Source organism: Duganella sp. Root198D2 (genome assembly GCF_001428585.1).
Classification (GTDB): Bacteria; Pseudomonadota; Gammaproteobacteria; order Burkholderiales; family Burkholderiaceae_D; genus Rugamonas.
Window position 1 is genome coordinate 115,343 of the sequence record NZ_LMIC01000003.1, and the last position, 53,884, is coordinate 169,226.

The following is a 53,884-nucleotide window of genomic DNA, read 5'->3' on the forward strand; positions in this document are numbered from 1 at the left end:
TTTGCAGTTGTTTTGCATCGAGGCTGCCGATGCCGCCCAACCTGGCGTTGAGCTGCTTGCTCTGGCCGGAGATCGCGATCTGGCCGGCGCCTTTCAGGTTCAGGTCCACCACGTCGGCCTGGGTATCGCTGACAGTCATGCTGCCCACGCCGGTCAGGCGGGCATCGACCTTCTTGAAGCGCGATGCCATGCTCACGGCGCCGGCGCCTTCCAGGGAGAGGCGAACTTCGTCGCCGTCGAATCCCTTTACTTCAGCCGAACCGACGCCGGCGGAAACCAGTTCGCGCAGCTGCGGCAGGCTCAGTTCCGCTTTCAGGTTGCGCGGGCCGATATGGATGCCGCGCATATTTTCGGTGCCGATGCGGATGGTGTCGCCGTTCTGCGTCACCGTAATCTTTTGCAGGTAGCGCTTGTCGCCGGACAGCACCAGTGCCGGTGCGCCTTGCTTCAGCTTCAGGTCTACCACGCCATCCAGGACTACTTTCACAGGGCGGCCGTCAACAGTGCGCGCTTCGGTGATGATTTCTTCCGCGTGGGCGATGCCGCCTGCGGCGAACATCATTGCGGTCATCATCGTGGCGGTGAAGAACTTTTTCATGTTGAGGCTCCGTGGGATATCGATTGCGTTCGAATTACAGTGCGGCTTTTTCAGCAGCGGTCAGGCGCTTGGCGGTGACCGTCACCACTGGCATGGCCTGGGTTTGGGCCTTGGCGACGACGGCTGCCGGCGCGCTGTGTTTCAGCGGGGTGGCCGCGGTGGCGAAGCCGGTTGCGCTGATGACGGCAACTGCTGCGAGGAAGATGTATTCCATGTTTTTGGCGATGTTCATTTTGCTCTCCATTCGGTTGGGTTAAGTTCATTTCGCGTTTCGTTGATTGAACTATAGATATGTGCGGTGTCCAGCACTACCGGTGTGCGACGAAATGCAGAAATGACGACCTGAAATGCAGGAAAGCCGGTGTGACGAAGGCGGACGACCGTGTGACAAGGCCCGTCGGCCCCGGTGAAAAGGAGCGGTATACTGTCCAGCCATGAGAACCTTGCATTTCCTGCGTATCCTCGGCACCAGCGTGCTGGTGTGGAGCGTCGTCTGCCTGACCGGGGCTGCCTCCTCCTATGGCTCGCTGCTGCAGCGCGGCGCCAATCCCTCTTATTGGGAGCTCCTCGGCGACTGGGGCGGTGCGCATGCCCTGATGGTGTTGTTCAGCGCCGTCCTGTATGTCGTCCTCGAGCGCTGGCCGCAGTCGCTGGCCAGCCCGCGCGGGATAGTGCGCACTTACCTGCTGGTCCTGCTCCTGTTCCTGCCGCTGGAATGCGCCTTCGTCTCCCTGCAAAATGACAGGAGCTGGTTCGCCGTCTTCCTCGAGCTGACCTGGACCACCTTCACCTTTGTTACGGTGGCCGGCATCCGCATCTGGCAAATCCAGCGTGCGCGCGAGACCGATAACCTGAGCCTGCGCCTTGAGCTGGAGCAGCAGCGCCTGGCCGCACTGCGAGGGCAATTGGAGCCGCACTTCCTGTTCAACGCCCTGAACGCCGTCAGTGCGCTGGTGCGCATGGACGACAAGGGCGCGACCCTGAGCGCAATCAGCCGCCTGAGCGGCCTGCTGCGCTATGCCCAGGCGGCCAGTTCGCGCGACTGGGTCACGCTGGCGGAGGAATTGCAGTTCGTACGCGACTATCTTTCGCTGCAGTCGATGCGCTACGGTAACCGGCTACATGTGTCCATCGAAGGCGACAGCGGAGCGGTGCTGGCTGCCGATTGCCCGCCCTTGCTGCTGCAGCCCCTGGTTGAGAACGCGCTGCGCCACGACCTGGATTGCCATGACGGCGACTGTGATATCAAGCTGCGCTTCTCCGAGCAAGGAGGCATGCTGCACATCCATATCAGCAATTCGGCGCGTGAAGTGACGGCTAACCCCGGCATGGGAATGGGCCTGCGCAATATCGAGGCGCGCCTGCGCATCGCTTGCGGCAGCGGCGCCGGCTTGCGCACCGGGCGCGCCGATGGCCGCTTTGTCGCCGAGATCAATATGCCGATGTATTTCGCCGCATGAAGATCCGCGCCCTGATCGTCGACGACGAAGAACCCGGCCGCATCAACCTGCGCTACGGCCTGGCGCCGCATGAGGGCTGGCAGCTGGTTGGGGAATGCGCCAGTGCCGCGGCGGCGCGCGCAGCCCTGGCAGGCCAGGAAGTGGATGTGATCTTCCTCGACATCCAGATGCCGCAGGAAACCGGACTGGCGCTGGCGCGTGAGCTGGCGCAGCGCGAAGAGCCGCCGCTGGTGATCTTCGCCACGGCCTATAACGAGCATGCCATCGAAGCCTTTGAAGTGCATGCGCTGGATTACCTTCTTAAACCCTTCGACGACCAGCGCCTGGCGCAGGCGCTCGAGCGCGCCGCCGCCATGCTGGAACAACGCCAGCGCGCCGCCTATGCCCGCGCCATGCGCGCCTTCGTGGAGCCGCAAGGGAAGACATACCTGCAGCAGTTGAACGTGCGCTCGGTCGGCCGCATCGAATGCGTGCAAGTTGCGGAAGTGCTGTGGATCGAGGCGGCGGGCAATTATGTCGAACTGCGCCTGCCGCAGCGGCGCGTGCTGCACCGGGTGCCCTTGGCGCGGCTGGAGCAGCACCTGGACCCGGCCGGCTTCCTGCGCGTGCACCGGCGCGCCCTGGTGCGGGTGGACGAGGTGGCGTCGCTGGAGCGCGACGCCGAAGGGGGCAGCCAGCTGGTCTTGCGCTGCGGCGACCGGGTGCCGGTCAGCGAACGCCACCTGCCGGCGGTCAGGGCACTGCTGGGTGCTTAAACCAGGGCGGCGATGGCCATCCCCATGTCGGTGGTGGAAGCCGAGCCGCCCATGTCCGGCGTACGCGGACCCTGCACCAGCACCGTTTCGATGGCGCGCATGATGCTGTCGTGCGCCTGCGTGTAGCGGGCGTCGCCATTGCCGAGGAAATCGAGCATCATGGCGCCGGACCAGATCATGGCGACCGGGTTGGCGATGTTCCTGCCGTAGATATCCGGCGCCGAACCGTGCACCGGCTCGAACAGGGACGGCAGGGTGCGTTCCGGATTCAGGTTGGCCGAAGGCGCGATGCCGATGGTGCCGGCGCAGGCCGGGCCAAGGTCGCTCAGGATATCGCCAAACAGGTTGGACGCCACCACCACGTCAAAGCGCTCAGGGCTCAGCACAAAGCGCGCCGCCAGGATGTCGACGTGGTACTGGTCCCAGCGCACCTCCGGATAGCTGGCGGACATGGCTTTCACGCGCTCGTCCCAATACGGCATGCTGATCGCGATGCCGTTCGATTTGGTGGCGGAAGTCAGGTGCTTTTTCGGGCGCGATTGCGCCAGGTCGAAGGCGAACTGCAGGATGCGGTCGACGCCTTTGCGCGTGAATACGGCTTCCTGCAGCACGACCTCGCGCTCGGTATTCTCGAACAGGCGGCCGCCGACGGCGGAATACTCGCCCTCGGTGTTCTCGCGCACCACGTAGAAATCGATATCGCCCGGTTTCTTCCCGGCCAGCGGGCATGGCACGCCCGGCATCAGGCGCACCGGACGCAGGTTCACGTACTGGTCGAACTCGCGGCGGAACTTGATCAGGGAGCCCCACAGGGAAATATGGTCGGGCACCGCATCGGGCCAGCCGACTGCGCCGAAGTAGATGGCATCAAAGCCCTTCAGCAGGTCGAACCAGTCGGGCGGCATCATCTGGCCATGCTGCACGTAGTAGTCGCAGTTGGCCCAATCGAAGGTCGTGAATTCCAGGTCCAGCCCGAAGCGGGCTGCGACCGCGTGCATGGCACGCAAGCCTTCCGGCATCACTTCCTTGCCGATGCCGTCGCCGGCGATAACCGCGATGCGGTGTGTGCTCATGTTTTAGCTAGCCTTTCAGCAGCAGCCGAGCATGCGCAGGCAGCATTCGATGCTCATGCAGCAGTCGTTGCTGGCAGCGAAGGCGGCAGCGGATGCCAGCAACAGGCTGGCGCCAATGATGATTTTCTTCATGGTGTACTCCAAAGATGTGGCAGGAAGCGGGCGCTTGGCCCGCGCGGACAAGGCGGCCGCTCTATTGGGGTGGGCGCCAGATGCTGTCAATCGGATCGGAGAAGTGATGCGACGGCGCCAGGGCCGCGTCATCGTTGCCAGCAAGCGGCGGCAGCGCAGGTCGGGCCGCTGCTGCCGCCAGCGGCGGCGCGCAAGCGGGCAGGCAGCCCATGTCGGCACAGACAGAAACCGGGCAATCGGCGTCCAGGCAGCAGGTGTGCACCGATTTCGCCGCGGCAACCGAGTGGTTGAGCAGAAAGACCAGTGCCAGCAGCAGGATGCGCAGGAGTGCCATGATGCGGTATTTTACGCCGCTTCCACTTCTTCCACCGGAGCGGAACGCATCCACTGTACCAGCGGCCAGGCGTCCTTGAAGGCGCCGGCGATCATGCCGAGCAGCTCGTCCGGTTTGTTCAGCGGCAGCTTCACTTCCTGGTAGACGAAGAAGCTTTTCAGCTTGATGAATTCGATATGCTCATGTTCCGGGTCGAAACCCTTCGGCGGGCGCTGCAGCTTGTGTTCCTCGGTGATCGAACCGTAGCGCGCCTTCAGCGCCTTGTTGGCCAGGGCCTTCTTGAAGCCGGCGGCATCGTTGACCATGTGCTTGCGCAGCGCCTTCAGGCGGTGCGGCGGCGGGATATATTCGCCGGCGCCGATGCCCAGCACGCCGTCGGGGCTGATCTGGAAATACCAGGTCGGGCCGCCCGCCATGCTCGGGCGGCGCATATCGTTGGGCGCGATAGCTGCCGAGAAGTGGGTCTTGTATGGGCTCTTGTCGTGGGCGAAGCGCACGTCGCGGTTGATGCGGAACATGGCTTTCTTCGGGTTGCAGAACTTGACCTGGGCGTCGAACTTGCCCAGTTCGGCAATCACCTGGGTCACCAGCTCCAGGAATTCCTCGCGCAGGATGTCGTAGCGCGGCTTGTTCATCACGAACCACGGGCGGTTGTTGTTGTCGGACAGTTCCGTCAGGTAGCGGGTCAGGTCGCGCAGGTGCATGGCTATTTTTTCGCAGGTGGGCGTTTGCCCACGGTGAGTTGGAGTTCGCTTTCGCGGCTCTTGCGCAGGATGCGCATGGTCGACTGGCCGCCGGGCGAGAGTTGGGCGATCAGGTTCAGCATTTCATTGGTGTCCTTGACCGGCTTGCCGTCCACCGACAGCAGGATGTCGCCGGGCTTCATGCCGGCCTTGTCGGCCGGGCCGTTGCGCACCACGCCGGCGATGATGGCGCCGGAATCGCGGTCCAGGCTGAAGCTGCGCGCCAGTTCCGGCGTAATTTCCTGCGACTCGACGCCGATCCAGCCGCGCACCACATGGCCGTCTTTAATAATGGCTTCCAGCACGTTGCGCGCCGTGCTGACGGGGATCGCGAAGCCGATGCCGACCGAGCCGCCGGTCTGCGAGTAAATCGCCGAGTTAATGCCCAGCAGGTTGCCCTGGGTGTCGATCAGGGCGCCGCCCGAGTTGCCGAAATTAATGGCAGCATCGGTCTGGATGAAGTTTTCGAAGTGGTTGATATGCAGGTTATTGCGGCCCAGGGCGGAGATGATGCCCATGGTGACGGTCTGGCCGACGCCAAAGGGATTGCCGATGGCCAGCACCACATCGCCTACCTTGGCCTGTTCGACCTGGCCCAGGTTCACCACCGGCAGCTTGTCCAGTTCGATGCGTACCACCGCCAGGTCGGTTTCCGGATCGGTGCCGACCATCTTGGCGGCCGCCTTGCGGCCATCCGGCAGCACCACCTGGATTTCGTCGGCCGCTTCCACCACGTGGTAATTCGTCAGGATGTAGCCTTGCGGGCTGACGATGACGCCGGAACCCAGGCTGTTCTGGTCATCTTCCTCGTCGCGGTCGCCGAAGAAACGCTTGAAGAACGGATCGCGCGACAGCGGATGGCGCTTGCGTACCGCCTTGGTGGTCAGGATGTTGACGACGGCGGGCATGGCGCGGCCAGCGGCGGTCCGGTAGGAGCCGGGAGAGGGCGGCATGGCCTCGGCCAGCACTGCAGTGCGGCTGGCCGCTGCGGCAGCCGGGGTGCCGGTGGCCGGCGCCGGCCGCTGCACGGCCGTGTATACAAAGAACAGTGCCAAAGCGATGGTCACCGTTTGTGCAAACAATAACCAGAGTCTTCGCATGGCGGTATTGCTACAAAATGGGAGTTAACTCCTATTTTCGCAAAGAATCGCGAATTTCGCGCAGCAGCACGATATCTTCTGAAGGTGGTACAGGTTCTGCCGCCGCGGCAGCCGGCGCTTCCTCGCGGCGCAGCTTGGCGACCAGGCGTACCATCTGGAAGATCACGAAGGCCAGGATGACGAAATTCAGCAAGATGGTGAAGAAATTGCCATAGGCGATCACCGCACCCAGTTTCTTCGCTTCGGCCAGGGCCAGGTTGTGCGCCTGTCCGTTAAGAGGAATGTAATAGTTGGCGAAATCGAGGCCGCCGAGCAGCATGCCGATTGGCGGCATGATGACGTCGGCCACCAGGGAATCGACGATTTTGCCGAAGGCCGCGCCGATGATGACACCGACCGCCAGGTCGATGACATTGCCCTTCATGGCGAATTCTTTGAAGTCTTGCATCATTCCCATAACATATTCTCCCCAAAAATTTATGGATTTGTGTCAACTTTGCTGCAAATTCATGGAACGCGCAAGGGGCGCAACATTGGGATGGATTAGCTAATTGCAAGGTTTTGCTTTAAATCGCAACTTCACTACTTTATAATTTAAGGTTGCTAGAAGCTTTGTTGACAATAAAGATTTTGGATTTTTGACTGATTGGGGTTTGTATGAGTAACGAGAAGCAGGTCGATTCGAGCCGTCGCGGACTCCTCGTCGCAACGTGTGCGGCAGGTGGTGTGGTCGGTTTGGGTGCAACTGGCGCCCTGGTAAGCACGTTCCAGCCGTCCGAGCGCGCGAAGGCAGCTGGTGCACCGGTGGAAGTGGATATCTCTACGCTGCAGCCGGGCGAAATGAAAACTGTCGAATGGCGTGGTAAGCCAGTCTGGATCCTGAAGCGTACCCCGGATATGGTGGCAACGCTGGCGAAAGACGAGGCCGAGCTGGCCGATCCGAAATCTGAGCGTACCCCGGACGACCTGACGCCGGAATACGCGCGCAACCCGCATCGCTCAATCAAGCCTGAAATCCTGGTGGCCGTGGGCATCTGCTCCCACCTGGGCTGCTCCCCTTCGTCGAAATTCACCCCTGGCGCACAGCCTTCGCTGCCAGACAACTGGCTCGGCGGCTTCCTGTGCCCATGCCACGGTTCGACCTTCGACCTGGCCGGCCGTGTGTTCAAGAACAAGCCTGCCCCGGACAACCTGCAAGTGCCGCGCCATATGTACCTGGGCGACAGCAAGCTGATCATCGGTAAAGACGAGAAAGGCGAGGCATAATCCATGGCCGCATTCAAGGAAACCAAATTCCCTGCCGACGCACCAATTGCCAAGAAGGCCTTGGGCTGGGTCGACGACCGCTTCCCGGCCACCAAGCTGTGGAACGACCAATGGGGCAAATACTACGCCCCGAAAAACTTCAACTTCTGGTACATCTTCGGTTCCCTGGCCATGCTGGTGCTGGTGCTGCAGATCGTCACCGGCATCTTCCTGACCATGCACTACAAGCCGGACGCCGGCCTGGCCTTCGCGTCGGTTGAATACATCATGCGCGAAGTGCCATGGGGCTGGCTGGTGCGCTATATGCACTCGACCGGCGCCTCGGCCTTCTTCATCATCGTGTACCTGCACATGACGCGCGGCCTGATGTACGGTTCCTACCGCAAGCCACGTGAACTGATCTGGCTGTTCGGTTTCGCCATCTTCCTGTGCCTGATGGCCGAAGCGTTCTTCGGCTACCTGCTGCCATGGGGCCAGATGTCGTACTGGGGCGCCCAGGTGATTGTCAACCTGTTCGGCGCTATTCCGCTGATCGGCCCTGACCTGTCGCTGTGGATCCGTGGCGACTACGTGGTGTCCGACGCGACCCTGAACCGCTTCTTCGCTTTCCACGTGATCGCCATCCCGCTGGTCCTGCTGGGCCTGGTGGCTGCCCACCTGATCGCGCTGCACGAAGTCGGCTCGTCCAACCCGGACGGCATCGAAGTGAAAGAAAACCTGGGCCCGGACGGCCACCCAGTGGATTCGATCCCATCGCACCCGTACTACACCGTGCACGACCTGTTCGGCGTGTCCGTGTTCCTGACCATCTTCTCGGCTGTGGTGTTCTTCGCGCCTGAAATGGGCGGCTACTTCCTGGAGTACAACAACTTCCTGCCGGGCGATTCGATGAAGACCCCGCCGCACATTGCTCCGACCTGGTACTTCACCGCTTTCTACTCGGTGCTGCGCGCCACGACTTCGGACTTCCTGTGGGTGCTGATGGTGGGCATCGCTGCCTACACGGCCTTCCTGTGGATGAAGTCCAAGCTGTCGAGCATGGTCAAGGTCGCGGTCAGCGTGATCGCGCTGCTGATGATCGTGGGCATGCTGCCAGGCGCACTGGATGCGAAATTCTGGGGCGTGGTGTTCTTCGGCGGTTCCGTGGTGATCCTGGCCTTCCTGCCATGGCTCGACCACTCGCCAGTGAAATCGATCCGTTATCGTCCTGATTGGCACAAGTATGTGTACGCTGGCCTGGCCATCTCCTTCGTAGCCCTGGGCTACCTGGGTACCCAGCCGCCTAGCCCAGTCGGCACGCTGATCGCCCAGGTTGCAACCCTGTACTACTTCAGCTTCTTCTTGCTGATGCCATGGTGGAGCGTCATGGGTACGTTCAAAAAAGTGCCGGACCGCGTTGTGTTCCACGCGCACTAATCGAACGACCAGAACGCTAAGCAAAGGACTAATAAATGATCTTTTCAAAGAAACTGCTGGCCCTCCTGGCCCTGGTACCAGTGCTGGCCTTCGCCAACGAAGGCGGCTTCCCGCTGGAGAAGGCACCGGATCGCTCGCACAATATGGCTGCCCTGCAAAACGGCGCCAAGCTGTTCGTCAACTACTGCCTGAACTGCCACAATGCGTCGAGCATGCGTTTCAACCGCCTGCGCGACCTGGGCCTGAGCGAAGACCAGATCAAGAACAACCTGCTGTTCACCGGCGAAAAAGTGGGCGAAATGATGACCACCGCCATGCCAGCCAAGGATGCCAAGGTCTGGTTCGGCACGGTGCCGCCGGACTTGTCCGTGATCACCCGCGCCAAGGCAACGCCGTCGAACAGCGGCAGCGACTACCTGTACACCTACCTGCGTACCTTCTACAAGGACGACACCCGCCCAACCGGCTTCAACAACATGGTGCTGCCGAATGCGGCCATGCCACACGTGCTGTGGGAGCTGCAGGGCGTGCAGGCTGCCAAGTTTGAAGAAGTGGCAGACCCGCATGATCACGGCAAGAAGGTGCACAAGTTCGTGGGCTTCGAGCCAGTTACGAAGGGCACCATGAGTAAGCTGGAGTTCGACACTGCCGTCGCCGACATCGTTGGCTATATGGAGTGGATGGCCGAGCCAGCCGCACAGAAGCGCAAGCAGCTGGGCGTATGGGTGCTGATCTTCATGACTATCTTCGCTACCCTGGCATGGCGCCTCAACGCGTCGTACTGGAAAGAAGTCAAATAATTGCGTGCGCCGGATTTCCGGCGCCTGTTTGCGCCGCCAGGTACGCCGGGCGGCCCAACTGGGGTGAACCGTTCGCGGTCTCGCCCCCTTTGTTTCTAAGGAACTAGGAAAATGATGGTTCTCTATTCGGGCACAACCTGCCCATTCTCCCAGCGCTGCCGCCTGGTCCTGTTCGAAAAGGGCATGGACTTTGAAGTGCGCGATGTTGACCTGTTCAACAAGCCGGAAGATATTTCGACCATGAACCCGTATGGCCAGGTACCGATCCTGGTCGAACGCGAATTGATTTTGTACGAATCGAACATCATCAATGAGTACATCGACGAGCGCTTCCCGCATCCGCAGCTGATGCCGGCCGACCCGCTGATGCGCGCGCGTGCCCGCCTGATGCTGTTCAACTTCGAGAAAGAGCTGTTCGTTCACGTGCACACGCTGGAAAGCGAGCGCAACAAGACGAGCGACAAGAGCCACGACAAGGCCCGCGCAGAAATCCGCGACCGCCTGACGACCCTGGCTCCGCTGTTCCTGAAGAACAAGTACATGCTGGGCGACGAGTTCTCCATGCTGGACGTGGCCGTGGCCCCGCTGCTGTGGCGTCTTGACCACTACGGTATCGAGCTGTCGAAGACCGCAGCGCCGCTGATGAAGTACGCCGAGCGTATCTTCTCGCGCCCTGCCTACATCGAAGCGCTGACTCCGTCCGAGAAAGTAATGCGCCGTTAATTGCGGCCCCGGCGGCGCGCCTTTGCTTGCAATGCGCGCGCCGCACCATATAGTTTGAACATGTCAGAAATCTCCACCAAGCCCTATATGCTGCGCGCCATTTACGAATGGTGCACCGATTGCGGCTATACCCCCTACCTGGCGGTCAAGGTCGACGCAGCAACCCAGGTACCGATGGAATACGTGCGGAAGGGCGAAATCGTCCTGAATATCAGCTTCGGCGCCACCTCCGGCCTGAAGATGGATAACGACGCCATTCATTTCCACGCCCGCTTCGGCGGCGTGTCGCGCGAAATCTACGTGCCGGTCAATAACGTGATGGCGATTTATGCCAACGAAAATGGCCAGGGCATGGCGTTCGAGCCATTGCTGGGCCAGGCTACCGTAGCGAAAACGCCTGTGCCGGTCGAAGAAATTGCGCCCGTTCCGACCCTGTCTTCCGTGCCAAGCGCCCCGGCGCCACGCAACGAAGACGACAATGGACCGGATGATGGCGGCGAGCCACCAAAGAAAGGCAGCCGTCCAACCCTCACTCGCATTAAATAGCGTATAATCGCGGCGAAAGTTTTAAAGCCGGCTTAGCTCATCAGGTAGAGCAGTTGATTTGTAATCATCAGGTGGCGGGTTCGAGTCCTGCAGCCGGCACCAAGAATTAGCAGTGAAAACAACGCCTTACGTGTCTTGCACGTAAGGCGTTTGTCTTTGTGAATCTCGAATAGGTACACTTTAGGTACAGTCACAGATCACAGAGGCCCAATGGCGACATTTGTAAAAACCGAATCTGGCTCTTGGAAGGCCGTAATCCGCAAGCAGGGATGGCCGATTACATCCAGGACATTCCGCACAAAACGGGCAGCGACCGACTGGGCTCGGAGCACCGAGGATGAAATGGTGCGGGGCGTTTACATCTCGCGCGCCGGCGCCGAACGCACAACAATCGAAGCGGCCCTTCAACAGTATTTGCAGGAAGTTACGCCGCTCAAGAAGCCTACTACGCAGCGCAGCGAGAAAATTACGGCCAAACACCTTGCCGGCTTTCTTGGCAAATATTCTATGGCCGCAATCTCGAATGAGCTTGTAGCATCCTACCGTGACCATCGCATCGCGAAAGGAAAGTCGAACAATACAGTTCGTATCGAGTTGGCACTTCTCAGCAACCTTTTCACTGTCGCGATCCAAGAGTGGGGGCTGGGGCTAACGCACAATCCCGTTGCTGCAATCCGTAAGCCAAGCCCAGGTAAAGGGCGTGATCGCCGGCTGACAGCAGATGAAGAACGGCGCTTGATTAGCGCTGTCGAAGGACATAGCAATCCAATGCTTGCATGGATCGTGACGTTGGCCATCGAGACCGCGATGCGCCAGTCTGAGATTCTGAATCTGCGGCTTCAAGACGTCGATATGGAAAATCGAGTTGTTCGCCTTGCTGATACCAAAAATAATTCAGCAAGGACCATCCCACTTTCACCGGCCGCAACCGCTGCGCTCAAGAGCGCAATGGGAAATCCTATCCGACCTAAAGAAACAAATCTGGTGTTCTTCGGAGAGCCTGGCCGAGACGGAACCCGACGCCCGTATCAGTTCGCCAAAATTTGGGGCGGCATCAAAGAAAGCATCGGAATCACCGATCTCCGCTTTCACGATTTGCGCCATGAAGCGGTTAGCCGTTTGGTTGAAGCGGGGCTAAGCGACCAAAAAGTAGCGCTGATCAGTGGGCACCAGTCGATGCAAATGCTTCGTCGTTACACACACCTGCGCGCTGAGGAACTGGTGGCCACGCTCGACGATATGGTGAAAGTACGCGCTGTCGTGTTTGACGTGTACGGCACGATCGCCACCATCAACAGCAAGCGGAGTCCGTTTGCGCAATTGCTACAGATAGGGATGGTAAAAGGTCGCGCAAAGACCGCAAACGACGCCAGGACGCTAATGACTCAATCCTGGAGCCTGCAGGGGGCCGCTGACTTTCTCGGTATCGAATTGACGCCGGCCGAGCTGGACGGCTTGGAAAGTGATCTGGAGACTGAGCTGGACTCCATCGCACTGTATCCTGACGTACTCCCTACGATTCGGGCATTGCAGCGCAGGGGTATCAAAATTGCTGTTTGCTCTAACCTCGCCGAACCCTATGCCGCGCCTATCAAGAGGCTGCTACCAGTGCAGCTGGACGCTTATGCCTGGAGCTTCGAGCGGCAGGCCATGAAGCCTGATCGAGCACTTTACGAAGAAGTATGTGAAATGCTCGGTTGCGCACCTAAGCAAGTGCTGATGATTGGTGATACCCGATCCGCCGACGTTGATGGTCCTCGTGGCGCCGGCATGCAGTCGATTTTGTTGGATCGCAACCAAACGCAGGACACTAAAGACACGCTCTCAACGTTGAATGGCCTGCTGGCTATGCTTTGAAGAAACGTTCGAAGCGATTTTGCACGCTTTTTATAATCCAAACCCGACTGGCCTGGTGAATGATCATGATCGACGTCCATAATTTCGCAGATCAATTTAGAGCTTACAGCTGGAACGGGAAGCATTCACTCTACGGTTATCCAGAGGATGCTTTTCCGAGATTCGAATGGATCGTAACACTTGAAAAAAGGTTCGAGTGGTTGAGAATCAACTGTGACAGCGAAAAGACCGCATCAGTCTATCTGATAAAGGAAATGATCCAATGGGGCGGAAGTCAAAACGGAACTCTTCAAAAATTTGAGGATGGTGCGGGCGAAGTCAATTTACAACAGCTAATGGATCAGACAATATCCAATCTCGATGATACGGAGCGCGCCATTTCTAGCGCTTTGAAATTTCCAGGCATGGGACTTACTTACGCCTCAAAACTACTTAGATTTCTTGACCCTGAGCGTTATGGTGCGCTTGATAATAGGATTCGAAAAGCACTTTTAAAAGCAGAAATCCTCCCGGAAATAACTGATTCCTCGAATCCGAATATGATCTCAGGGTATGTCAAATTTATGAACATTGTCGAAGGCATAAGAAGCCAGCTGAACACTCAAGCAATAAGCAGGCCGCAATGCCACCTTCCAGCCGGCACGAGTTCATCGCAGTGGCGAGCCGCTGACATCGAGATGGCTCTGTTTAGTGGGACGCATTTTGAGCGCCCATAGAGGCAGAATAATTGAAACAATTTGTAACCACAGTGACCGGTTTGGTCTCGGGAATTGACAATTATTTGCGCTATACTTAATTTAAGTATGATTTTTCGATAGGTGATTGATTTCTTGGTTACTCAGTTTCCCGAAATGTAGAAATCGGGTTTCCAAAATACGAAGTTCGGGATTGTGAAGCCTTATTGATGTCCATACCGAGTTCGGAATTTCCCGTTACTTACTTGATCATTACGTAATATTTATAAGGTTGACGGCTAACTTCGGTCAAATTAACTTTGGCGCCAGGTTAATAACTGGAGTCAAAAATGACCACCGAAGAAATTCTGATTCAACGCTATGGCGTCCTTCTCTCCCTTCATGACTGCGCCGAACTTTTTTGCCGTAGCGCCGAGGGTCTACGCGTAACGCTCTCCGGGAATAATGAATTCGCAAATCGACTTCGCCCTGCAAAGGTGAAGATTGGCAGGCGCATCTTGTTCAAGGCCAGTGTCATCAGCCGAATTCTGGACGAGGCGCCGGCACAATGAGTATTCGCGCAATGAATTGGGCCTGGGACCACGAAATGGTGCCAACGCCGAAGTTGATCCTTTTGGCGTTGGCCGACGCGGCAAATGAACGAAACGAATGCTGGCCTGGTGTGCCTTTCGTCGCTCGAAAGTGCTGTGTATCGGAGCGGACGGTGCAGCGGGTGCTGCAGGACTTCAGCATTTCGAACCTGGTTTCCATTGAACCCCGATTTGACGCCAGGAACGGCCGGCGTATCCAGAACCTTTACCGCCTTAACTTAGACGCGGGATCGGGCCCTGAGCGCGGTGGGAATCCAAGCCCTGACAAATTGTCACCGCCAAAGTCGCAGAGTGAAGATGACCCCGACAAATTGTCAGGGACGGTGGTGACAAGACCTGTCACCAACGAAGGTGACACAGTTACGTCACCACTTAAATCACAACATGAATCAAAACAACAACCACTACACATCCCAAGGTCGTTGTCGTCGATCGAGCGCCAAGCAGTTTCGTCGCTGTGCGAACAAATCCCGAATGAGGACGCACAGGCCTTGCTTGATGAATTGGCGGATGCGATGGAAACCGGCTCGATTCGAACGAATGCACTTCGCTGGTTCCGGGGCTTGATTGGCCGTTACCGCAAGGGCGAATTCATTCCAGTTGGTGGCGTTCGTGTGACGGCTCGACGGGCTCGCGTCCTGGAGGCCGAACGCGAAGGCGCCTTGATTCCTGAACCGACTGATAGGACCGTCGCAAGAAAATCCATCGCTCAAATCAAAGAGATTGTCGGTGGGCCGCGTGCCACCGCAAAGGGGGCACGCATCTCCAACCGAGATCAATCTAAAGACAGCAAAAAAGACGAAGGAGTCGAGGAATGAACAAGAACGCCCTTCTGCTGGCAGGCTTGCTGGGCATCACACCGCTTGCTGACGCGCAGTTTGGTGGCGCAACTGAGATCACCCAGGTCTTGAATAACGTTGCGTTGATTAATCAGACGCTCCAAATGTATCAGATGGTTCAGCAGGCGATTGAGCAGGTACAGATGGCGAAACAGCAGCTTCAGAACCTCGTTTCCGCCCCCGTTCAAGCCTGGGGGCAGGCACGGCAGGAACTCGATGCCTTGGCAAATATCGTATCCAAAACGAATGCGCTGATGCACGCAGGCGCAAACATTGAAGAGATGTTCAAGTTGAAGTTCCCTGGGTACGCGAAGACGACAGCTAGCAGTAACTTCGGCAGCAAGTTTCAGGGGTTGGTTCAGACCCAATTAGACGGGTTGAATAGCGCCCTGCAGGTGGCTGGATTACAGACGAATCAATTCGCGAATGAGCGAACCACGCTCGCGCAGATTCAGGGGATCTCGGCCAGTTCTCCTGGTTCACTCCAGGCGCTGCAAGCCGGGAACATGATCGCCTCGCAAACGATCGACCAGTTGCAAAAGCTTCGCCAGCTAACCATGACGCAAATGCAGGCGCAGAACGCTTACCTTGCCGGCCAGGCGCAAATTCAGGCAGATCAAACCGATGCAGTCCAGACCTTCATGAATCAGAGTAGTGGAAAAGTGAGGAAGTGGGGCGAGAGCGGTTTCACAGGTTTCGGAACAAAGAACCAATAAGAGAGGCATCGATGAATATCAATCACAAGAAATGGATTTCACTAGTCATTGCGATCCTCGTATTTCTGCTGGCGTGGCCGCTGCTCGAAAGCGGAACAGAAGATTCCGGACTCGCCAGCTCTACGCAGCAAAGCGAACGTCATGTGCGCAAATGGAGCGAAAGCGGATTCACGGGCTTTGGAACTAGCAAAGGAGGGAAGCGCGACGCTGCACCAGTGACGGGGGAGGTTGGCAATGCGAAGAAGTAGTTTGCTCTTAGCGATCGTAGCGGCGATGGCTGTATGTTCGTCGGCTGCGGCCGCGCCGTCGCAACCGGCGGACGTGGGCCAGTTCCTGACCTACTATCGGACCGCATCAACGAATTTCGGGGAGGTGATTCTGACGGCCGCGAAGTGGTTGGCCGCTGCTTTGGCGACCATCGACCTCATCATGGCCATATTACCTAAGCTACTGAGGGGCGAGGGGCCGCAAGAGCTTCTATCAACGTTGGTGATGCGCGTAATGTGGTATGGGTTTCTCGCGTTCCTGATGAATGTTGGGAACATGGTGAGCCTAATTACTGGATTCCGCGAACTCGGAGAGAAAGCAAGCGGCATAAGCGTCCTCAACCCTGCGGACATATTTTGGCAGGGCATTGATATGGTTTCGCTTTTGATGCAGAAGTTTTCGGATAGCGCCAATATTGGAGGCATGCCCGTGCCGGCCGGCGTTGCTGCGGCGAGCAATCCGCTCGTAGCGATCATGATCGCAATCGTGATCATACTGATTGTGGTGGCATTCCTGATCTTGACTGCGCAATACTCCGTAATCCTTGTGCAGATGTATTTTTACCTGGCGTGCTACCCGATCATTATCGCGATGGGCAGTATCAAGTACGGCCGCGACATGACCACTAAAGCGATATCTGGTGCGATTGTGATCGGCGTTCGTTTCTTGGCGGTCTACTTCGTCTTGTATGCAGCCCAACAAACAACAGCTGCAATGGAAGCGCAGCTGCAGAACTTTTCAATCATTGATTTGACGCCAATGTGGGCGGTATTCGGGATGTCGGGACTCTTGGCATTCATCGCCTTGAAAGCTCCGCAAATGGCAGCCGACTTGATCGGTGGTACTGCATCCCTTTCAGGTGGTGATGTGGTTGGAGCCGCTGCCGTCGCCGGCGGAGCAGTTGGAGCAATTGCCGGCGGTGCTGCCGGCGCCGCAGTAGGAGCGGGCGGAACTTTAAGCGGGGCGATAAAGGCAGGTGGCGCCGCCATTGAGCAAGCACGTGCGGCAGGGGCTACGGGCATTCCTGGAATTGCAACAGGAGCAGCTGGTGCGCTCGCAAACGCAGGTGCTGGCGCAGCAAAAGATGCAATTAAGGAGTTTGGCGGCCCATCGTCCGGATTGAGTATGGCGGACAGGATTGAAGCCCAGACCGCGAGCATCAACGAGGTCAAAGCGGCAGGGGCTCCTGCAACGTCGGTACCAGGTGGCCAACCTGCAGCTCCGCAGGTCCAATCTGGTCAGCCAAGTTCTGGCGAATCTTCTGTTCACCGCGCTACGCCGCCGGCACCGGTGGCATCGTCCACGGCTGATTTAAGCGTAGCGCCACTTTCACCAGGATCGGCATCAGTTGGCGGACAAGCGGGCGAACAATCCAGCGGAAAAGACTTGGCAAAGAATTTGGTCAACGAACTCAAACAGGCCGACCGGGCACATGGGGCTGCGGTCAACATCCAGGCCAACAGTCATGATTAATGATCCGAATTTCGAGGAATGAAGAATGAAGCGAGCAAAACGTATCGGTGGATTCAAGGTCGAGATTGTGGAATCTGTAAGCGGAGGCATGGTTTGGTTCACCGCCAGGCTTCCAGACTATCCTAGCGCAAAAGTGGTGGCTGCGTCGCTGCAGGAAGCACACGAGCGATTGACTCAGAAGTGGGATGAAATCAAGGGGGCGTATGCAAGTGCCGGCATTAAGCTGCCGAAACCGCCCCGTAACCGCGGAAACAGGCGAGCGCTCCAGGTTATTCGCTGGCTCGGTTCGCGTCCGCCACTTTCGGCTGATGTTCTTTGACTTTCATGGCGTGTACACGCTCTGGTTACCGATGCTGCATCAGTGCGACCAACGAACCCAAGGGCTGCTGGGACTTCTGTTGAGTTCTTGTTGAGTTTTCGTTGTGGTGTGTAAGTTTTTTGTTGAGTTCTTGTTGGTTTTTCGTTGAGTCGGTGACACGGAAAGTAAGTTTTTTGTTGAGTCGATGCGTCCAATATGCGTCCGGCGCAGGGCCGAACGTTGTGCCAGGCAAATTGTAGCGACTGACGGAGGCCAAGAACAACGCAATGTAGTACAGGACCAACCCGAAATATAGGTAGTGGAACATAAAGGGGGCAATACGCTCCGCTGGTGTTTTTGAGGGTGGAGCTAGGCAGGCAGCACGTTCTGACGCAATGCGTTTTTTTCAAATGCACTGCGAACGTACTGCGGATTTGCAATACAGTCTTTCGGAGGAATCTATGGCAGTGAAGCGCACCTACTCTGTGCGGCTGGAGGATGATCAACGCCGGCTTATGGAAGAACGTGCTGGACATATCGGGATGCCTGTGGGGCACCTCATTCGAGCAGCAATTGATGATTTTCTTCGACAGCAAGAAGAGAAGGACTACTTGAGCGATGTGCAAGCGACCATCATGGCCGCTATGACACGGCTCTCACGCCAAGTGGAGAAAGATCGGGCTGAGCAGCAGCTCATCATGGCGTTCTTGGATCACTTTCACGACTGGCTTGCTTTTGCGCTTCCGGCACCAGCGGACCGACAGGCAGCAGAGCAACTGCGGTTAATGCGCCGCGAGAGCTTTGTAAGAGACCTGCCGAAGAAACTCGTCAACAAAAGTCGGGCGCTGCTTACGCAGACAATGGAGGACAAGCATGCGGACCCGATTTACTGCCCTATGTGCGGAACCGGCCATTTGCGGACCAAGGCTGACAAGCGTGACCGACCGTTCTGGTACTGCAGCAATTGGAACGCACCTAACGACAAATGCGGTGCGACTTTTCCAGATGACCTGGGCCAGCCGGCACTTTCCGGTGGTCCTTGTGACTGATCAATCGAAAAAGGAGCAAGCAATGAAAGAAGTAAAGGCGATTCGCGCTGCGATGCTGCGCTTGACCAGCATCGAGCAGATGGAATTTCGCTACGACTCGGAAGGCCAAATATACGGCGACGGCCAAATTCACTTCCTGGTCGAGGTAGGTGGTCAGTTTTTCCTGGCGTGGGAAGACAATGAAACCAAAACTATGATTGTGAATCCGATCACGCGATTTGAGCTGGACGCCCTTGTGGAACTGGGATCGGTGGAAGCATGGACTTTACTGTGCGTGCCGGCCACTTTGGCGGAAGGTATCCGGTTTCGTGAAATTGACAACGCCGAGCTGAACGAGATGTATTGCCGGATGAGTGAAACGGCAAATGCCATCGCCATTCTCCCCTTCAATAGCGTGAAAGTAGGTCATAGCATCTTCCGGGCCTAATTGTGGTTCTACTACAACGGTATCGAGCGCAATCGCGTGTTGAACAATTTTTCTTCCTAAACGGTTGATTTTTTGTTCGAAAGGTGTATAGTGACACTTGTGAGGATGCCTCGCCTATACGCGCAGTCCCTCGATTCAAGAGAATCGTTGAGATAGCGTATCGAAACCCCTTAGGAGGAAAACATGACTACCCAGTTGGGGAAGGAACTTAAGAAACTGCGGATTGACCTCGGCATTACCTTGATGGGATTGTCGGAACTGGTCGGGTTATCCCCAGCGTTCCTTTCAGCAATTGAAACAGGTCGCAAACGAGTACCAGACAATTTCTTGGACCTGCTGGCGTCCAAGATACCAACCGTGGCAAATGATCGCCAACGGTTTGAGGTATTGATTAATCAAGCTAGAAAGGAGGTGCGTATGCCTCTGGAAAGTTCGAACTATCAAGATGCAGCGCTTGCCACTGAGTTTGCTCGACGGTTCAGCAGCCTTTCAACTGAAGAGAAGTCGAGGCTGCATAGCATTCTTGGAGGGAAATAATGCCATCCGGACCTGGTTATAGAACGCGAACCGACGGAATCATCGTCCCGCCGCGTTCTAAAGACAATATCGCTGCGAATGCGGCAGTGCTACGTGAATTCTTGCGGTTACAGGACCGGCCGTATTTTCCTGTAGTTGAAGTATATGAAGCACTGGATCTGCTGTATGAAGGAGCGCGATTCGAAGTGCTGGAAATGGAAGAGATGGGAAACGATCACGGTCGTACTTATCCCGACAAGAACTTGATTTTTATTCGAGAGGATGTGTACGAGAAGGCATGTAAGGGTGAGGCTCGCGACCGTTTCACCATGTGCCATGAGCTGGGTCATTTGATGATGCACAGAGGCGTCGCGTTGTCGCGGATTGACCCTCGGAATCCTCCGAAGATTTACAGGAATTCCGAGTGGCAAGCAGACACGTTCGCCTCCCACCTTCTGATGCCCAGCTCGTTGATCGCACGGTGTCGCTCACCGCTCCCTGTCACGACGGACTTCGGTGTGAGTATTGATGCAGCACTTGCGAGATGGGGAGATATGAATAAGGCCTAAAGAGTTCCCGCTCTTTAGGCCTTAGGGAAAAGAAAACCAAACAAACGACCTCTGGTTTTCTCTTGAATTGCATGCTATTGGGTAGCAGCGGAAGTGTAGTAGCGAAGCCGCTGTTTGGCAAGCGTCAAGTCGTGATTGAGGTCAGATTACGTCACGAAAGGGGATTGACATGAAATCTTGTCATTATCCTAAGTCCGTGCATGTGGTCGCCTATACACGTCTTCGTAAAGGAAAACGTGAGCATGTATGCGAGCACTGCAGGGCCGCTCGTAGCAAATAATTACGTGCGAGCTTGACCCCAAGGGCGGCAACAGTCGCCTTTGGCAAACCACTACACTTACGAGGTACAAAATGACTACCAAGTCGACCAAGAGCATCGTTGTGAATCACCGCAGCGCGGTAAGCGGAAAGTTTGTCAAAGAGAGCTATGCAAAGACTCATCCGGCATCTACGGTTACCGAGCATAACCGTCGCAGCACATCGCCTCCACGCAAGACGAAATAGCTGTTCGTTGTAAGAAATGCCCGGTTTTGTGCCGGGCATTTTCCATTAGCAGCACTTCACCTGATTTGGGCATCCCCCGCCAAAGTGATGAAAGGCAGGGGCGACAAATCAGTCTTGTAGCGGGTTTTACTGTTGTTGGCTCAAGGTAAGTTCATCTGATAGTATGGCCGCGCCATATAGGAGAAGTTCGGCGGGTACTGGAGTTGGCATCAGCCCAGGTAGGGGGGGGGCAGCAATCATAGCGAATGGCCAACTCTGACCACCATGACCTGGTAGTTCTTGAGTGAGCTACATCTAGTTAACAAGACATGCAACAGACCAAGGCGGTGCTATTGCTGCCCTCTGATTGTCTGTCGCACCTTATTGAACGGAGGTTTGAGATGCCTGACATTAGAGAGCAGAAGCTTATCTATCATTTGACCAGCCTCGAAAACATCCCTGGAATTCTTGAGCGGGGATTGTTGCCCCGTGCACACCTTCAAAATTTTGAAGACGTAGCTGATCAAGAAATTATTGAAGGTAGGAAAGAGCACGGTCTCGAAAACTACGTGCCTTTTCATTGGTTTGCTCGCAATCCATTTGACGGTCGAATACAAGAAGATCGCCCTCATGAGGACTTTGCGCTCATTACGGTCCGTCGCAGTAAGGCGCAACGCGAAAACTGGAAAGTCATTCCTCGACATCCCCTGGCAAATACGGAACCGCAATTATTGGACTTTCAGCCGGGATTTGATGCGATTGACTGGGAGACAATGAATATTCGGAATTATCACGATCCTGAATGTAAGAGCATATGCATGGCTGAGTGCCTTGCCCCTGGCCCAGTTCCTGTAAGTAAGTTCTTCAAAATTTACGCGCCCAATGACGCAGTAGCTGACACAATCTTGGGAATGATTGATGACTTGGACCTCACACTGGACGTGGATGTAAATCGAGGAATGTTTCGCTGATGCTCTATAATAATCTTAATCCGGACAAGGCACTGATTTGGCGGATTATCCATCGCGACAACCTTTTATGGGTTCTGGAGAACGGCCTGCATTGCGGCAACAGCGAGGTGAAGGCACCGGCTTGGGTAAATATAGGTAACCCAGAGCTTATCGACAAACGGGCTCATCACGTAGTGCCGTTAGCGCCGGGAGGCTTTCTGAATGACTATGTGCCGTTTTACTTTACGCCATTCTCCCCCATGCTACGTAACATCCACACGGGATGGGGCGGCATTAAGAAACGGCCAAATGAAGAAATCGTAATATTGGTCTCTAGCCTGCACCACATTGCTGGGCTAGGTCTGCCATTTCTGTTCACGGATAGCCATGCCTATTATCAGTGGGCAGATTACTATTCAGACTTGGCCTCCCTCGATAAAATCGATTGGCCATTGCTGCAGCGTAGGGATTTCAAGCGTGATCCGGAAGACCCAGCCAAATTTGAGCGTTACCAAGCCGAGGCACTGATTCATAAGCACGTGCCGGTTGGTGGGCTTCTCGGCATCATATGCTACACGGAATCTTTGAAACAACGCATCGAACAGGAAGTTCAAGCTCGTAATTTGAATCTGCCGGTTTATGCTCGAACAGGGTGGTATTTTTAATGATTACGTTCACTCAAGGCAACTTGTTAGAAGCCCGTGCCGAAGTGCTGGTCAACACTGTCAACACCGTTGGAGTGATGGGCAAAGGCATTGCGCTGATGTTCAAGGAACGGTTTGTTGAGAATTTCCAGCGTTATGCCGCTGCATGCAAAGCAAAGGAAGTGCAGACGGGCAAGATGTTCATAACGGCTGTGCACGAATTGGATGGACCGCGATGGATTGTTAACTTTCCCACTAAGCAGCACTGGCGAGCGCCATCACGTATGGAGTGGGTTGTGGAAGGTTTGCAGGACCTGCGGCGTTTCTTGGTCGATCAGCAAATTCGATCTATCGCCATTCCACCGTTAGGGGCTGGCAATGGCGGATTGGAGTGGACTGATGTGCGCGAACAAATTGAACTGGCGTTGGGAGATTTGAACATTGATATCTTGGTGTTCGAGCCCACCAAGCAATACCAAAATGTGGCTAAGCGGGCGGGCGTAGAAAAGCTAACGCCCGCTCGTGCGTTGATCGCCGAACTTGTGCGGCGGTATTGGGTTTTGGGAATGGAATGCAGTCTGTTGGAGATTCAAAAGTTAGCGTGGTTTGTGGAACGCGCTATCGAGCGTTACAACCCTGGTGACAATCCTTTGAAGTTGGAGTTCACGGCACATAAGTACGGCCCATACGCAAACAGGCTTGACCACTTGTTGAACAATCTTGATGGAAGTTATCTGCATTCCGACAAGCGCATCAGCGATGCTGATCCGCTCGACGTAATTTGGTTTGACGATGAGCGCAAGTCATTTGTCCAAGCCTATCTCAAGAGTGAGGCTAAGGCATACACACAAGCTTTGGAATCCACTGCTGCATTGATTAACGGTTTTGAATCTCCCTTCGGCATGGAGTTATTGGCCACCGTGGACTGGCTACTGGCTCGTGAAGGCGTCGCAGCCAACGTACCGGCCTTGCGTGAGGGGCTCAGGAATTGGCGCGGTGGTCCGGACGCGGCCCTGCGAAAAGACCGTCTTTTCGATGATCGGGCTTTAGGCATCGCTCTGGAGCGCTTAACGCAGTCAGCGACAGCAATGAATTAAGAGCCGAGATGATGTGCTGGCACTAGGTCTTTGCAGTGAGTGTGGATACCTTTGAATGGGTACATCGCCGGTACAGCAACTAGTTTCTGCCTATTTCGCAGAATTGCGCTAAGTTACTGATCTAGAAGTACTTTGGTTTGCTGTTGGTTACGGTATAATTCGCTTAATAATCAAAGACATAGTGTCTTCTCAGCTAATTTGTAATCATCAGGTGGCGGGTTCGAGTCCTGCAGCCGGCACCAGCATCCCAAAAGCCCAGCCTTCACCGGCTGGGCTTTTTCATTTGGGCCCTGTCTGCCGCACCACTGCGCCAGGAAGACTCTGGTGTCCTCCAGCGTCATGACAGTTGGCGCCTGCACAGATAGTCCAGCGAGTACTTGCCCGGGCCCTGGGCAATCAGGGGGAGCAGCAGGGCGGCCCAGCTCAGGTGGGTGGGCCAGGCTTGCGGGTAGACGAAGATTTCGATGACGGCGGTCATGACCAACAGGCCAAAGGCGGCGAAGCGGGTGAACAGGCCGGCGACCAGCAGCAGCGGCAGCGCGTGTTCGGCAAACGTCGCGAGCGGGGCGGCGATCTCGGGCGGGACCAGGGGCAACATGTACTCGTAGCGGAACAGGTCGACCGTCGAATCCTTGAGCGTGAACCAGCCTTCGACCTTGGTGCGGCCCGAGAGGAAGAAGATGGCGGCGATGCCAAGGCGTGCGACGAGCAACTGCACGGATACGGGAAGCAGGCGTGCCGCGAGGGCGTGGAGTGCTGCGATGCGGCCTGAGAACGTACCTGCGGTGGCACTTGCAACTCGTGGCGATTGGGCGAAGTTGGGGTTCATGGTGGTCTCCGTGTTTGTCTGGTGTCAGGTGCGCCATTTGGCTTGGCGCGCAAGCGTGATGGCTGCGTCGGCAATTTGTTGCGGGGTAGCGCCAGTGGCGAGGCCGATTGTCGCGACGGCTGGGGGTGCAGCCCCGCCGTCTGCCAGCACGAGGCCGATGAAGCGGGTGCGGCGATGGCTTGCCGCGGCGCGTACCGCCTGGGCGCCTTGGCCGGTGCCGATAAAGACTGCTTCCGGAATATGCAGGCTGTCGATGAAGGCAAGCAGGTCTTGGCCGAGCGTGGCGGCATCCGATTCGCGCTGGTTGGGCAGCAGAACCTGGTAGCCTTGCGCGGCCAGCAGCGATGCCGTTTCGATGTGGCCTTCGGTGCTGTCGCCGGGACTACGGACAAGCACGATGGGACGGCCGTCGTCGGGACCGGCGGCGTGGTAGCTGAGCGCTGGCTGTGCGGCAGCGACGGCGCGCAGGACCTCGGTGGCGCTGCGGATTGGCAGGGCTGCGCCGGCGAGCGCCGGGGCGAAGGCGAGGCTGGCGGTGCCTGCCAGGCCGGCGAGGGCGGACAGCAGGAACAGGCGGCGGGTTTCATTCATGATCAACTCCGGTAATGAGTTCGCTACCAAGCCAGTCGGCCAGCATGGCGCCGGCACTGGCGATGCCCTGCTCTTCGCCGATGCGCTCTACCAGCAGGGCGCACAAGCCGACAAAGCTGCCGTCGCGCTGAAGCTGCGTCAAGGCGGCAAATTCAATTGCATCGAGTGCGCGCAGGCAGGAGACAAAGCCGCGCCGCCATACCAGCAACCCGCCGGGAGCGGGCAGCATTTCGCCTTCTGCCGTGCTGCTGCCGTCGCGCAGGGCGAACCACAGGTCGGCGGCGTTGGTGCTGGCGGTGCGCAGGTGCAGCGTTGGCGTGAGCTTCAGGTGCGCGTGGTCCCAGTCGACGGCCGACAGTGCACCGGCGGCGACGGGAGCTGCATCAGGGCCAATGAACGATTGGCCCAGCGCATGTTCGATCCAGGCCAGTTCGTGCAGGTCCGGGTTTTCGGGGAACAGGGCTTGCAGCGTATCGCAGAAATCGTCGGCGTAGGCGTCCAGTGTCCAGGCATGGGGCGGGCGGCGCTTGATGTGCGCTGCGGCGGCGTGCAGGAAGGCCTCTTCGCCGATGAAGGCGCGCAGTTGCGGGTAGCTCTCTTCAAGGCAGCCCACGAGTTGCGCGCGGTAGTTGTTCTGGTACACGGCGCGGCCTGGGCCGGCCGGCACGCCTATGCCAGGCGCGGATGCGGCCAGCATGGCGTGGAAGTCGCCCTGCAGATCGGCCAGGTTCATGCTGCCTCCCTGTGCGCGGCGAGGCGGCGCGCGGTATCGAGTTCTGCCAGCAGGTCGGCCAGCGGCGGAATATCGCCATCGCGTTCGATCATGGTGGCGACCGGGCCGCAGCGTGCAATCGCCTGCCGGTACAGCGCCCACACGGCGTCGTTGACGGCGCTGTCGTGGGTATCGATCAGCAGGCCGTCGCCCTGGCTGTGGCCGGCCAGGTGGACCTGGCAAACGCGGTTCATCGGCACGCCGCGCAGGAACTCGAGCGGATCGAAACCGTGGTTGCTGGCGCTGACAAAGACATTGTTCACGTCCAGCAGCAAGCCGCAGCCGGTGCGTTTGGCCATGGCGGCAATGAACTCCCATTCCGTCATGGTCGATTCGGCGTACGCCAGGTAGCTCGATGGATTTTCGACCAGCATGGTGCGTCCCAGCGCTTCCTGCGCCTGGTCGATGTTGTTGCAGATGATGTTGAGCGCCTCCTGCGTGTAAGGCAAAGGCAGCAGGTCGTGCGAGTTGAAGCGGCCTATGCGCGACCAGCTCAGGTGGTCGGAGACGAACATCGGCTCGATCTCCTCCACCAGGGCGCACAGGCGGGCCAGGTAGTCCGGCCGCAAACCGTCGGCGGAACCGAGCGACATCGACACACCATGCAGCACCACTGGATGCTTCTCCCTCACGCGGCGCAGGATGTCGCGCGGCTGGCCGCCGGCGACCATGAAGTTCTCCGAGATCACTTCGACGAAATCCACCTCGATGTCGCCGTCGAGGAAATCGCGGTAGTGTTCGCGGCGCAGGCCGAGGCCAAAGCGATGGGCGTGCATGGCGTGCCTCCGTCGGATGTTACTTGGCTTCGGTCAGGGAGCCGCCCAGTGCCTTGCACTCGGTCGGCGTTTTCACCAGTACGCCGGTGCCCTTGCACTGGTTCAGGCCTTTGCAGTCGTTCTTGGCGGTGGCGCACAGGCTGGTGCCCTTGCAGGTGTTGATGCCGTAGCAGCGGCCCGGTTCTTCCTTCACTTTTTCGGCGGCGAACGATGGTGCAGACAGGGAAGCCAGTGCGATCAGGGCGGCGGCGCCGGCCAGGCCAGTGCGGGTTTTGGTAGCGATGCTCATGATGTATCTCCTTTGGTTGGGGTGGGACTTACAGGACGCTGAGGGCAGCGTCTTCGATGACTTTCGCGACCGCTTCCGGCTGCGAAACTTGTACTGCGTGGCTTGCTGCAATTTCAGTAACCTTGGCGCCGGCGCGCTGGTACATCCAGCGCTGCAGTTCAGGGTTCACCAGGCGGTCTTGCGTGGCGACGATGCCGAAGCTCGGCTTCTGGTGCCATGTGGCGAACCAGCTTGGTGTTCCCATCAGCACGTTGCTGACCGGGACCTGCGAGGCCGCCATGAAGTTGACGCGGTTCGGCGTCAGGTCGGCGGCCAGGTCGGCGTGGAAGCGCGCGGCGTCGTAGAACTGGAAGCCCGCGCGGTCCGGCTTCACGCCTTCGCCGGCGCCGGGCATCGACGACAGCAGCTGCTGCGCGGTTTCGCCGACTTCAGGCATCAGGGCAGCGACATACACCAGTGCTTTCACCTTCTCTCCGGTGGCTACGTTCGACATCACCGCGCCGCCGATCCCGTTGCCGACCACGATCACATTGCCGAACTGCTGGAAGATCGCCTTGCGGGCGATGGCAATGTCGTCGTCGAGCGAGGTGTGGGGCAACTGGGCGACGGTGACGTTGAAGCCCTTCAGGCGCAGCGTGTCGTGCACCACGCGCCAGCTGGATGCGTCAATGAATGCGCCGGGCACGATCACAATGTTCTTCGCGGCCGGCTGGGCGGCCGGGGCGGCGGCATGTGCCGCGCCAGCAAGGCCTGCGGCCAGCGCGATCGCGGATGCAATGGCGCGCTGCATCACTTGGCCTTCAGCGAGCCGAAGCCCTTAGGGGTTTTGATCGAGGTGCAGGTGCCTTTATCGACCAGTACCCAGGCGTCGCCCTGGTAGTCGATCTTGGAGGTTGCGGCGCACGAGGTGCCCGGCCCTGCGGCGCAGTCGTTATGGCCGGCCTTCGACACGCCGTAGCACTTCTCCATTTCTTTCTTGGGTTCCGCGGCGTGTGCGGCGGAGGTGCACAGTGCGATTGCGAGGGTGGCTGCCAGTCCTGCGTAAGTGGTTTTCATAATCTTGGTCTCCTTGGTTAAGGTGTGACCAGATTAAGGGGGCAGTGTGTATCGCTTGTGTCGGTGGCGTGGGGTGTTTTCGCAAGTTGTGTATCTGGCATGGCGCCAGATACACTGGGATACAAAAATGTCTACGGCAGGGTGCCGATATCCACTGTTGGCGCCTGTCCCGTTGCCGGGCGGGTGAAGTTCTGGTTGATCGGCACGTTCGGGCTGAAGAAGCCGCCATTGCGCAAGTAGAACCTGCCGTTCTGCAAGCCACCCGCGTAATCCATGCGCTGGGCGTTGGCGGCGGTGGCGTCGCCGGTGAAATGTGCCGTCAGCACTTCGCTCCAGTTGCCGCCGGTGCTGCGCGCCCATTGCTGATTGAACTGGACGCTGCGGCCCAGGTAGCCCTGGCTGTCGAGGAAGTTCTCCAGGAAGGAGTAGACGCCCGCGTGGTAGGTCGTGGTGGCAGGGCGCTTCCAGGTGGCGATGAAGCGCCAGGCATTGGTTTCGGGGGCATGGAACCAGGCCGAGAAGTCGGTGCCGCCCGCGCCGTCCGGCAGGATACGGGTGATGAAGCGGTAGGTATTGCCGGCTACCCAGTTGTACAGCAGGTAGGACTGGCCGCCGGTGCCTTCGCCGCCGAACGTGTTGTCGACCACGTTCGGCCCCTTGCGCACCAGCGTGGTCCTGGCGCCGCTGTCGGCATCCCAGATCGAGAACAGCACGCGGCGCTCGGTCGGCGAATTCACCTGGATGCCGAAATACCCGCCGTCGAAACCGTTTGCCATGAAGTAGGAACCGATCTTGTCTTCACCGGCGGGTACCGTCATTTCGTTGTAGAAGTACTCGGTGTTGGCCGGTACCGTGTAGCCCATGTGGACGGATGGACCGCGGCGCGACCAGTAGTAGTTGGCGGCGTCATCGGCGTAGTTCAGCGCCGTGCCGGTATTGACGCGTAGCGCCGATACTTCGCCGAAGTAGGTGCCGGATTTGCTGATGCCCTGCAGGTCAACCCGCACATAGCCGGCGGCCGGTACGTTGATGGTACCGACGGCGTAAGTCTTGCTCCGGCCCTTGGTCAACGTGATGTCGAACGGCGTGCCGTTGGCGGTGACGCGGATTTTGCTGGTTTTGCTGCCGCCCAGGCTCGCATCGAGCGACAGCGTGGCATTGCCTGCGGCCGCCATGCGGAACCAGATGCTGGTGACGGCGTTGGCGCTGGTCCAGTTGGATAAGCCGCTACTGTTAATGACTTCCGTCGAACCGGAATCGGTGCGGGTGACAAAGCCATTGCCGGCCAGGGCGACGACGGCGTCGCCGCTTGCGGCCGGCTGGCCCGCCAGTGCCGTGATGGCGGAAAACGCAAGGATTAACAGCGAAATTCTTCGTTTCATCTTCGTATACTTTCAAATTATTTGCAATGCGAAAGGTAAACTACGATGTATCGAAAGTTAACGCAATATAATTCGCAGGCCTCACTTAAGCGCGCAGGGCGGCAATGGCTTGCTGCACGCGCACGCTATCGATGCGCCTGGCCAGCTTGCGGCCCTGCTCGCGCATGCGGTCGAAGGCTTCATCGAGTTCCGCCGCGCTGGGCTGCAGCGGCGCCAGTGAACGGGCCAGCTTGGGCAGGATGTCGCGCCGCAGGAAGCGCTCTCCCATCTGGCTCAATTGCCAGGCGACGGCGCCGAGGCTGAGGAAGAAGGCGATGATGAAGCCGGTGTCCATATTTTCCGGCGCCTGCTGGCGCAGGGACGCCAGCACCAGGGTGCAAAACGCGAATGCGCCGCCGATGGTCCACCATACTTCGCGGTCGAGGCGGGTGGTCGCTTCGAACGCGTCGAGTGCATCGGCCTGCAGGCGCAGGGCGGCATCGAGCTGGCGGCGGCGCTCCGACTCATCGAGCAGCAGCGGCGCTTCGCGCAGGCGCGCAGCAGCGGCCAGCGCAGCGGCGTGCCGGATCGACAAATGGGGATTGGTGGTTTGCTCCAGCTGCGCCAGCGGAAGCTGCTCGGCGCTCAGCTGGGTGTAGTGCCCGACTTCCATGGGCAGCGCCATGCCGCAATCGCAGCAAGTGTGCTGGTATCCGGCCAGCTCGCCTTTGGAAACGGTGACGTAGTACACATGCCAGGCCATGCCGATGCGTTGTACGGAAAACGCACGGCTTGCCCGGCATACGGGGCAAAAATCGGCGACGTAGCCGGCGTGGGTGTAGACCGCCTTCCTGCCCCAGACGAAAATCATGCGTGCTTGTGGTGGGTGCTTGCCTTCGCGGTCTTATGATGCGCGGAGGTTTTTTTCTTGGCCACGTGGTGCTTGGAGGTGGTCGACGCGGTTTTGTGATGGGTGGCGGAGGCCTTGGCGTGGGTGGTGCCTGCAAATGCAGGCACGGTCAGCGCGAGGGCCAGGCTGGCAACGATCAGGTGTTTCATGCGGTATCTCCGAGGGCGGCAATGGCGTGCCGGTTCGCGCAGCCATTATAGGCTCCGCCCTCGTCGTTTTTCCATAGGCACAAACCGTAAGGGATGCCCTTTGTGCGCTCAGCCGAAATGGCGGCGCATCAGGGCCCGTGCCTGGCGCGCGCTGTGTTCGACTGTCTCGAAGTTCAGGGCGCCGCCCGCGTAATAGACGCGGCCCTGGCCCTGCAGGGCGTCGATGCGTTCGAAATAGCCGGCGTCCAGGGCCGCGCCGTCGACATGGGGGAAGTAGTCCCACTCCTGCTGCATGACTACGCGCGCCAGCGTTCCGCCCTGGGCGGCAATGTCGCCTGCCAGCAGTTCGCGCAGCTCGCCGGTGCTGGCTGCGTCGCCGGCCAATTGCCAGCCCAGGTACATGGGCTGGGCAGGATTGCGGTTGGCCCAGGCATTCATATGGCCGATGCGTTCGGGGCGCTCGTTCTGGTGCAGGAACAGGAATTCCCCGCCTGGCAGCCCGCTGGCGGCAAAGGCGCTGACCAGGTAGCGGTTGCTGCGCAATTGCGCGAACATCGCTGTGGCTTCGCTGCCGGCCGGCAGGAAACTGCCCGCCGTGTGCAGCGGCGTCGCCACCACGACTGCATCGAAGCTGTGCTGGTCGCGGCCATTGACGGTGAGCTGCAGCGGGCGTCCCTGCTGGCTGTCGAGTGCCGTCACGGCGGCGCCGAGACGCACATCGAGTTCACGCGCCAGTGCTTCCCACAAGCCCTGGAAGCCCCGCGGGAAGACGTGGAACCTGCCCGGCGCGAGGCCGCCCTGGCCGTCGGGCCGGAACAGCCACGGGATCAGTTTCATGAAATACAGTGCCGGCACGGTTTCGTAATAGCCGTAGCCGAAGCCCACCAGTGCGCCGCGCGCCAGTTCGGCCACCGGCGTGAAGCCGTGGCTGGCGGCGAAGCGATCGAACGTTTCATGCAGTGCGCGCGGCATGCCGGCCAGGGTGTCGTAGCGCACCATGGCATAGCGCTCCAGCGCGGCGCCATAGTTGACGATGGCTTGCCGGATTTCATCCGCGCTGTAGCGGCCGGCCAGGAAGGACGCGGCATCGTGCCGTACGCCTTGCTCATCGAGGAAACGCTGCTCCACCGGGTACGGTGCGAGCGGCACGTCCAGGCGCTGCGCCAGTCCCAGTACCAGTTCGCATTCGGCGGAGGCGATGACGGCGCCCAGCTCCACCGGCCCGGCGGGCGTCTGCGCGGTGCACACCTTGCCGCCCACGCGCGTACCCTGTTCGAACACGGTGACTTTCTTGTAGCCCAGCTGGCGCAGGGTGTCGGCGGCGGTCAGCCCCGCCGGTCCGGCGCCGATGACGGCGATCGATTGTATGGCTTGCATTGGTTCTCCAGTTCAGGCCCGCATCAGGCGGTCGGCTTCGATCCAGGCCGTGACCGAGCGCGGGAACACCGGCGAAGCCGGATCCACGCCCAGTACTGCGCACATTTCATTGCTGCCCACCACGCCGAATGGGCCGACAATGCCGCCCTTGGTGTGGCCGACCGCCATCACCTCCCCGTCGCGCACGAATTCGAAGCGGATATAAGTCCAGCGCTCGTCCCAGCACAGGGCGCAGAAACGCAGGGTATAGCGGCGGAACGGCTTGAGCCCGCGGCGGAAGGCGATCATCGAGCCGCCCAGCATCGGGCGCCAGCCGCGCTTCAGGGCCGGCCGCATGAAGCCGGCGCGGGTCATATATTCGACCAGCGCCAGGTCGATGATGGTCATGTAGCGGCCATTGTTCATATGGCCGTTCAAGTCCAGGTCATTGGGCAGCACGGTGAGCTGCATCTCGATCATGTCGCCGACCTGGATGGCGGGCTTGAAGCAGGCCCGCAGCCAGACCAGCAAGAGGCGGAAATACAGGTTCATCGTGCAGCGGTGGCAGCGGGCTGGCGCATGCGGCTGGCGACGTGGCGCAGCGCCTGCTGGGTTTCCGGCTGCAGGAAGGCGTCGACGAATTCATCGACCGGCAGCGCATCGACGTCGGCAAACACGTCGCGCAGGTCGCGGCGGGCGATGGCGCGCGTGCTGACCAGGGCCTGCGGCGGCACCGACAGCAGCTCCTGCAGGCGCTCGCGCGTGCGCGCCACCACTTGCGCCGGTTCGGCCAGTTCGTCCACCAGGTTCACATCCAGCGCCTGCTGCGGCGACAGCATACGGCCGAACACCAGCAGCCGTTCCGCCTGCAGGGCGCCCACCACGCGGCGCAGCGCAACCTGGAAGCAGTCCGGCAGCGCCACGCCGACCCGTACTTCGTTCAGGCCGACCTGCCAGGGGCCTTGCGCCATCACGCGGTAGTCGCAGAACACGGCCAGCAGGGCGCCGGCCGCCATGCAGTGGCCGGTGATGGCGGCAAAGATCGGTTGGCGCGACAGGGCCATTTCGGACGCCAGCAGGAACACCTGCTGCCAGTATTCGCGCACCGCGTCACGGTCGCCGCCGACCAGCGCGGCCACGTCCACGCCGGAGGAAAATACGCCCGGCGCACCGGACAGGATGATGCCGCGCTGGCCGGCGCCGTCGGCCTGGGCCAGCGCATGGCGCAGGGATTTCAGCACGCCCACGTCGATCAGGTTGACCGGGGGCCGGGCGATGCGCAATTCCGTGATGCCGGAATCGTGGGGAATGATATCGATCATGCTTGCTCCAGATTCTTCGTGAAACGGCGACAGCCGTCCCTGGCGCGCGCTGCGCCATGGAAGCTGCCGTCCAGGGATGAAGGGGCTTACTGCTTGATGATGTTGTGCTTCAGGCACCACTCGCGCACGTCGCGGAAGCGGGCTTCATTCAGGCGCTGGTTGTTCGGCGAGTTGCGCACTTCGCGGATCTTGTCGGTGTCGCCCGGCTTGATCGGGAAGTCGAAGGATGCATGCAGGGCGATTTCCGGCATGTAGGTGTATTCGTCCAGCAGGAAGCCGTAGCCCTTCTGGAAGAACTCGCACATCTCGGCCATTTCTTCCTTCGGCGCAGCTTCGAAGTAGTTTTCGCAAATGGTCTTGGCGAAGGCGATGTGGCGCACTTCCTCCAGGTGGTGTTCCTTGAACATCTTGCGCGTCAGCGGGTCGATGCCGTCGGTCTGGGTCTGGAAGATCGAGTTCAGTTCCGCGAACCATTCGATCAGCAGGTTCCAGCAGATGCCGTACACCGGATGCTTGCCGGCCAGCTGGCGCTCGAACAGGGAGTAGTTGGGAATGTTCTCCGGATGGCTCCACAGGCGCAGGTTGGCCTTGTCCAGGTAGCGGCGGAACATCAGCGTGTGGACGATCTCCTCGCGCGAGAACACCATCAGGTATTCGCGCACGTCGTCGCTCAGCACGCCGTGGTATTGGTTGACGTAGCCGACATACAGCTCGGGCAGGGTCTGCTCCAGCCAGATGAAGTAGGACACGTCGCGGCCGGTCTCCAGCCATAGCACTTCGTTGCGCTGCGCTTCGGTCAGCGCGTCCCAGTAGGGCGTGCCGTAGATCCAGCTCGATTCGGCCACCTTGGGCGGCTTGGAAAAGTCGATACCGGTTTCCCAGTCGACCACCTGGTCGAGGAACAGCAGCTTGCGGTGCGAGGCGTTGATCAGGGTGCGCACGGTCTTCTGGCGCTTCTCATCGAGCACGATAGGGTTGGTTTTAGGTTGGCTTACTGCGGCAATACTGGCTTCCATACTTAACTCCTGTTATTGAGATGTTCGGGGGCAGTACAGGGAATGCAGCAAAAACTTACGCCGCGACCTTTTCGTCGCGCAGCTCACGGCGCAGGATCTTGCCCACATTGGTCTTGGGCAGGGCGTCGCGGAACTCGATGTATTTCGGTTTCTTATAGGCGGTCAACTGCTGTTTGCAGTAGTCCATCAGCTGCTCGCTGGTGAGCGATTGGTGTTTGCGCACCACGAACAGCTTGACGGCTTCGCCCGAACCGGCGTCGGGTACGCCGATGCAGGCGCATTCGAGCACCAGCGGGTGGGCAGCCACCACGCCTTCCACTTCATTGGGGTAAACGTTGAATCCGGAGACCAGGATCATGTCCTTCTTGCGGTCGACAATGCGGACATAACCCTGTTCATCCATGATGCCGATATCGCCCGACTTGAAGTAGCCGGACGGCGTCATGACCTTGGCGGTTTCGTCCGGCCGCTGCCAGTAGCCGGCCATCACCTGCGGGCCGCGGATGGCGATTTCGCCGGCCTGGCCGAAGGGCAGGGGATTGCCGTCGTCGTCGACGATCGCCACTTCGGTCGAGGGCACCGGCAGGCCGATGGTGCCGCTGAAGCCGTTCTGGTCGGGGCGGCACAGGGTCGCCGTCGGCGAGGTTTCCGACAGGCCGTAGCCCTCCAGGATCGGGCTGCCGGTCGCGGCCAGCCAGCGCTCGCTGACCACCTGCTGCACCGCCATGCCGCCGCCCAGCGTGATGCGCAGGCCGGAGAAGTCGACCTGCGCCAGGCCGGGCTGGTTGAGCAAGGCGTTGAACAGCGTGTTCACGCCGGGGAAGAAGTTGACGCGGTACTTGGCCAGCTCCTTGACGAAGCCGGCCATATCGCGCGGATTGGGCACCAGCAGGTTCATCGCGCCCCAGCGCGCGCCCATCAGCATGCAGGCGTTCAGCGCCAGGATGTGGTACAGCGGCAGCGCGCAGACCGTCACCACCTGCTGGTCTTTGGCTGCATTGAGCAGGGCCGGCCCGGCCCACGCATCGTTCTGCAGCATATTGGCAATCACGTTGCGGTGGCTCAGGGTGGCGCCTTTGGACAGGCCCGTGGTGCCGCCCGTGTATTGCAGGAAGGCGATGTCGTCGTGGCCAAGCTGCATCGGGCGCAGGCTCTGGCGGGCGCCCTGGCGCAAGGCTTCGCGGAATGGCACGGCGCCCGGCAGGCTGAAAGGCGGCACCATCTTCTTCACCGTGCGCACCACGAAGTTGACCAGCATGCCCTTGGCGAAACCCAGCAAATCGCCCATGCTGGCCACCACCACGTGCTTCACGCTGGTACGCGGCAGCACTTTTTCCAGCGTGGTGGCGAAGTTCTCGAGGATGAAGATGGCTTCGGCGCCGGAATCGGTCAGCTGGTGCTCCAGTTCGCGCGCGGTGTACAGCGGGTTGACGTTGACCACGGTGCAGCCGGCGCGCAGGATGGCCGCCACCGCGACCGGGTATTGCAGCACATTGGGCATCATCACCGCCACCCGGGCGCCTTTGGCCAGCCCGTGCTGCTGCAGCCAGGCGGCCAGGTGGCGCGAGTGCTCTTCCCACTCGCGGTAGCTCATGGCACTGTCCATGCAGGCATAGGCCTTGCGCGCGGCGAATTTGGCGAAGGATTCTTCCAGCAGGTGCGGCAGGGAGCGGTACTGGCCGGGATCGATGGTGGCCGGAATGCCATCGGGATAGGACTTGAGCCAGACTTTATCGGTATTCATTTTTTGCTTGTCTCCTCTCTCATGCGCATCAAAGCGTGCGTCTTGTCATCGGCGCCGGGGCCGGCCACCGTATCGATCTGCGCCGGCGCCAGGTCGCGCCCATCGGCAGCGCGGATGCCGACCCCGGCCACGGGCAGCCCGGTGGCACGTTCCACCAGCGTCATGCGCGGTCCGTCCGGATGCGGCACCCATTGCTCGCCCCACACCGTCATCGCGGCCAGGATGGGATACAGCGAATGGCCCTTGGGCGTCAGGCGGTAGTGGACGATGCGGGCATCCTCGCTGCATGGCTGGCGCAGCAGGATGCCGTTTTCCACCAGCTTGCCCAGGCGGCGGGCCAGGATATTGGTGCTGATGCCGAGGTGGCGCTGGAAGTCCTGGAAGCGGCTCATGCCGCAGAAGGCGTTGCGCAGGATGACAAAGGTCCACCATTCGCCGACCTGTTCCAGGGTCTGGGCGATGGGGCAATTCATCCCGGCAAACGAACCTTTGCTCATTGGCTTCCGTTTTGGTAGTAAATATATAACATTTACTCTATTGAAATCGCTTGCGTAAAACAAGCGAATTTTCTAGAACGGTCGCTCTATTTTTCTGCGATGCAACACATCACACCGTTGTCATTTGCTCCATTTATAGTTAGTCTGTTTGCACAATTACTAACTCTCAATGGAGCCTGACAATGCAAAAACTGGGTGCGGAATTCTTCGGTACTTTCTGGCTGGTCCTAGGCGGCTGCGGCAGCGCGGTGCTGGCGGCGGCATTCCCCGGCGTGGGGATCGGCTTGCATGGCGTATCGCTGGCCTTCGGCCTGACGGTGCTGACCATGGCCTTCGCCATCGGCCATATTTCAGGCTGCCATTTGAACCCGGCGGTGTCGGTCGGCTTGTGGCTGGGCGGCCGTTTCCCGGCCAAGGATTTGCCGGGCTATATCATGGCGCAGGTGCTGGGCGGCATCGCCGCCGGCGGCGTGCTGTACCTGATCGCCAGCGGCAAGGCCGGCTTTGACGTTGCGGCCGGCTTCGCTTCCAACGGCTACGGCGAGCATTCGCCGGGCGGCTACAGCCTGGTGGCGGCCCTGGTGACCGAAATCGTGATGACGGCCTTCTTCCTGCTGGTGATCCTGGGCGCTACCGACAAGCGCGCGCCGGCCGGCTTCGCCCCGATCGCCATCGGCCTGTGCCTGACCCTGATCCATCTGGTCTCGATCCCGGTCACCAATACCTCGGTCAATCCGGCGCGCAGCACCGGCGTGGCGCTGTACGTGGGCGGCTGGGCCGTAGCGCAGCTGTGGCTGTTCTGGGTGGCGCCGCTGATCGGCGCCGGCGTCGGGGCCGGCATCTACCGCTTTATCGGCGGCGAACAGAAATAAGCGCGGCGGCGCCTGCTGCTATCATTGGGATTCTCCAGGGAGGGTATATGGCGCTACCACATGCATCATCCGGGCAAGTGATCCGGATCAGCCGCGAGACCGGGGAAAGCCTGTCGCAATTTTCTTCCATTGCGCTGGCCAAGACGGAGCAGCTCGAATTGATCCGCATGACCGTGCCCGCCGGCCGGGCCTTGCCGGAACACGCGGTGCGCGGCCAGATCACGCTGCAATGCCTGGAAGGGGAAGTGTCGTTCGACGCCCACGGCCGCAGCACCATCCTGCGTGCGGGCGAGCTGCTGTACCTGGAAGGCGGCGCGCCCCATGCATTGCAGGCGAACGCCGACTCCCTGTTGCTGCTGACTATTTTGCTGCCGGGTTAAAGCTTTCGTAGCGCGGGTCGCGCGCCAGCAGGCCCTGCACCAGGTCGGCCGGCTGCAGGCCGTCGAACAGCACGCTGGCGACGGCATTCGTGATCGGCATGTCGACCCCGAGCCGGCGCGCCAGTTCGCGCACCGCTTTGGCGCAAGGCACGCCTTCGGCCACATGGCCCAGTTCGTTGACCACGGTGTCCAGCGATTTGCCTTGCGCCAGGCCCAGGCCGACGCGGCGGTTGCGCGACAGGTCGCCGGTGCAGGTCAGGATCAGGTCGCCCATCCCGGTCAGGCCCATGAAAGTCTCGACCTGCCCGCCCAGCGCGCTGCCAAGGCGGGTGATCTCGGCCAGGCCGCGCGTGATCAGCGCGGCGCGCGCGTTCAGGCCCAGGCCCATGCCGTCGGCCACGCCGGTGGCAATGGCCAGCACGTTCTTCACCGCGCCGCCCACTTCGACGCCGACCATGTCTTCGCTGGAATAGACGCGCATGGTGCCGCCGTGTACCGCGCCCACCACCAGTTCGCACAGGGCGGCGTTGCTGGAGGCGATGGTCAGTGCGCAAGGCAGGCCCTTGGCCACCTCCTGCGCGAACGAAGGGCCGGACAGGGCGCCAGAGGGCACGCCTTCACCCAGTACTTCGCGCGCGATCTGGTGCGGCAGCATGCCGGTGTCATATTCGAAGCCCTTGCACAGCCAGACGATATTCGGGATCTGCCTGTCCTTCAGCGCATGCAGCAGCGGGCGCAGGCCGGCCACCGGGCAGGCGGCGATCAGCAAACCGTCCTGGCCCACATGGGCCACGGCAGCGTCAAAGTCGGAAGCCACCTGCAGCGCAGGCGGGAAAGGGTAGCCTTTCAGGTAATGCGTATTGTCGCGGGCGGCATCCATTTCAGCCATCGCGGCGGCATTGCGGCCCCACAGCACCACGTCGTGGCGCGCGGCGACCGCGATCGCAACGGCGGTGCCCCAGGCGCCGGCGCCCAGCACGCTGATCTTGCGTTTATGTCCTTGCGGCATCTTGCTTAGTTACCCCAGATGTCATTGCTGCGCACGTAGCCCACCAGGCCATCGCGGTGCTTTACCTTGGTCCAGCCATTGGCCGCAGGTTCCGTCAGCTCCAGCAGCACGCCCTTGTCGGCGACGAACACCACCGGCGAGCTTTCGTCGGCCGCGCCGCGCACCTTGGTATTGGCAGTACGCACGATGACGTTGCGCAGTTTGCTGCTCAAGCCCTTGGCTTCAGTCCAGGCCAGGTCGCCGGCCATATCGCGTACCTTGACCCATTCGCCGTAAGTCAGCACGATTTCCAGCGGGGCGCCGGAAGGGATGATGAAGCGCCTGGCAGCCATGGTCGACGGGGCGCCGTACAGCACGGCAGGATTGGCGCCTACCGACCGGTAGTCGATAGCCTGGGCGCTGGCGCAGGCCAGCAGCGTTGCGGCGATGGCGACAATGCGGCGTAAATTCATCGATTAAGACCTTAAAAATGCGCAAAGGCCCACTGGGGCCTTTGCATGCGGGGGAACCGTGGTTCCCCATGATATCGCAGAAGTATTACTGTACGGTTGCCGAGCCTTCGACCGGGGTCGCACCAGCGTCAGCAGCTTGCTGCTGGGCGATGGCTGCCAGGCGCTGCTGGTAGAACACTTCGAAGTTGATTTCGGCCAGGTGGATCGGCGGGAAACCGGCGCGGGTGATCATGTCGGCGATGTTGGAACGCAGGTATGGGTACACAATGTTCGGGCAGCCGATGCCCAGCAGCGGGTCCAGCTGTTCGGCTGGAATATTGCGGGCTTCGAAGATACCGGCTTGCTTGCCTTCAACCAGGAAAGCGACCTTGTCCTTGATCTTGGCCGTCACGGTCACGGTCACGGTGGACTCGAAGATGCCTTCGGACAGCGGCTCAGCGCCAACGTCCAGTGCCACTTCGATCGAAGGGGCTTCCTGTTCCAGGAAGATAGCTGGGGAATTAGGCTGTTCCAGCGACATGTCTTTCAGGTAGACGCGTTGGATTTGGAACACGGGTTGCAGGTTTTCTTCAGACATGGAACGCTTTCGTATCAGTTATATAGTTAATGCTTGTCCAGGCCACGGGGGTAAGCCCAAGTCAAACGCGACGGCAATTGTAGCAAAACTAGTTTATTTTCCAACCTTTCGCCCGCTTGTCCGTTGTATTTGGGGGCGTTTAAGCTTTTAACAAGGGGTCCAGGCCACCGGCCTGGTCGAGGGCATACAGGTCGTCAAATCCGCCAACGTGGGTGTCGCCGATATAGATCTGCGGCACGGTGCGGCGGCCGGTCTTTTCCATCATGAGCTGGCGCTGGGCCGGGTCGAGGTCGACGCGGATCTTGTTGATGGCGGTGACACCCTTGCTTTCCAGTAAACGCTCGGCGCGCACGCAATATGGGCACACCAGGGTGCTGTACATGGTCACGTTGGCAGTCATGGCAACTCCTTTACTTTGTCAGCGGCAGGTTTTGCGACTTCCAGGCATCGATTCCGCCTTCCATCACGACCACGTCGGAGAAACCGGACTTTTCCAGCATGCGGGCAGCGCTGAAGGCGCTGATCCCTTTATCGCACACCACCACCAGGGTCTTGTCCTTGAACTTCTTCAGTTCGTCCATGCGGTTGCCCAGTTCGGCCAGGGGAATATGCTTGGAATCGATGATACGGCTTTCCGCCTTGTCCTTGGCGCGCACATCGAGGATGCCGGCTTTGCCGCGGTTGATCAGCATGGTGACTTCGGCTGGCGAGGCTTTTTTGCCGCGCTGGGTCAGGACTGGGAACAGCAGGGCGCCGCCGGACACGAGGGCGATGGCGATCAGAAAAATATTGTCGATGATGAATTTCACGGTAATCCAATGGTTGAACTTAATCTGCGCATTATAAAATAGATGCTTGTTCGTGGCTTCGGCGGCGATTTTCACCCATTTCCAACTCTATTGTTATAGCTCTATGTATAAAATCGTATTCATGCGTCACGGCGAGTCCACCTGGAACCTGGAAAATCGCTTCACCGGCTGGACCGATGTGGACCTGACCGAAAAAGGCGTCAACGAAGCCAAATCTGCCGGTAAAATCCTGAAAGATGCCGGCTTCTCCTTCGACCTGTGCTACACCTCCGTGCTCAAGCGCGCCATCCGCACCCTGTGGCTGACCCTGGACGGTATGGATGAAATGTACGTGCCGATCAAGCATGATTGGCGCCTGAACGAGCGTCATTATGGTGCTTTGCAAGGCCTGGACAAGGGCGAAACCGCCGCCAAGTTCGGCGATGCGCAGGTGCTGGTATGGCGCCGCAGCTACGATATCCCGCCGCCGGCACTGGAAGCGGGCGACGAGCGCGCCTCCTTCAACGACCCGCGCTATGCCGGCCTGCCGCAAGATTCCATTCCGCTGACCGAATGCCTGAAAGACACCGTGGCGCGCGTGATGCCGGCCTGGAACGATGACATCGCCCCGGCCATCAAGGCTGGCAAGCAAATCCTGATTTCGGCCCACGGCAACAGCCTGCGCGCCCTGATCAAGATGCTGGACGGCATCAGCGACGAGGAAATCGTCGGCCTCAACATCCCCAACGGCCAGCCGCTGGTGTACGAACTCGATGCCGACCTGAAGCCGATCAAGCACTACTACCTGGGCGACCCGGCAGCCATTGCTGCCGCGCAGGCAGCCGTGGCCAACCAGGGCAAGGCCAAGTAATCCCCGTGGCGCTGCATCCGACTCGCCGCGGCCGCGCCCGGAATTGGCGCGGCGTGGCGCTGGCCCTGCTGCTGGCGCTGGGCGCCGTGCATGGCGCCGACGCTGCCCGGGCCGCTCCCAAACCGACCGAACGCAGCAAGCAAAAAGTTGCTGCCGAGACGGAGCGGGCGGCCTTGTCGCGCAAGCTGGCCAACCTGAAGGCGGAAATCGGCAAGACCGAGAGCGCCAAGGAAGACGCGGCCGATACGCTGGCCGAGTCGGAGGAAGCCATTTCCGACGCCAATCGCACCCTGCGCGATTTGGCGGCGGAGCAATCCCAGATCAATAGCAAGGTGGCCGAGCTGGCTGCCGAGCAGCTGCGCCTGTCCGCCACCGTGGCGGCCCAGAAACAGCAACTGGCCAAGCTGCTGCGCGAGCAGTACGTGGCCGGCAATGAAGACCGCATCAAGCTGCTGCTGTCGGGCGACAATCCCAACCGTATCAACCGCGAACTGCAACTGATGGCCTATGTGTCGCAGTCGCAGGCCAAGCTGCTCGATTCGCTGCGCGCGAACCTGAAAAAGGTCGAGGAAAACCAGGCCGAAGCGCAAAACGCCAAGCAGGAACTGGACGAAATCGCCGAGGAAGAGAAGCAGCAGAAAGCCAAGCTGGAACAGGAAAAAGGCCGCCGCGCCGCCGCCCTGGCCAGCCTGTCGAAGAAGCTGCTGGCGCAGCGCAAGGAAGCCGGCCGCATGGAGCAGGATGCCCAGCGCCTGGATACGCTGGTCGACAAACTGAACAAGCTGATCGAAGAACAGGCGCGCATCGCCGCCGCCGAAAAAGCGCGCCAGGAAAAGCTGGCCGCGGAACGGGCCGCCAAGGCCAGGGCGGAAGCGGAAGCGCGCGCCCTGGCCCGTGCCAAGGCGCAGGCCGAGCGCGAACGCCTGGCGCAGGAAGCGAAAAAAGCCGGCAAGCCGGTGCCGAAGCCGCTGCCGGCGGAAGACGAGCCGAAGGTCGCCACCAAGCCGGAACCTTCCGAGCAGCGCGACGAGAAATCGCCGCGCCCATCCGAAGTGGCGTTGGCGCCGGTCGTGCCGGACGGCGTGTTCGCCCGCATGAAAGGCGATTTGCCGGCGCCGGTCTCCGGCAAGGTGGACAAGCGCTTCGGCAGCAAGAATGCCGAGGGCGTGGCCTGGAAAGGCATGGTGGTGAAGGCCGCCGCCGGCGCCGAAGTGCGCGCCGTGGCGGCGGGCCGCGTAGTGTACGCAACATCGCTGCGCGGCTACGGCAATTTCATTATCATCGACCACGGCGGCCAGTACTGGAGCGGCTACGGCTACAACGAGTCTGTGCTGAAACGCGCGGGCGACGTGGTGAAAGCGGGCGAGGTGATCGCCACCGTCGGAAATACCGGCGGCTATGAAGAATCGGGTTTATACTTTGAAATGCGCCACCAGGGCAAGCCGATAGATCCGGCCGGGTGGGTCAAGTTCTAGCGCCAGAAAGCAATCAATGGGCAACAAAACGAAGAGTCTGGGCCTGGTCGGCCTTGGTATGGTGGCTGGCATAGCCGTCTCGATGCAGTTTTCCGCCCTTGCGCAAAAGGCCGCCACGCCATTGCCGCTGGAAGAACTGCGCACCCTGTCCGAAGTTTTCAGCCTGATCAAGTCCGACTACGTCGAACAGGTCGACGACAAGAAGCTGCTGCAGGACGCCATCGCCGGCATGGTCTCTTCGCTCGATCCGCATTCCACCTACCTCGATAAGAGCGCATTCAAGGAAATGCGCGAATCCATCCACGGCAAGTTTGTCGGCATCGGCATCGAAGTCGGGGTGGAAGACGGCTACATCAAGGTGGTGGCGCCGATCGAGGATTCGCCGGCCTGGCGCGCCGGCATCAAGGCGGGCGACCTGATCACCCGCCTCGACAGCCAGCCGCTGAAAGGCCTGTCGCTGGACGAGGCGATCAAGAAAATGCGCGGCGAGCCGCGCACCAAGGTGGTGCTGACGGTGTCGCGCAAGGATGAAGAAAAGCCGCTCCTGATTCCCATCGTGCGCGAGGAAATCCGCGTGCAGAGCGTGAAGGTGAAGATGGTGGAGCCGGACTACGCCTGGCTGCGCATCTCGCAATTCCAGGAGCCGACGGTGGAAGACATGGCGAAGAAGCTCGGCGCCCTGTATGCCAGGAACCCGAACATCAAAGGCCTGGTGCTGGACCTGCGCAACGACCCGGGCGGCGTGGTGCAGGGCGCGGTCGGCGTATCGGCCGCCTTCCTGCCCAAGGATGCGCTGGTGGTGTCCACCGACGGCCAGCTGGCCGATTCCAGGCAGGCTTTCCATGCCACCTCGGAAAACTATTCCAGCCGCAGCGGCGGCGACCCGCTGGCCAAGCTGCCGGCCGCGCTGAAGTCGGTGCCGATGGTGGTGCTGGTCAACGGCGGCTCCGCTTCGGCCTCCGAAATCGTGGCCGGCGCGCTGCAGGATTACAAGCGCGCCATCGTCATGGGCAGCCAGACTTTCGGCAAGGGCTCGGTGCAGACGCTGCGCCAGATCACCGCCGATTCGGCCGTCAAGCTGACCACCGCACGCTACTTCACGCCGAACGGCCGCGGCATCCAGGCCAAGGGCATCGTGCCGGACGTGCTGGTGGATGAAACCGCGGAGGGCGATGCCATCAACAGCCTGCGCCTGCGCGAAGCCGATTTGCAGAAGCACCTGGTCAACAGCGAGGGCGAGGAAGACAAGCAAGGGCGCATCCGCCGCGACGAACTGGAGGAAGAGCAGCGCCTGCTGGCTGCCGCGAAAAAGCAGAAGCCTTTCGAATTCGGCGGCAAGGACGACTTCCAGCTGGAACAGGCGCTGCGCCATTTCAAGGGTTTGCCGGTAAAGACAGCTTCCAAGCCTGAGCTGGCAGCGAAGTAGATGAACGACCAGCAGCTGCTGCGATATTCGCGCCATATCCTGCTCGACGAAATCGGCATCGAGGGGCAGCAGGCGATCTTGCAGGGCAGGGCACTGGTGATCGGCGCCGGCGGCCTTGGCTCGCCGGCAGCGCTCTACCTGGCCTCGGCCGGCATCGGCCAGCTGACCATCGTCGACCATGACAGCGTCGACCTGACCAACCTGCAGCGCCAGATCGCCCACACCACCGCGCGTGTCGGCCAGCCCAAGGCTGAATCGGCGCGCACCACGCTGAACGCCATCAACCCCGAGTGCCACGTGAACGCCCTGGTCGAACGGGCCGACGATGCGCGCCTGGCAGCGCTGGTGGCGCAGCACGACGTGGTGCTGGACTGCAGCGACAACTTCAAGACCCGCCACGCCGTCAACCGCGCCTGCGTGGCGCACCGCGTGCCGCTGGTGTCCGGCGCCGTGATCCGCTTCGACGGCCAGGTCAGCGTGTTCGATACCAGGGTGGCCGGCCCTTGCTACTCCTGCCTGTTCCCGCAAGACCAGCCGTTCGAGGATGTGGCCTGCTCCACCATGGGCGTGTTCGCGCCGCTGGTGGGCGTGGTCGGCGCCATGCAGGCGGCCGAAGCGCTCAAGCTGGTGATGGGAATCGGCGAATCGCTGTCCGGCCGCCTGTTGCTGCTGGATGGATTGCGCATGGAGTGGAACAGCATCAGCATCACCCGCAACGAGGCCTGCCCTGTGTGCGGGACACCACATCAATAAACTGGAGATCCCACAAATGAAGCGAGTTTCCGCCGTCCTGGCGCTGGCGATTGCGAGTGCGTTCAGCGCACAGGCAGCCGTTACGCAAACCACCCGCTACGTCATCATTTCCGAGAACAACGGCAAGCAGATGGGCGAGCAGGTGGTGGAAAACCACGACGACGGCCTGACCAAGGTTCGCTACATCTACAAGGACAACGGCCGCGGCCCTGAACTGACCGAGGAATTCCGCCTGGCACCCGACGGCACCATGTCCTACTACCACTCCCAGGGCAATTCGACCTTCGGCGCCGTGGTGGACGAGACCTTCGAGCGCAAGGGCGACAAGGCGCAGTGGAAATCCACCACTGAGCAGGGCGCGCAGGAAGTGCGCGGCCCGGCCGTGTACGTGGCGCTGAACGGCAGCTTCGAAGTGGACTCGCGCGCGATTGCCGCACTGGCCAGGACGCGGTCGGCCAGCATCCCGCTGCTGCCTTCCGGCACCCTGAAGCAAACCGTGCTCGATGAAGTGCAGGTTGCAGGTCCCAAGGGCCAGTCGCAGCAGGTGCAGCTGGTGGCGCAGACCGGCCTTGGGCTGAGCCCGAAATTCCTGTGGATCACCAAGGGCGCCAATCCTTCCCTGTTTGCCGTGGTGGAGCCGGGCACCTATGTGTTCGCCATCGAGGGCTGGCAGGACAACGGCAAGGTGCTGGCCGAGCGCCAGAAAGTCGCCGAAGCGAAAATGCTGAACGACCTGGCCGCCAAGCTGCAGCATCCGCTGCAAGGCCTGACCGTGGTCAAGAACGCCCGCATCTTCGACAGCGGCAAAGCCACCGTCGGCGCGCCGTCCGACGTGTACGTGCTGCGCGGGCGCATCTCGGCCATTTTGCCGGCCGGCTCGCCGGTACGCGGCGCCGTCAATGAGATCGATGCCGGCGGCCGCATCATGCTGCCGGGCCTGTTCGACATGCATGGCCACATCACCCGCTGGGAAGGTGCGCTGCACGTTGCCGCCGGCGTGACCACGCTGCGCGACATGGGCAATGACAACGCCCAGCTGCAGATGATGATCGACGAAACCGACGACGGCGAGCTGCTGGGGCCGCAGATCGTGCCGGCCGGCTTCCTGGAGGGCGAAAGCTCGTATTCCTCCAACGGCGGCTTCGTGGTGAAAACGCTGGAGCAGTCCAGGCGCGCCATCGACTGGTATGCCGAACATGGCTACCCGCAGCTCAAGATCTACAACTCCTTCCCGAAAGAGATCCTGAAGGACACCGTGGCCTACGCCCATGCGCGCGGCATGCGCGTCTCCGGCCACGTGCCGGCCGGCCTGCGCGCCCAGCAGGCGCTGGATGCCGGCTACGACGAGCTGCAGCACATCAACCAGGTGATGCTGAACTTCCTGTTCAAGCCGGGCGTGGAAACGCGCAGCCTGGAGCGCTTCTACCTGCCGGCCGAAAAAGTCGCCGGCCTGGACTTCAACTCGAAGGAAGTGAAAGACTTTGTCGCCACGCTCAAGAAAAAGCAGATCGTGATCGACCCGACCCTGGCTACCTTCGCCTTCCTGAAACAGAAGGACGGCGACGTCAACGAGCCGTGGGCGGCGGTGGAAGACAATATGCCGCCCGACGTGGCGCGCGGCTTCCACGTCGGCACCATGAAGATCCCGGATGCGGCGACCCAGGCGCGCTACGAAAAGTCCTTCGCCAAGATGGTGCAGTTCGTCGGCATCCTGCATAAAGCCGGCGTGCCGATCGTGGCCGGCACCGACGACCTGGCAGGCTTCACCCTGCATTCCGAGCTGGCGCTGCTGGTGAAAGCCGGCCTGAGCCCGGCCGAAGCGATCCAGGTTGCCACCCGCAACGGCGCCCGCTACACCCGCACCAGCGCCGACCGCGGCAGCATCGAGACCGGCAAGCTGGCCGACCTGGTGCTGGTCGATGGCGACCCGACCAGGGATATCGAAGACTTGCGCAAGGTAGCTGCCGTCATCACGCGCGGCCAGGTGGTCTATCCTAAGGAGGTGGACGAGGCGCTGGGCATCAAGCCATTCGTCGCCCAGGTACCGGTGGTGAGGCCGCTGCCAGCCGTGCCGTCGAATATCGCCGGCTCGAACGACGGACTGTTGCGCCGCGCAGGCGCAATTGGCCGCAAGCACGATTGAATCACTTATACTGCCAGTTTAATTTTTAGTGAATCTTATGCAAATACCAAGCAAACGCCGCTCCGGCGGCTTCACGCTGATCGAAATCATGGTGGTGGTCGTGATCATGGGCGTGCTGGCGGCACTGGTGCTGCCTAAGGTGCTGGACCGCGTGGGGCAGTCCAAGACTGCCGCCGCCAAGGTCGAAATCTCCACCATCATGCAGGCGCTGAAGATGTACAAACTGGATAACCAGCGCTACCCGACCACGGAACAGGGCCTGCAAGCCCTGATAGCCAAGCCGACCGCCGGCCCTGCCGCCAACGGCTGGAAGGCGCCGTACCTGGAAAAAATGCCGAAGGACCCATGGGGCAACCAATACCAGTTCCTGTACCCGGGCGTAAAGGGTGAAGTCGATGTGTTCTCGTATGGCGCCGACGGCCAGCCAGGCGGCAGCGGCGACGATGCAGATATCGGTTCCTGGGAAATCTAAGCGCGCGGCAGCGCAATGTGCCGGGCGTTTTGCCGGGTTCACGCTGATCGAGCTGCTGGTGGTGCTGGTCATCATCGGCATCACGCTCGGCCTGACCGTGATGAATGTCGCGCCGTCCCAGGCGCAAGCCATGCAGAAGGAAGCGCAGCGCATCGCGCTCCTGATGCAATTGGCGCGCGATGAAGCCATCGTGCGCAACCGGCCGATCGCTTTCGAGGCGGGGCCGGACAGTTACCGTTTCCTGGTGCGTAATGACAAGACCTGGGAAACGCTGCCGCAGGACGACCTGCTGCGCGAACGTTCTTTCCAGTTCAGCCCTATCACGCTGTTGCTTGACCCGCCGACCAATGTGCCGGGCACCATGCGCATCGTGTTCGGCCGCGAACCGGTCGACCGGCCTTTCACGCTGACCATGAGCAGCGGCGATCTGCGCGCCAATATCCACGCCGACGGTGTCGGCCATTTCACGGTGGACTGACGAATGCGGCAACGAGGCTTTACCCTGCTGGAAGTGCTGGTGGCGCTGCTGATTGTCTGCACCGCGCTGGGCGCCGCCCTGCGCGCCATGGGCAGCCTGACGCAGAACAGCGACGGGCTGCGCACCAATATGATGGCCATCTGGTCGGCCGAGAACCGCATGGTGCAGGTACGCCTGGCCAAGGTCTGGCCGGCGCCGGGCAAGACCACGTTCGAATGCCCGCAAGCCGATTTCAAGTTCATTTGTGAAGAAGTCGTGTACTCCCTGCCGAACCCGCGCATGCGCCGCATCGAAGTGAGCGTCTACGAAGCCAGCGCGCCGGAACGGCGCATCACGTCGCTGAACCAACTGGTGCTGCAAGAATGAAGAACAGGCGCGGCTTTACCCTGATCGAACTGCTGGTGGCGATCACCGTGCTGGCCATTGTCGCCGTGCTGGGCTGGCGCGGGCTGGACGGCATCGTGCGCTCGCGCGAGCAGCTCACGCAGAACATGGAGCAGACGCGCGGCACCCAGCTCACGTTCGCCCAGATGCAAAGCGACCTGGAACAGTTTGCCGACAAGCCCCTGCTGCGCGAACGCCAGAACATGCTGGCCGAGAACAACCGCCTGGTCTTCGTGCGTACCGTGCTGGTGGAAAATGCGCCTTCGCAGCTGCAGGTGGTCAGCTACACCATCCGCGACGGCGTGCTCTCGCGCAGCGAGTCGCGGGGCGCGCGCGACCTGCAGCAGCTGGACGCGCTGTGGAAAGCCGCCCTGGAGCAATCCAGCACCCAGGCGACGGTTGGCTTGCAGGCCAGCGTGAGCAGTATGGAGTTCAGGCTGTGGGAAGGCGGCGGCTGGCGCCAGCCGAACAATGCCGCGACGGCGCCTGCCGATGGCATGAAATGCGCCGATCCCGACCCCGGCAAATGCAAGGATTTTGCGGCCAAAGCCGCTGCGGCCAACAAGGCCGAAGGCCCGACCGGGCTGGAAATCTCGCTGCAGATCCAGGGCCAGCCGGCGCCCCTGGTCAAGGTTTTCCTGTTGGGGGCCGTATGAAACGACGTTTCCGTGCGCGCCAACGCGGTGTCGCTGTTGTTACCGCGCTACTGCTGACCACACTGGCGGTCACCATTGTGGCCAACCTGTTCTGGCAGCAGCAGGTGCAGGTGCGCTCGATTGAAAACCAGCGCCTGCATTCCCAGGCGCGCTGGCTGCTGCGCTCGGTCCTTGATTTCGCAAGGCTTGTGCTGCGCCAGGACATGCTGAACAGCCGCAGCATGACGGTTGCCGACGGTCTTTGGGCGACGCCGGTGGCGCCCACCCGGCTTGACGACCTTATCAAGCGCGAACGGATTGAAGGCGAAAGTTTCGATGCCAGCTTTTCCGGACAGAATTACGACGCACAATCGCGCTACAATCTTGCGAATCTGGCCAGCACGACCGGCTCCGGCGGCATCAACAAGAAACAGGTGGCGGTGTTTGCGCGCCTGCTGCAAATCCTGCAGCTTGACCCGGCGCTGGCCAAGGTGGTCGCGACCCAGGTGGCGCGCAGCGAGGGCGCAGGCCTGCTGCAGCAGCCTCCCGGGACCCCGCCAGCGCCGGACGTCGAGACGGTAGCAGCGGGCAGCGGGCAGCCGATGAAGATGCTGCGGGCGGAAGATTTGTTGTCGGTGTCCGGCTTTGACCAGAAGGCCATCGACAAGCTGCGTGACCTGGTCATCGTCTTGCCGGCGGCGACGCCGATCAATGTCAACACGGCACCGGCGGAATTGCTGGCGGCCTTGATCAACGGTTCGGTGTCGGAAGGGCAGAACCTGGTGATAGCGCGCAAGCGCACCCCGTTCCTCAACGTCGGGACCTTCAAGGATAATGCGCGCAAGCCGCTGCTGCTGCAGGACAGCGATATAGACTGCCGCAGCGATTATTTCCTGGTGATGAGCCGGATAAAGCTGGATCGGGCGGAACTGGTGTCATGGTCGCTGATCCACCGCGACCAGAACGGCACCCAGGTGGTGTGGATACGGGAAATTTAAGGAATAGGGAAGGCCAGCTTTGACAACACTCTACATTCGGTATCCAGCCCGCGCTGCCGCCGCCGACAACGGCGTGCCGGCGAGCTGCCAGTTCGCGCTGGTGGGCGATGGCGGCAATGTGATGCAGCAGGGCGCCGGTGCGCTGGGCAACCTGGGCGAACTGGTGTCGGGCGCGCGCCGCGTGGTGCTGCTGCTGGCAGCCGCCGATGTTTCGCTGCTGAAAGTCAAAATGCCGCCGCTGTCGGGCGCCCGGCTGAAGGCCGCCCTGCCCAACCTGGTGGAAGAACAGGTGCTGGGCGACCCGGCCGACTGCGTGCTGGCCCTGGCGCCTGCCAGCGGCGACAGCGACGAGCGCGTGGTGGCGGTGGCCAACCGCGCCTGGCTGGAAGTGCTGGTCAAGGCGCTGGTGGCGCAAGGCGCGCACGGCGTATCGGCATTGCCGGTGCAATTGAGCCTGCCGCTGGCGCCGGGCAGCGTCTCCGCCGCCCTGGGCGTGGACGAGGCCGGCCTGGAACTGACCCTGCGCAGCGCGCCGAATGAAGGCCTGGGCCTGACCCTGCCCAATGCCGCCGAACCCGCGCTGCACACCCTGCGCGCACTGGCCGGCGAAGCCCCGCTCACGCTGTACGTGGCGCCGGCCCAGCGCGCCGAGTATGCCGCGGCGGCAGCCAATGTGCCGGGCATTACGATTGAAGAAGACAACTGGGTGCACCGTATCGCTGCTGCGAAAGCGGTGACGTTCGACCTGGCCGCCGGCCTGGGCGCCGTCAGCGGCGCCACCGCCCGCGCCTGGGCGCGCTGGAAGTGGCCGTACCGCATTGCCATCGCGGCGGTGCTGGTCAATATCGTCGGCATGAACTGGGAATGGATGCGCCTCAAGCGCGAAGCCGATGCCGTGAAACAGAACATGGTGCAGGTATTCCGCGCGGCCTACCCCAACCAGCCCGTCACTGGCGACCCGGTAGCGCAAATGCGCCGTAATATCGCCCTGGCGCGCGCCAGCAACGGCGCTGGTACTGCCGATGAATTCACCAATATGAGCGCCGTGCTGGGCGAAGCACTGGCCGTGCTGCCTAACCGCGAAGCGGTGGCAGGCATCGAATACAAGGAACGCAGCATGACGGTCAGGTTCAAGCCGAACAGCGTCGACGCCAACGCGCTGGCGCAAGTGCAGGCCGCGCTGGCGCAGCGCAAGATGAGCGCCACCGAAAGCGGCCCTGGCGTGTGGCTGGTGAAGGCGGGGGGCAAATAATGGCAAAACTGCATGACGCCATCAACGGCTACCGTGCTGCTGCCGCCGCCTGGTGGGGCGCGCGCACCGAGCAGGAGCAGCGCATGCTGGCCATCGGCGGCACCGTGGTCGGCCTCGGCCTGGTGTGGGGCGTGCTGGTCGACCCGGCGCTGTCCGGCCGTGCCAGGCTGCAGAAGGAGCTGCCGCAACTGAACCAGCAGGTGGCCGAACTGCAAGCGCTGGCCGGCGAGGCGAGCCAGCTGGCGGCCCAGCCGCCGGTGCAGCCGCAGCCCCTGAGCAAGGACGGTGTGGCGGCGCGGCTGCAAGCGGCCGGCCTGGTTACGCAAAACCTGGCGGTCACGGGCGATTACATTAAAGTGGAATTCAAGGGTGTGCCGTTTGCCGGCCTGGTGACCTGGCTCGATGCGATGCGCCGCGAGCAGCGCGTGGCAGTGCAGGAAGGCAGCGTGACGCAGCAAGGCCCGGCTGGCCAGGTGGACGCCAACCTGACCCTGCGCCAGGAGTCGTCCGCACAATGAAGCGCACAGTATTGTGGTTGCTGGCGATTGTGCTCAGCGCAGGCCTGACGGTGCTGGTTTTCCTGCCTGCCAGCTGGATGGGGCAAGTCGTGGAAAGCCAGAGCGGCGGCCGTTTGACCCTGGGCGATGCGCAGGGTACGCTGTGGCGCGGTTCCGCCTTCATCGGTGGCGCCGCCAGCAAGGATGGCGCGGTCACGCCGCTGTTGCCGGGACGATTCAGCTGGCGCCTGTCGCCGCTGGTCCTGTTCGGCAGCGTCGACCTGGAATTGCAGAACCCGGACGCCCTGACGCAGCCGGTGTCGCTGCGCGGCGGCTGGAACAGCTGGGACGTCAGCCCGGCGGCCCTGATGCTGCCGGCCGACGGCCTGGCGGGACTGGGTGCGCCGCTGAACACGCTGGCGCCAAGCGGCAGCATGAAGCTGTCCTGGACTTCGCTGCACCTGGCGCGGGAAGGGCAGGCGGTGGCGCTGAATGGCCGCACCACGCTGGAAATGCAGGACATGTCGTCACGCCTGACGCCGGTGAAGCCGCTGGGCAGCTACCAGCTGGCCTTCGACTGGAAAGGGCAGCAAGCCGCGCTGGCGCTGAATTCGCAGCGCGGCCCGCTGTTGTTGAGCGGTGCGGGAAAGTTCGAGCGTGGCCGATTGGAGTTTTCCGGCCAGGCGGAAGCGGCAACAGGATTTGAAGACCAGCTTGGCGGCCTGCTGAGCATGCTGGGCCAGCGTAAGCCAAATAGCGTTAAAAACGTCATTGCACTAGAGTTCCGATAATGAAAACACACACTGCAAGCCCAACCCCCTTCCCGGCACTGCGCCGACTGAGCGCTGCCGCGCTGCTGTGCTGTGCGCTGGCGCCTGCCGCCGCCCCGGTGCCGGCCTGGGCCCAGCCCAATGACGAAGCCGCGCTGAATTTTGTCGGCGCCGACATCGAATCGGTGATCAAGGCCGTCGGCCATTACACCAACATCACCTTCCTGATCGACCCGCGCGTCAAAGGCACGCTGACCCTGGTCTCGGAGAAATCCATCACCAAGTCGCAAGCCTTCCAGCTGCTGGCCTCCGCGCTGCGCCTGCAAGGCTACGCCATCGTCAGCGGCGACGGCTACGCCAAGGTGGTGCCGGAAGCGGAAGCCAAGCTGCAGGCCTCGCCGACCGTCATCGGCGGCCAGAAAAGCCCGCAGGGCGACCAGATCGTGACCCAGGTGTTCCACCTGAACCACGAAAACTCGGCCAACCTGGTGACCGTGCTGCGTCCCCTGATCACGCCGAACAACACCATCAACGCCAACCCGGGCAACAACACCCTGGTCATTACCGACTACTCGGACAACCTGAAGCGCCTGGCCAAGATCGTCGCCTCGCTCGACGCGCCGTCGTCGGCCGACCTGGACGTGGTGCCGGTGCGCTACGCCATCGCCAGCGACCTGGCCGCCATGATCAACAAGCTGATGGAACCGGGCGCCGGCGGCGATGCCGGCCGCGTCACCCTGGTGCCGGACCCGCGCACCAATTCGCTGGTGGTGCGCGCCCCGTCTGCGGCGCGCGCCAACCTGGCCAAGTCCCTGATCGCAAAGCTGGACCAGCCGACCGCGCAGGCGGGCAATGTGCACGTGGTCTACCTGAAGAATGCGGAAGCCACCAAGCTGGCGGAAACCCTGCGCTCCGTGGTGTCGGGCGACGGCGGCAGCAGCAGCAGCAGCCAGTCGGGCAGCGCCAGCCTGTCTTCGCAAACCGGCGGCACCGGCAACAACCCGGGCGGCCAGTACGGCATGGGCCAGTCCTCGCAAGCGGGCACCGGCCAGAACGGCCCGAGCAACCCGGCGCTGCAAAGCGGCAGCCGCAGCGGCGCGCAGTCGTCGGGCGCCGGCGGTGCGGCCGGCTATATCCAGGCCGATGCCACCACCAATACCCTGATCATCACCGCGCCGGAAGCCGTGTACCGCAACCTGCGCTCCGTGATCGACCAGCTGGACGTGCGCCGCGCGCAGGTCTACATCGAATCGATGATCGTCGAAGTCAACGCCGACAAGCTGTCCGAATTCGGCGTGCAGTGGGCGGGCCTGAGCGGCAACTCCAACAGCAGCTACCGCATCGGCGGCGGCACTTCCTTCGCGACCGACTCCGGCAACAACCTGATCAGCCTGAACAACCTGGCCAATGGCGGCACCGGCACCGCGGTGCCGACGCCGCCTGGCGCCGGCCTGACGCTGGGCGTGTTCAAACAGCTCGCCAACGGCAAGCTGGGACTGGGCGCGATTGCCCACGCGCTGGGCTCGGACGGCGACAGCAATATCCTGTCCACGCCGAACATGATCACG

General features: G+C 60.8%; 66 protein-coding genes, 1 tRNA gene and 1 pseudogene (2 of these 68 cut by a window edge). 40 read left to right on the forward strand and 28 right to left on the reverse strand.

Translation table 11 applies throughout. The features are described from left to right. Positions 1-598: the 5' portion of a GIN domain-containing protein gene (locus ASE26_RS05565; RefSeq protein WP_055926850.1), read on the reverse strand. The gene continues 164 nt to the left of window position 1, outside the view; only the first 598 of its 762 coding nucleotides appear in the window; its start codon is at positions 596-598; the stop codon falls past the left edge of the window. A gap of 34 nt (positions 599-632) precedes the next feature. Further along, positions 633-830, reverse strand: coding sequence for a hypothetical protein (locus ASE26_RS05570; protein ID WP_055926848.1), 198 nt, complete (start codon positions 828-830; stop codon positions 633-635). A gap of 202 nt (positions 831-1,032) precedes the next feature. On the opposite strand from ASE26_RS05570, the gene ASE26_RS05575 reads away from it, so the two are divergent. Together ASE26_RS05575 and ASE26_RS05580 are read left to right on the forward strand one after the other, a co-directional pair. Next, positions 1,033-2,058, forward strand: a complete 1,026-nt coding sequence (locus ASE26_RS05575; protein ID WP_055926845.1) for a sensor histidine kinase — start codon at positions 1,033-1,035, stop codon at positions 2,056-2,058. After that, complete coding sequence (locus ASE26_RS05580) at positions 2,055-2,813, forward strand: LytTR family DNA-binding domain-containing protein (protein ID WP_057245736.1); 759 nt, start codon at positions 2,055-2,057, stop codon at positions 2,811-2,813. Before ASE26_RS05575 ends, ASE26_RS05580 begins: the two co-directional genes overlap by 4 nt. Here ASE26_RS05580 and ASE26_RS05585 read toward each other — a convergent pair. The 5 genes from ASE26_RS05585 to mscL all read right to left on the reverse strand — a co-directional run bounded on the left by ASE26_RS05585 (position 2,810) and on the right by mscL (position 6,652). Further along, positions 2,810-3,886, reverse strand: a complete 1,077-nt coding sequence (locus ASE26_RS05585) for a tartrate dehydrogenase (protein WP_057245737.1) — start codon at positions 3,884-3,886, stop codon at positions 2,810-2,812. The genes ASE26_RS05580 and ASE26_RS05585 overlap by 4 nt on opposite strands. Before the next feature lie 193 nt (positions 3,887-4,079). Next, positions 4,080-4,352 carry a hypothetical protein gene (locus tag ASE26_RS05590; RefSeq protein WP_057245738.1) on the reverse strand — a complete coding sequence of 91 codons (273 nt, stop codon included), beginning with the start codon at positions 4,350-4,352 and terminating at the stop codon, positions 4,080-4,082. An 11-nt stretch (positions 4,353-4,363) separates the two neighbouring features. Next, positions 4,364-5,056 carry a DUF2461 domain-containing protein gene (locus ASE26_RS05595; protein WP_055926840.1) on the reverse strand — a complete coding sequence of 231 codons (693 nt, stop codon included), beginning with the start codon at positions 5,054-5,056 and terminating at the stop codon, positions 4,364-4,366. 2 nt (positions 5,057-5,058) lie between these two features. Beyond that, the gene (locus tag ASE26_RS05600) at positions 5,059-6,195 is read right to left on the reverse strand and encodes a Do family serine endopeptidase (RefSeq protein ID WP_055926838.1); all 1,137 of its coding nucleotides are present in this window, start codon (positions 6,193-6,195) and stop codon (positions 5,059-5,061) included. A 31-nt stretch (positions 6,196-6,226) separates the two neighbouring features. After that, a complete protein-coding gene (gene mscL, locus ASE26_RS05605) occupies positions 6,227-6,652 on the reverse strand; it encodes a large conductance mechanosensitive channel protein MscL (protein ID WP_055926836.1) in 426 nt (141 codons plus the stop codon). Between the two features lie 200 nt (positions 6,653-6,852). Between mscL and petA the strand changes: the two genes are divergently transcribed. From petA to ASE26_RS05710, 22 genes and pseudogenes are all read left to right on the forward strand, one after another. Further along, on the forward strand, positions 6,853-7,461 hold the full coding sequence (petA, locus tag ASE26_RS05610; protein ID WP_055926834.1) for a ubiquinol-cytochrome c reductase iron-sulfur subunit: 609 nt from the start codon (positions 6,853-6,855) through the stop codon (positions 7,459-7,461). 3 nt (positions 7,462-7,464) lie between these two features. Continuing rightward, positions 7,465-8,877 carry a cytochrome bc complex cytochrome b subunit gene (locus ASE26_RS05615; protein ID WP_055926832.1) on the forward strand — a complete coding sequence of 471 codons (1,413 nt, stop codon included), beginning with the start codon at positions 7,465-7,467 and terminating at the stop codon, positions 8,875-8,877. Positions 8,878-8,912: 35 nt separating this feature from the next. Continuing rightward, positions 8,913-9,677: a cytochrome c1 gene (locus ASE26_RS05620; protein ID WP_055926830.1), complete on the forward strand. Its 765-nt coding sequence runs from the start codon at positions 8,913-8,915 to the stop codon at positions 9,675-9,677. Positions 9,678-9,788: 111 nt separating this feature from the next. Continuing rightward, positions 9,789-10,400, forward strand: coding sequence for a glutathione S-transferase N-terminal domain-containing protein (locus tag ASE26_RS05625; protein ID WP_028103178.1), 612 nt, complete (start codon positions 9,789-9,791; stop codon positions 10,398-10,400). A gap of 60 nt (positions 10,401-10,460) precedes the next feature. Then, positions 10,461-10,946 (forward strand): ClpXP protease specificity-enhancing factor, encoded by a 486-nt coding sequence (locus ASE26_RS05630; protein ID WP_057245739.1) that lies wholly within the window; start codon positions 10,461-10,463, stop codon positions 10,944-10,946. Positions 10,947-10,972: 26 nt separating this feature from the next. Then, positions 10,973-11,048: transfer RNA gene (locus ASE26_RS05635), tRNA-Thr, on the forward strand. Positions 11,049-11,156: 108 nt separating this feature from the next. Then, positions 11,157-12,194 (forward strand): annotated as a pseudogene (locus ASE26_RS31370) (tyrosine-type recombinase/integrase); the annotation flags it as partial. Continuing rightward, positions 12,186-12,803, forward strand: a complete 618-nt coding sequence (locus ASE26_RS31375) for an HAD family hydrolase (RefSeq protein WP_229208120.1) — start codon at positions 12,186-12,188, stop codon at positions 12,801-12,803. The pseudogene ASE26_RS31370 and the gene ASE26_RS31375, both read left to right, overlap by 9 nt. Positions 12,804-12,868: 65 nt before the next feature. Further along, positions 12,869-13,519 carry a hypothetical protein gene (locus ASE26_RS05645; RefSeq protein ID WP_156409887.1) on the forward strand — a complete coding sequence of 217 codons (651 nt, stop codon included), beginning with the start codon at positions 12,869-12,871 and terminating at the stop codon, positions 13,517-13,519. Between the two features lie 308 nt (positions 13,520-13,827). Next, complete coding sequence (locus ASE26_RS05650; protein WP_057245741.1) at positions 13,828-14,049, forward strand: hypothetical protein; 222 nt, start codon at positions 13,828-13,830, stop codon at positions 14,047-14,049. Continuing rightward, positions 14,046-14,906: a helix-turn-helix domain-containing protein gene (locus ASE26_RS30455; protein ID WP_156409888.1), complete on the forward strand. Its 861-nt coding sequence runs from the start codon at positions 14,046-14,048 to the stop codon at positions 14,904-14,906. The genes ASE26_RS05650 and ASE26_RS30455 overlap by 4 nt, the downstream gene beginning before the upstream one ends. Beyond that, positions 14,903-15,643 carry a P-type conjugative transfer protein TrbJ gene (trbJ, locus tag ASE26_RS05660; RefSeq protein ID WP_057245743.1) on the forward strand — a complete coding sequence of 247 codons (741 nt, stop codon included), beginning with the start codon at positions 14,903-14,905 and terminating at the stop codon, positions 15,641-15,643. The genes ASE26_RS30455 and trbJ overlap by 4 nt, the downstream gene beginning before the upstream one ends. Positions 15,644-15,654: 11 nt before the next feature. Beyond that, positions 15,655-15,891, forward strand: coding sequence for a hypothetical protein (locus tag ASE26_RS30460; protein WP_057245744.1), 237 nt, complete (start codon positions 15,655-15,657; stop codon positions 15,889-15,891). After that, positions 15,878-17,383 (forward strand): type IV secretion system protein, encoded by a 1,506-nt coding sequence (locus ASE26_RS05670; protein ID WP_082591297.1) that lies wholly within the window; start codon positions 15,878-15,880, stop codon positions 17,381-17,383. Before ASE26_RS30460 ends, ASE26_RS05670 begins: the two co-directional genes overlap by 14 nt. A gap of 25 nt (positions 17,384-17,408) precedes the next feature. Continuing rightward, on the forward strand, positions 17,409-17,702 hold the full coding sequence (locus ASE26_RS30465; protein WP_156409889.1) for a hypothetical protein: 294 nt from the start codon (positions 17,409-17,411) through the stop codon (positions 17,700-17,702). Between the two features lie 440 nt (positions 17,703-18,142). Continuing rightward, entirely contained in the window at positions 18,143-18,730 is a 588-nt protein-coding gene (locus tag ASE26_RS05680) for a hypothetical protein (RefSeq protein ID WP_057245747.1), read from the forward strand. Positions 18,731-18,752: 22 nt separating this feature from the next. Beyond that, positions 18,753-19,157 carry a hypothetical protein gene (locus tag ASE26_RS05685; protein ID WP_057245748.1) on the forward strand — a complete coding sequence of 135 codons (405 nt, stop codon included), beginning with the start codon at positions 18,753-18,755 and terminating at the stop codon, positions 19,155-19,157. Between the two features lie 183 nt (positions 19,158-19,340). Continuing rightward, on the forward strand, positions 19,341-19,694 hold the full coding sequence (locus ASE26_RS05690; protein WP_057245749.1) for a helix-turn-helix domain-containing protein: 354 nt from the start codon (positions 19,341-19,343) through the stop codon (positions 19,692-19,694). Beyond that, the gene (locus ASE26_RS05695; protein ID WP_057245750.1) at positions 19,694-20,242 is read left to right on the forward strand and encodes an ImmA/IrrE family metallo-endopeptidase; all 549 of its coding nucleotides are present in this window, start codon (positions 19,694-19,696) and stop codon (positions 20,240-20,242) included. Before ASE26_RS05690 ends, ASE26_RS05695 begins: the two co-directional genes overlap by 1 nt. 812 nt (positions 20,243-21,054) lie before the next feature. Then, positions 21,055-21,696, forward strand: coding sequence for a DarT ssDNA thymidine ADP-ribosyltransferase family protein (locus ASE26_RS05700; RefSeq protein WP_229208119.1), 642 nt, complete (start codon positions 21,055-21,057; stop codon positions 21,694-21,696). After that, positions 21,696-22,340, forward strand: a complete 645-nt coding sequence (locus ASE26_RS05705) for a DUF4433 domain-containing protein (protein WP_057245751.1) — start codon at positions 21,696-21,698, stop codon at positions 22,338-22,340. Before ASE26_RS05700 ends, ASE26_RS05705 begins: the two co-directional genes overlap by 1 nt. After that, entirely contained in the window at positions 22,340-23,416 is a 1,077-nt protein-coding gene (locus ASE26_RS05710) for a macro domain-containing protein (RefSeq protein ID WP_057245752.1), read from the forward strand. The genes ASE26_RS05705 and ASE26_RS05710 overlap by 1 nt, the downstream gene beginning before the upstream one ends. A 337-nt stretch (positions 23,417-23,753) precedes the next feature. Here ASE26_RS05710 and ASE26_RS05715 read toward each other — a convergent pair whose 3' ends face one another. From ASE26_RS05715 to ASE26_RS05790, 16 genes are all read right to left on the reverse strand, one after another. After that, positions 23,754-24,245, reverse strand: a complete 492-nt coding sequence (locus tag ASE26_RS05715; protein WP_082591298.1) for a DoxX family protein — start codon at positions 24,243-24,245, stop codon at positions 23,754-23,756. Positions 24,246-24,269: 24 nt separating this feature from the next. Continuing rightward, on the reverse strand, positions 24,270-24,836 hold the full coding sequence (locus ASE26_RS05720) for an alpha/beta fold hydrolase (protein ID WP_057245753.1): 567 nt from the start codon (positions 24,834-24,836) through the stop codon (positions 24,270-24,272). After that, entirely contained in the window at positions 24,829-25,569 is a 741-nt protein-coding gene (locus ASE26_RS05725) for a putative DNA-binding domain-containing protein (protein WP_055928018.1), read from the reverse strand. The genes ASE26_RS05720 and ASE26_RS05725 overlap by 8 nt, the downstream gene beginning before the upstream one ends. Beyond that, the gene (locus tag ASE26_RS05730) at positions 25,566-26,384 is read right to left on the reverse strand and encodes a DUF692 domain-containing protein (protein WP_057245754.1); all 819 of its coding nucleotides are present in this window, start codon (positions 26,382-26,384) and stop codon (positions 25,566-25,568) included. Before ASE26_RS05730 ends, ASE26_RS05725 begins: the two co-directional genes overlap by 4 nt. A gap of 19 nt (positions 26,385-26,403) precedes the next feature. After that, entirely contained in the window at positions 26,404-26,673 is a 270-nt protein-coding gene (locus tag ASE26_RS05735; protein WP_055928024.1) for a hypothetical protein, read from the reverse strand. 28 nt (positions 26,674-26,701) lie between these two features. Beyond that, complete coding sequence (locus tag ASE26_RS05740) at positions 26,702-27,463, reverse strand: alpha/beta fold hydrolase (RefSeq protein ID WP_055928027.1); 762 nt, start codon at positions 27,461-27,463, stop codon at positions 26,702-26,704. After that, complete coding sequence (locus tag ASE26_RS05745; protein WP_057245755.1) at positions 27,463-27,729, reverse strand: DUF2282 domain-containing protein; 267 nt, start codon at positions 27,727-27,729, stop codon at positions 27,463-27,465. Before ASE26_RS05745 ends, ASE26_RS05740 begins: the two co-directional genes overlap by 1 nt. 131 nt (positions 27,730-27,860) lie before the next feature. Continuing rightward, complete coding sequence (locus ASE26_RS05750) at positions 27,861-29,111, reverse strand: DUF3472 domain-containing protein (protein ID WP_082507219.1); 1,251 nt, start codon at positions 29,109-29,111, stop codon at positions 27,861-27,863. An 85-nt stretch (positions 29,112-29,196) separates the two neighbouring features. Continuing rightward, the gene (locus ASE26_RS05755; protein WP_055928033.1) at positions 29,197-29,961 is read right to left on the reverse strand and encodes a hypothetical protein; all 765 of its coding nucleotides are present in this window, start codon (positions 29,959-29,961) and stop codon (positions 29,197-29,199) included. After that, positions 29,958-30,149: a hypothetical protein gene (locus ASE26_RS05760; RefSeq protein ID WP_055928036.1), complete on the reverse strand. Its 192-nt coding sequence runs from the start codon at positions 30,147-30,149 to the stop codon at positions 29,958-29,960. Before ASE26_RS05760 ends, ASE26_RS05755 begins: the two co-directional genes overlap by 4 nt. A gap of 108 nt (positions 30,150-30,257) precedes the next feature. After that, a complete protein-coding gene (locus ASE26_RS05765) occupies positions 30,258-31,526 on the reverse strand; it encodes an FAD-dependent oxidoreductase (RefSeq protein ID WP_055928038.1) in 1,269 nt (422 codons plus the stop codon). A 12-nt stretch (positions 31,527-31,538) separates the two neighbouring features. Then, positions 31,539-32,057 (reverse strand): thioesterase family protein, encoded by a 519-nt coding sequence (locus ASE26_RS05770; protein WP_055928042.1) that lies wholly within the window; start codon positions 32,055-32,057, stop codon positions 31,539-31,541. Beyond that, positions 32,054-32,827: an enoyl-CoA hydratase/isomerase family protein gene (locus tag ASE26_RS05775; protein WP_055928045.1), complete on the reverse strand. Its 774-nt coding sequence runs from the start codon at positions 32,825-32,827 to the stop codon at positions 32,054-32,056. Before ASE26_RS05775 ends, ASE26_RS05770 begins: the two co-directional genes overlap by 4 nt. 86 nt (positions 32,828-32,913) lie before the next feature. Beyond that, a complete protein-coding gene (locus ASE26_RS05780; RefSeq protein WP_055928048.1) occupies positions 32,914-33,843 on the reverse strand; it encodes a diiron oxygenase in 930 nt (309 codons plus the stop codon). Between the two features lie 55 nt (positions 33,844-33,898). Beyond that, on the reverse strand, positions 33,899-35,587 hold the full coding sequence (locus tag ASE26_RS05785) for a long-chain-fatty-acid--CoA ligase (protein WP_055928051.1): 1,689 nt from the start codon (positions 35,585-35,587) through the stop codon (positions 33,899-33,901). Further along, positions 35,584-36,084, reverse strand: coding sequence for a helix-turn-helix domain-containing protein (locus ASE26_RS05790; protein ID WP_055928053.1), 501 nt, complete (start codon positions 36,082-36,084; stop codon positions 35,584-35,586). Before ASE26_RS05790 ends, ASE26_RS05785 begins: the two co-directional genes overlap by 4 nt. A 182-nt stretch (positions 36,085-36,266) precedes the next feature. Here ASE26_RS05790 and aqpZ point away from each other — a divergent pair, with 182 nt between their 5' ends. After that, entirely contained in the window at positions 36,267-36,956 is a 690-nt protein-coding gene (gene aqpZ / locus ASE26_RS05795; protein ID WP_055928056.1) for an aquaporin Z, read from the forward strand. Positions 36,957-37,003: 47 nt separating this feature from the next. Next, the gene (locus ASE26_RS05800) at positions 37,004-37,336 is read left to right on the forward strand and encodes a cupin domain-containing protein (protein WP_057245756.1); all 333 of its coding nucleotides are present in this window, start codon (positions 37,004-37,006) and stop codon (positions 37,334-37,336) included. On the opposite strand, the gene ASE26_RS05805 is transcribed toward ASE26_RS05800, so the two are convergent. From ASE26_RS05805 to ASE26_RS05825, 5 genes are all read right to left on the reverse strand, one after another. Then, entirely contained in the window at positions 37,317-38,345 is a 1,029-nt protein-coding gene (locus ASE26_RS05805; protein ID WP_055928063.1) for an NAD(P)H-dependent glycerol-3-phosphate dehydrogenase, read from the reverse strand. The genes ASE26_RS05800 and ASE26_RS05805 overlap by 20 nt on opposite strands. 5 nt (positions 38,346-38,350) lie before the next feature. Continuing rightward, positions 38,351-38,797, reverse strand: a complete 447-nt coding sequence (locus ASE26_RS05810) for an SH3 domain-containing protein (RefSeq protein ID WP_055928066.1) — start codon at positions 38,795-38,797, stop codon at positions 38,351-38,353. 85 nt (positions 38,798-38,882) lie between these two features. Continuing rightward, on the reverse strand, positions 38,883-39,374 hold the full coding sequence (gene secB, locus ASE26_RS05815) for a protein-export chaperone SecB (RefSeq protein ID WP_055928071.1): 492 nt from the start codon (positions 39,372-39,374) through the stop codon (positions 38,883-38,885). Between the two features lie 139 nt (positions 39,375-39,513). After that, positions 39,514-39,774: a glutaredoxin 3 gene (gene grxC, locus ASE26_RS05820; protein WP_028103160.1), complete on the reverse strand. Its 261-nt coding sequence runs from the start codon at positions 39,772-39,774 to the stop codon at positions 39,514-39,516. Between the two features lie 10 nt (positions 39,775-39,784). Beyond that, complete coding sequence (locus tag ASE26_RS05825; protein ID WP_055928261.1) at positions 39,785-40,183, reverse strand: rhodanese-like domain-containing protein; 399 nt, start codon at positions 40,181-40,183, stop codon at positions 39,785-39,787. A 103-nt stretch (positions 40,184-40,286) separates the two neighbouring features. Between ASE26_RS05825 and gpmA the strand changes: the two genes are divergently transcribed. The 14 genes in view from gpmA to gspD are tightly spaced (at most 37 nt apart) and all read left to right on the forward strand, a layout consistent with a single transcriptional unit that may run on beyond the window. Then, positions 40,287-41,033: a 2,3-diphosphoglycerate-dependent phosphoglycerate mutase gene (gene gpmA / locus ASE26_RS05830; RefSeq protein ID WP_055928075.1), complete on the forward strand. Its 747-nt coding sequence runs from the start codon at positions 40,287-40,289 to the stop codon at positions 41,031-41,033. Between the two features lie 11 nt (positions 41,034-41,044). Continuing rightward, complete coding sequence (locus ASE26_RS05835) at positions 41,045-42,508, forward strand: murein hydrolase activator EnvC (protein WP_373922076.1); 1,464 nt, start codon at positions 41,045-41,047, stop codon at positions 42,506-42,508. 16 nt (positions 42,509-42,524) lie between these two features. After that, positions 42,525-43,934, forward strand: coding sequence for a S41 family peptidase (locus ASE26_RS05840; RefSeq protein ID WP_055928079.1), 1,410 nt, complete (start codon positions 42,525-42,527; stop codon positions 43,932-43,934). Beyond that, positions 43,935-44,687, forward strand: a complete 753-nt coding sequence (locus tag ASE26_RS05845) for a molybdopterin-synthase adenylyltransferase MoeB (RefSeq protein ID WP_057245757.1) — start codon at positions 43,935-43,937, stop codon at positions 44,685-44,687. A 16-nt stretch (positions 44,688-44,703) separates the two neighbouring features. After that, the gene (locus ASE26_RS05850) at positions 44,704-46,830 is read left to right on the forward strand and encodes an amidohydrolase family protein (RefSeq protein WP_055928086.1); all 2,127 of its coding nucleotides are present in this window, start codon (positions 44,704-44,706) and stop codon (positions 46,828-46,830) included. Positions 46,831-46,867: 37 nt separating this feature from the next. Then, complete coding sequence (gspG, locus tag ASE26_RS05855) at positions 46,868-47,302, forward strand: type II secretion system major pseudopilin GspG (RefSeq protein ID WP_055928089.1); 435 nt, start codon at positions 46,868-46,870, stop codon at positions 47,300-47,302. Beyond that, complete coding sequence (locus ASE26_RS05860) at positions 47,274-47,780, forward strand: GspH/FimT family pseudopilin (RefSeq protein WP_055928099.1); 507 nt, start codon at positions 47,274-47,276, stop codon at positions 47,778-47,780. The genes gspG and ASE26_RS05860 overlap by 29 nt, the downstream gene beginning before the upstream one ends. A gap of 3 nt (positions 47,781-47,783) precedes the next feature. Continuing rightward, on the forward strand, positions 47,784-48,146 hold the full coding sequence (gene gspI / locus ASE26_RS05865) for a type II secretion system minor pseudopilin GspI (RefSeq protein ID WP_055928102.1): 363 nt from the start codon (positions 47,784-47,786) through the stop codon (positions 48,144-48,146). After that, positions 48,143-48,820 (forward strand): type II secretion system protein J, encoded by a 678-nt coding sequence (locus tag ASE26_RS05870; protein ID WP_055928105.1) that lies wholly within the window; start codon positions 48,143-48,145, stop codon positions 48,818-48,820. The genes gspI and ASE26_RS05870 overlap by 4 nt, the downstream gene beginning before the upstream one ends. After that, positions 48,817-49,797 carry a type II secretion system minor pseudopilin GspK gene (gspK, locus tag ASE26_RS05875; RefSeq protein ID WP_055928108.1) on the forward strand — a complete coding sequence of 327 codons (981 nt, stop codon included), beginning with the start codon at positions 48,817-48,819 and terminating at the stop codon, positions 49,795-49,797. Before ASE26_RS05870 ends, gspK begins: the two co-directional genes overlap by 4 nt. A gap of 19 nt (positions 49,798-49,816) precedes the next feature. Further along, the gene (gspL, locus tag ASE26_RS05880) at positions 49,817-51,049 is read left to right on the forward strand and encodes a type II secretion system protein GspL (protein WP_055928111.1); all 1,233 of its coding nucleotides are present in this window, start codon (positions 49,817-49,819) and stop codon (positions 51,047-51,049) included. After that, entirely contained in the window at positions 51,049-51,567 is a 519-nt protein-coding gene (gspM, locus tag ASE26_RS05885; protein WP_057245758.1) for a type II secretion system protein GspM, read from the forward strand. Before gspL ends, gspM begins: the two co-directional genes overlap by 1 nt. Further along, positions 51,564-52,337, forward strand: coding sequence for a type II secretion system protein N (gene gspN, locus ASE26_RS05890; RefSeq protein WP_055928118.1), 774 nt, complete (start codon positions 51,564-51,566; stop codon positions 52,335-52,337). The genes gspM and gspN overlap by 4 nt, the downstream gene beginning before the upstream one ends. Continuing rightward, positions 52,337-53,884, forward strand: the 5' portion of a protein-coding gene (gspD, locus tag ASE26_RS05895; protein WP_055928121.1) for a type II secretion system secretin GspD. It continues 660 nt past the right edge of the window; the window shows 1,548 of its 2,208 coding nt (coding positions 1-1,548); its start codon is at positions 52,337-52,339; its stop codon lies off the right edge, out of view. Before gspN ends, gspD begins: the two co-directional genes overlap by 1 nt.

Coding starts and splice junctions, on each gene's coding strand:
- ASE26_RS05570 (WP_055926848.1), bottom strand. CDS start 830: ATGAACATCGCCAAAAACATGGAATACATCTTCCTCGCAGCAGTTGCC.
- ASE26_RS05575 (WP_055926845.1), top strand. CDS start 1,033: ATGAGAACCTTGCATTTCCTGCGTATCCTCGGCACCAGCGTGCTGGTG.
- ASE26_RS05580 (WP_057245736.1), top strand. CDS start 2,055: ATGAAGATCCGCGCCCTGATCGTCGACGACGAAGAACCCGGCCGCATC.
- ASE26_RS05585 (WP_057245737.1), bottom strand. CDS start 3,886: ATGAGCACACACCGCATCGCGGTTATCGCCGGCGACGGCATCGGCAAG.
- ASE26_RS05590 (WP_057245738.1), bottom strand. CDS start 4,352: ATGGCACTCCTGCGCATCCTGCTGCTGGCACTGGTCTTTCTGCTCAAC.
- ASE26_RS05595 (WP_055926840.1), bottom strand. CDS start 5,056: ATGCACCTGCGCGACCTGACCCGCTACCTGACGGAACTGTCCGACAAC.
- ASE26_RS05600 (WP_055926838.1), bottom strand. CDS start 6,195: ATGCGAAGACTCTGGTTATTGTTTGCACAAACGGTGACCATCGCTTTG.
- mscL (WP_055926836.1), bottom strand. CDS start 6,652: ATGGGAATGATGCAAGACTTCAAAGAATTCGCCATGAAGGGCAATGTC.
- petA (WP_055926834.1), top strand. CDS start 6,853: ATGAGTAACGAGAAGCAGGTCGATTCGAGCCGTCGCGGACTCCTCGTC.
- ASE26_RS05615 (WP_055926832.1), top strand. CDS start 7,465: ATGGCCGCATTCAAGGAAACCAAATTCCCTGCCGACGCACCAATTGCC.
- ASE26_RS05620 (WP_055926830.1), top strand. CDS start 8,913: ATGATCTTTTCAAAGAAACTGCTGGCCCTCCTGGCCCTGGTACCAGTG.
- ASE26_RS05625 (WP_028103178.1), top strand. CDS start 9,789: ATGATGGTTCTCTATTCGGGCACAACCTGCCCATTCTCCCAGCGCTGC.
- ASE26_RS05630 (WP_057245739.1), top strand. CDS start 10,461: ATGTCAGAAATCTCCACCAAGCCCTATATGCTGCGCGCCATTTACGAA.
- ASE26_RS31375 (WP_229208120.1), top strand. CDS start 12,186: ATGGTGAAAGTACGCGCTGTCGTGTTTGACGTGTACGGCACGATCGCC.
- ASE26_RS05645 (WP_156409887.1), top strand. CDS start 12,869: ATGATCGACGTCCATAATTTCGCAGATCAATTTAGAGCTTACAGCTGG.
- ASE26_RS05650 (WP_057245741.1), top strand. CDS start 13,828: ATGACCACCGAAGAAATTCTGATTCAACGCTATGGCGTCCTTCTCTCC.
- ASE26_RS30455 (WP_156409888.1), top strand. CDS start 14,046: ATGAGTATTCGCGCAATGAATTGGGCCTGGGACCACGAAATGGTGCCA.
- trbJ (WP_057245743.1), top strand. CDS start 14,903: ATGAACAAGAACGCCCTTCTGCTGGCAGGCTTGCTGGGCATCACACCG.
- ASE26_RS30460 (WP_057245744.1), top strand. CDS start 15,655: ATGAATATCAATCACAAGAAATGGATTTCACTAGTCATTGCGATCCTC.
- ASE26_RS05670 (WP_082591297.1), top strand. CDS start 15,878: ATGCGAAGAAGTAGTTTGCTCTTAGCGATCGTAGCGGCGATGGCTGTA.
- ASE26_RS30465 (WP_156409889.1), top strand. CDS start 17,409: ATGAAGCGAGCAAAACGTATCGGTGGATTCAAGGTCGAGATTGTGGAA.
- ASE26_RS05680 (WP_057245747.1), top strand. CDS start 18,143: ATGGCAGTGAAGCGCACCTACTCTGTGCGGCTGGAGGATGATCAACGC.
- ASE26_RS05685 (WP_057245748.1), top strand. CDS start 18,753: ATGAAAGAAGTAAAGGCGATTCGCGCTGCGATGCTGCGCTTGACCAGC.
- ASE26_RS05690 (WP_057245749.1), top strand. CDS start 19,341: ATGACTACCCAGTTGGGGAAGGAACTTAAGAAACTGCGGATTGACCTC.
- ASE26_RS05695 (WP_057245750.1), top strand. CDS start 19,694: ATGCCATCCGGACCTGGTTATAGAACGCGAACCGACGGAATCATCGTC.
- ASE26_RS05700 (WP_229208119.1), top strand. CDS start 21,055: ATGCAACAGACCAAGGCGGTGCTATTGCTGCCCTCTGATTGTCTGTCG.
- ASE26_RS05705 (WP_057245751.1), top strand. CDS start 21,696: ATGCTCTATAATAATCTTAATCCGGACAAGGCACTGATTTGGCGGATT.
- ASE26_RS05710 (WP_057245752.1), top strand. CDS start 22,340: ATGATTACGTTCACTCAAGGCAACTTGTTAGAAGCCCGTGCCGAAGTG.
- ASE26_RS05715 (WP_082591298.1), bottom strand. CDS start 24,245: ATGAACCCCAACTTCGCCCAATCGCCACGAGTTGCAAGTGCCACCGCA.
- ASE26_RS05720 (WP_057245753.1), bottom strand. CDS start 24,836: ATGAATGAAACCCGCCGCCTGTTCCTGCTGTCCGCCCTCGCCGGCCTG.
- ASE26_RS05725 (WP_055928018.1), bottom strand. CDS start 25,569: ATGAACCTGGCCGATCTGCAGGGCGACTTCCACGCCATGCTGGCCGCA.
- ASE26_RS05730 (WP_057245754.1), bottom strand. CDS start 26,384: ATGCACGCCCATCGCTTTGGCCTCGGCCTGCGCCGCGAACACTACCGC.
- ASE26_RS05735 (WP_055928024.1), bottom strand. CDS start 26,673: ATGAGCATCGCTACCAAAACCCGCACTGGCCTGGCCGGCGCCGCCGCC.
- ASE26_RS05740 (WP_055928027.1), bottom strand. CDS start 27,463: ATGCAGCGCGCCATTGCATCCGCGATCGCGCTGGCCGCAGGCCTTGCT.
- ASE26_RS05745 (WP_057245755.1), bottom strand. CDS start 27,729: ATGAAAACCACTTACGCAGGACTGGCAGCCACCCTCGCAATCGCACTG.
- ASE26_RS05750 (WP_082507219.1), bottom strand. CDS start 29,111: ATGAAACGAAGAATTTCGCTGTTAATCCTTGCGTTTTCCGCCATCACG.
- ASE26_RS05755 (WP_055928033.1), bottom strand. CDS start 29,961: ATGATTTTCGTCTGGGGCAGGAAGGCGGTCTACACCCACGCCGGCTAC.
- ASE26_RS05760 (WP_055928036.1), bottom strand. CDS start 30,149: ATGAAACACCTGATCGTTGCCAGCCTGGCCCTCGCGCTGACCGTGCCT.
- ASE26_RS05765 (WP_055928038.1), bottom strand. CDS start 31,526: ATGCAAGCCATACAATCGATCGCCGTCATCGGCGCCGGACCGGCGGGG.
- ASE26_RS05770 (WP_055928042.1), bottom strand. CDS start 32,057: ATGAACCTGTATTTCCGCCTCTTGCTGGTCTGGCTGCGGGCCTGCTTC.
- ASE26_RS05775 (WP_055928045.1), bottom strand. CDS start 32,827: ATGATCGATATCATTCCCCACGATTCCGGCATCACGGAATTGCGCATC.
- ASE26_RS05780 (WP_055928048.1), bottom strand. CDS start 33,843: ATGGAAGCCAGTATTGCCGCAGTAAGCCAACCTAAAACCAACCCTATC.
- ASE26_RS05785 (WP_055928051.1), bottom strand. CDS start 35,587: ATGAATACCGATAAAGTCTGGCTCAAGTCCTATCCCGATGGCATTCCG.
- ASE26_RS05790 (WP_055928053.1), bottom strand. CDS start 36,084: ATGAGCAAAGGTTCGTTTGCCGGGATGAATTGCCCCATCGCCCAGACC.
- aqpZ (WP_055928056.1), top strand. CDS start 36,267: ATGCAAAAACTGGGTGCGGAATTCTTCGGTACTTTCTGGCTGGTCCTA.
- ASE26_RS05800 (WP_057245756.1), top strand. CDS start 37,004: ATGGCGCTACCACATGCATCATCCGGGCAAGTGATCCGGATCAGCCGC.
- ASE26_RS05805 (WP_055928063.1), bottom strand. CDS start 38,345: ATGCCGCAAGGACATAAACGCAAGATCAGCGTGCTGGGCGCCGGCGCC.
- ASE26_RS05810 (WP_055928066.1), bottom strand. CDS start 38,797: ATGAATTTACGCCGCATTGTCGCCATCGCCGCAACGCTGCTGGCCTGC.
- secB (WP_055928071.1), bottom strand. CDS start 39,374: ATGTCTGAAGAAAACCTGCAACCCGTGTTCCAAATCCAACGCGTCTAC.
- grxC (WP_028103160.1), bottom strand. CDS start 39,774: ATGACTGCCAACGTGACCATGTACAGCACCCTGGTGTGCCCATATTGC.
- gpmA (WP_055928075.1), top strand. CDS start 40,287: ATGTATAAAATCGTATTCATGCGTCACGGCGAGTCCACCTGGAACCTG.
- ASE26_RS05840 (WP_055928079.1), top strand. CDS start 42,525: ATGGGCAACAAAACGAAGAGTCTGGGCCTGGTCGGCCTTGGTATGGTG.
- ASE26_RS05845 (WP_057245757.1), top strand. CDS start 43,935: ATGAACGACCAGCAGCTGCTGCGATATTCGCGCCATATCCTGCTCGAC.
- ASE26_RS05850 (WP_055928086.1), top strand. CDS start 44,704: ATGAAGCGAGTTTCCGCCGTCCTGGCGCTGGCGATTGCGAGTGCGTTC.
- gspG (WP_055928089.1), top strand. CDS start 46,868: ATGCAAATACCAAGCAAACGCCGCTCCGGCGGCTTCACGCTGATCGAA.
- ASE26_RS05860 (WP_055928099.1), top strand. CDS start 47,274: ATGCAGATATCGGTTCCTGGGAAATCTAAGCGCGCGGCAGCGCAATGT.
- gspI (WP_055928102.1), top strand. CDS start 47,784: ATGCGGCAACGAGGCTTTACCCTGCTGGAAGTGCTGGTGGCGCTGCTG.
- ASE26_RS05870 (WP_055928105.1), top strand. CDS start 48,143: ATGAAGAACAGGCGCGGCTTTACCCTGATCGAACTGCTGGTGGCGATC.
- gspK (WP_055928108.1), top strand. CDS start 48,817: ATGAAACGACGTTTCCGTGCGCGCCAACGCGGTGTCGCTGTTGTTACC.
- gspM (WP_057245758.1), top strand. CDS start 51,049: ATGGCAAAACTGCATGACGCCATCAACGGCTACCGTGCTGCTGCCGCC.
- gspN (WP_055928118.1), top strand. CDS start 51,564: ATGAAGCGCACAGTATTGTGGTTGCTGGCGATTGTGCTCAGCGCAGGC.